The organism is Zobellella sp. An-6, from assembly GCF_052487945.1.
On sequence record NZ_CP199259.1, the window covers coordinates 774,283 to 830,698 of the forward strand.

Annotated in this window: 56 protein-coding genes (2 of these 56 running past the window's edge); 46 read left to right on the top strand and 10 right to left on the bottom strand. The window is 62.1% G+C overall.

All coding sequences use genetic code 11. The features are described 5' to 3' along the window. The 3 genes in view from ACT7DK_RS03485 to ACT7DK_RS03495 are tightly spaced (at most 4 nt apart) and all read left to right on the top strand, a layout consistent with a single transcriptional unit that may run on beyond the window. Positions 1–408, top strand: partial view of an aldehyde dehydrogenase family protein gene (locus tag ACT7DK_RS03485; protein WP_445396367.1) — the 3' end only. The gene continues 1,026 nt to the left of window position 1, outside the view; the window shows 408 of its 1,434 coding nt (coding positions 1,027–1,434); its start codon lies off the left edge, out of view; its stop codon occupies positions 406–408. A 2-nt stretch (positions 409–410) separates the two neighbouring features. After that, complete coding sequence (locus tag ACT7DK_RS03490; protein WP_445396369.1) at positions 411–1,739, top strand: amidohydrolase; 1,329 nt, start codon at positions 411–413, stop codon at positions 1,737–1,739. A 4-nt stretch (positions 1,740–1,743) separates the two neighbouring features. Beyond that, the gene (locus ACT7DK_RS03495; RefSeq protein ID WP_445396371.1) at positions 1,744–2,211 is read left to right on the top strand and encodes a dicarboxylate/amino acid:cation symporter; all 468 of its coding nucleotides are present in this window, start codon (positions 1,744–1,746) and stop codon (positions 2,209–2,211) included. 30 nt (positions 2,212–2,241) lie between these two features. Here ACT7DK_RS03495 and ACT7DK_RS03500 read toward each other — a convergent pair whose 3' ends face one another. Further along, positions 2,242–2,685: a PACE efflux transporter gene (locus tag ACT7DK_RS03500; RefSeq protein ID WP_445396373.1), complete on the bottom strand. Its 444-nt coding sequence runs from the start codon at positions 2,683–2,685 to the stop codon at positions 2,242–2,244. Positions 2,686–2,774: 89 nt separating this feature from the next. On the opposite strand from ACT7DK_RS03500, the gene ACT7DK_RS03505 reads away from it, so the two are divergent. Continuing rightward, positions 2,775–3,665, top strand: coding sequence for a LysR family transcriptional regulator (locus ACT7DK_RS03505; RefSeq protein WP_445396375.1), 891 nt, complete (start codon positions 2,775–2,777; stop codon positions 3,663–3,665). Here the strand turns inward: ACT7DK_RS03505 and ygfZ are convergent. Further along, a complete protein-coding gene (ygfZ, locus tag ACT7DK_RS03510; protein WP_445396377.1) occupies positions 3,647–4,549 on the bottom strand; it encodes a CAF17-like 4Fe-4S cluster assembly/insertion protein YgfZ in 903 nt (300 codons plus the stop codon). The genes ACT7DK_RS03505 and ygfZ overlap by 19 nt on opposite strands. Before the next feature lie 119 nt (positions 4,550–4,668). Here ygfZ and ACT7DK_RS03515 point away from each other — a divergent pair, with 119 nt between their 5' ends. Both ACT7DK_RS03515 and ACT7DK_RS03520 read left to right on the top strand, forming a co-directional pair. Next, a complete protein-coding gene (locus tag ACT7DK_RS03515; protein ID WP_445396379.1) occupies positions 4,669–4,932 on the top strand; it encodes an FAD assembly factor SdhE in 264 nt (87 codons plus the stop codon). Beyond that, a complete protein-coding gene (locus ACT7DK_RS03520) occupies positions 4,901–5,293 on the top strand; it encodes a protein YgfX (RefSeq protein WP_445396381.1) in 393 nt (130 codons plus the stop codon). The genes ACT7DK_RS03515 and ACT7DK_RS03520 overlap by 32 nt, the downstream gene beginning before the upstream one ends. Here ACT7DK_RS03520 and nadB read toward each other — a convergent pair. Then, positions 5,278–6,894, bottom strand: coding sequence for an L-aspartate oxidase (nadB, locus tag ACT7DK_RS03525; RefSeq protein WP_445396383.1), 1,617 nt, complete (start codon positions 6,892–6,894; stop codon positions 5,278–5,280). The genes ACT7DK_RS03520 and nadB overlap by 16 nt on opposite strands. Before the next feature lie 181 nt (positions 6,895–7,075). Between nadB and rpoE the strand changes: the two genes are divergently transcribed. The 10 genes from rpoE (at position 7,076) to pdxJ (ending at position 15,463) form a co-directional block, all read left to right on the top strand. After that, positions 7,076–7,654, top strand: a complete 579-nt coding sequence (gene rpoE, locus ACT7DK_RS03530; protein WP_445396385.1) for an RNA polymerase sigma factor RpoE — start codon at positions 7,076–7,078, stop codon at positions 7,652–7,654. A gap of 16 nt (positions 7,655–7,670) precedes the next feature. Next, positions 7,671–8,225 (top strand): sigma-E factor negative regulatory protein, encoded by a 555-nt coding sequence (locus tag ACT7DK_RS03535; protein ID WP_445396387.1) that lies wholly within the window; start codon positions 7,671–7,673, stop codon positions 8,223–8,225. An 18-nt stretch (positions 8,226–8,243) separates the two neighbouring features. Next, entirely contained in the window at positions 8,244–9,212 is a 969-nt protein-coding gene (locus tag ACT7DK_RS03540) for a MucB/RseB C-terminal domain-containing protein (RefSeq protein WP_445396389.1), read from the top strand. Continuing rightward, on the top strand, positions 9,209–9,658 hold the full coding sequence (locus ACT7DK_RS03545) for a SoxR reducing system RseC family protein (protein WP_445396391.1): 450 nt from the start codon (positions 9,209–9,211) through the stop codon (positions 9,656–9,658). Before ACT7DK_RS03540 ends, ACT7DK_RS03545 begins: the two co-directional genes overlap by 4 nt. Before the next feature lie 81 nt (positions 9,659–9,739). Then, a complete protein-coding gene (lepA, locus tag ACT7DK_RS03550) occupies positions 9,740–11,536 on the top strand; it encodes a translation elongation factor 4 (protein ID WP_445396393.1) in 1,797 nt (598 codons plus the stop codon). 2 nt (positions 11,537–11,538) lie between these two features. Continuing rightward, positions 11,539–12,453 (top strand): signal peptidase I, encoded by a 915-nt coding sequence (gene lepB / locus ACT7DK_RS03555; RefSeq protein ID WP_445396395.1) that lies wholly within the window; start codon positions 11,539–11,541, stop codon positions 12,451–12,453. Further along, positions 12,453–13,121, top strand: coding sequence for a ribonuclease III (gene rnc, locus ACT7DK_RS03560; protein WP_445396397.1), 669 nt, complete (start codon positions 12,453–12,455; stop codon positions 13,119–13,121). The genes lepB and rnc overlap by 1 nt, the downstream gene beginning before the upstream one ends. After that, the gene (gene era / locus ACT7DK_RS03565) at positions 13,118–14,023 is read left to right on the top strand and encodes a GTPase Era (protein WP_445396399.1); all 906 of its coding nucleotides are present in this window, start codon (positions 13,118–13,120) and stop codon (positions 14,021–14,023) included. Before rnc ends, era begins: the two co-directional genes overlap by 4 nt. A 2-nt stretch (positions 14,024–14,025) precedes the next feature. Then, the gene (gene recO / locus ACT7DK_RS03570) at positions 14,026–14,733 is read left to right on the top strand and encodes a DNA repair protein RecO (RefSeq protein WP_445396401.1); all 708 of its coding nucleotides are present in this window, start codon (positions 14,026–14,028) and stop codon (positions 14,731–14,733) included. Further along, positions 14,726–15,463 carry a pyridoxine 5'-phosphate synthase gene (gene pdxJ / locus ACT7DK_RS03575; protein WP_445396403.1) on the top strand — a complete coding sequence of 246 codons (738 nt, stop codon included), beginning with the start codon at positions 14,726–14,728 and terminating at the stop codon, positions 15,461–15,463. Before recO ends, pdxJ begins: the two co-directional genes overlap by 8 nt. Positions 15,464–15,531: 68 nt before the next feature. Here pdxJ and barA read toward each other — a convergent pair whose 3' ends face one another. Next, complete coding sequence (gene barA / locus ACT7DK_RS03580; protein ID WP_445396405.1) at positions 15,532–18,228, bottom strand: two-component sensor histidine kinase BarA; 2,697 nt, start codon at positions 18,226–18,228, stop codon at positions 15,532–15,534. An 80-nt stretch (positions 18,229–18,308) separates the two neighbouring features. Here barA and rlmD point away from each other — a divergent pair, with 80 nt between their 5' ends. The 3 genes from rlmD to mazG are packed head-to-tail and all read left to right on the top strand — an operon-like array spanning position 18,309 to position 22,660. Next, complete coding sequence (gene rlmD, locus ACT7DK_RS03585) at positions 18,309–19,622, top strand: 23S rRNA (uracil(1939)-C(5))-methyltransferase RlmD (protein ID WP_445396407.1); 1,314 nt, start codon at positions 18,309–18,311, stop codon at positions 19,620–19,622. Positions 19,623–19,631: 9 nt separating this feature from the next. Beyond that, the gene (gene relA / locus ACT7DK_RS03590; protein ID WP_445396409.1) at positions 19,632–21,845 is read left to right on the top strand and encodes a GTP diphosphokinase; all 2,214 of its coding nucleotides are present in this window, start codon (positions 19,632–19,634) and stop codon (positions 21,843–21,845) included. 11 nt (positions 21,846–21,856) lie between these two features. Beyond that, positions 21,857–22,660 carry a nucleoside triphosphate pyrophosphohydrolase gene (gene mazG, locus ACT7DK_RS03595; RefSeq protein WP_445396411.1) on the top strand — a complete coding sequence of 268 codons (804 nt, stop codon included), beginning with the start codon at positions 21,857–21,859 and terminating at the stop codon, positions 22,658–22,660. A gap of 74 nt (positions 22,661–22,734) precedes the next feature. Here mazG and ptsG read toward each other — a convergent pair whose 3' ends face one another. Beyond that, positions 22,735–24,174, bottom strand: a complete 1,440-nt coding sequence (gene ptsG / locus ACT7DK_RS03600) for a PTS glucose transporter subunit IIBC (protein ID WP_445396413.1) — start codon at positions 24,172–24,174, stop codon at positions 22,735–22,737. A gap of 231 nt (positions 24,175–24,405) precedes the next feature. Here ptsG and ACT7DK_RS03605 point away from each other — a divergent pair, with 231 nt between their 5' ends. Both ACT7DK_RS03605 and nsrR read left to right on the top strand, forming a co-directional pair. Beyond that, the gene (locus ACT7DK_RS03605) at positions 24,406–25,062 is read left to right on the top strand and encodes a tetratricopeptide repeat protein (RefSeq protein ID WP_445396415.1); all 657 of its coding nucleotides are present in this window, start codon (positions 24,406–24,408) and stop codon (positions 25,060–25,062) included. Positions 25,063–25,199: 137 nt separating this feature from the next. Then, positions 25,200–25,658 carry a nitric oxide-sensing transcriptional repressor NsrR gene (gene nsrR / locus ACT7DK_RS03610; protein ID WP_445396417.1) on the top strand — a complete coding sequence of 153 codons (459 nt, stop codon included), beginning with the start codon at positions 25,200–25,202 and terminating at the stop codon, positions 25,656–25,658. Here nsrR and ACT7DK_RS03615 read toward each other — a convergent pair. Together ACT7DK_RS03615 and ACT7DK_RS03620 are read right to left on the bottom strand one after the other, a co-directional pair. Next, positions 25,646–26,914 carry an HlyC/CorC family transporter gene (locus tag ACT7DK_RS03615; protein ID WP_445396419.1) on the bottom strand — a complete coding sequence of 423 codons (1,269 nt, stop codon included), beginning with the start codon at positions 26,912–26,914 and terminating at the stop codon, positions 25,646–25,648. The genes nsrR and ACT7DK_RS03615 overlap by 13 nt on opposite strands. A gap of 79 nt (positions 26,915–26,993) precedes the next feature. Further along, positions 26,994–27,782: a cytochrome C assembly family protein gene (locus tag ACT7DK_RS03620; protein ID WP_445396421.1), complete on the bottom strand. Its 789-nt coding sequence runs from the start codon at positions 27,780–27,782 to the stop codon at positions 26,994–26,996. Between the two features lie 145 nt (positions 27,783–27,927). Here ACT7DK_RS03620 and ffh point away from each other — a divergent pair, with 145 nt between their 5' ends. From ffh to ACT7DK_RS03650, 6 genes are all read left to right on the top strand, one after another. Next, positions 27,928–29,310, top strand: coding sequence for a signal recognition particle protein (gene ffh, locus ACT7DK_RS03625; protein ID WP_445396424.1), 1,383 nt, complete (start codon positions 27,928–27,930; stop codon positions 29,308–29,310). Positions 29,311–29,452: 142 nt separating this feature from the next. Further along, on the top strand, positions 29,453–29,704 hold the full coding sequence (rpsP, locus tag ACT7DK_RS03630) for a 30S ribosomal protein S16 (RefSeq protein WP_445396427.1): 252 nt from the start codon (positions 29,453–29,455) through the stop codon (positions 29,702–29,704). A gap of 23 nt (positions 29,705–29,727) precedes the next feature. Then, complete coding sequence (gene rimM / locus ACT7DK_RS03635; RefSeq protein ID WP_445396429.1) at positions 29,728–30,249, top strand: ribosome maturation factor RimM; 522 nt, start codon at positions 29,728–29,730, stop codon at positions 30,247–30,249. A 27-nt stretch (positions 30,250–30,276) separates the two neighbouring features. Next, positions 30,277–31,023 carry a tRNA (guanosine(37)-N1)-methyltransferase TrmD gene (trmD, locus tag ACT7DK_RS03640; protein ID WP_445396431.1) on the top strand — a complete coding sequence of 249 codons (747 nt, stop codon included), beginning with the start codon at positions 30,277–30,279 and terminating at the stop codon, positions 31,021–31,023. Positions 31,024–31,055: 32 nt separating this feature from the next. Further along, positions 31,056–31,418 (top strand): 50S ribosomal protein L19, encoded by a 363-nt coding sequence (rplS, locus tag ACT7DK_RS03645; protein ID WP_445396433.1) that lies wholly within the window; start codon positions 31,056–31,058, stop codon positions 31,416–31,418. A 151-nt stretch (positions 31,419–31,569) separates the two neighbouring features. Beyond that, positions 31,570–32,736 carry an MFS transporter gene (locus ACT7DK_RS03650; protein WP_445396435.1) on the top strand — a complete coding sequence of 389 codons (1,167 nt, stop codon included), beginning with the start codon at positions 31,570–31,572 and terminating at the stop codon, positions 32,734–32,736. A gap of 58 nt (positions 32,737–32,794) precedes the next feature. Here ACT7DK_RS03650 and mutH read toward each other — a convergent pair whose 3' ends face one another. After that, complete coding sequence (gene mutH / locus ACT7DK_RS03655; RefSeq protein ID WP_445402263.1) at positions 32,795–33,460, bottom strand: DNA mismatch repair endonuclease MutH; 666 nt, start codon at positions 33,458–33,460, stop codon at positions 32,795–32,797. A 687-nt stretch (positions 33,461–34,147) separates the two neighbouring features. Here mutH and rppH point away from each other — a divergent pair. The 8 genes from rppH (at position 34,148) to ACT7DK_RS03695 (ending at position 42,993) form a co-directional block, all read left to right on the top strand. Continuing rightward, positions 34,148–34,681: an RNA pyrophosphohydrolase gene (rppH, locus tag ACT7DK_RS03660; RefSeq protein ID WP_445396437.1), complete on the top strand. Its 534-nt coding sequence runs from the start codon at positions 34,148–34,150 to the stop codon at positions 34,679–34,681. Between the two features lie 6 nt (positions 34,682–34,687). Next, positions 34,688–36,946, top strand: a complete 2,259-nt coding sequence (gene ptsP / locus ACT7DK_RS03665; RefSeq protein WP_445396439.1) for a phosphoenolpyruvate--protein phosphotransferase — start codon at positions 34,688–34,690, stop codon at positions 36,944–36,946. Positions 36,947–37,008: 62 nt separating this feature from the next. Continuing rightward, positions 37,009–37,827, top strand: a complete 819-nt coding sequence (lgt, locus tag ACT7DK_RS03670) for a prolipoprotein diacylglyceryl transferase (RefSeq protein WP_445396441.1) — start codon at positions 37,009–37,011, stop codon at positions 37,825–37,827. Next, a complete protein-coding gene (gene thyA / locus ACT7DK_RS03675) occupies positions 37,824–38,618 on the top strand; it encodes a thymidylate synthase (RefSeq protein ID WP_445396443.1) in 795 nt (264 codons plus the stop codon). Before lgt ends, thyA begins: the two co-directional genes overlap by 4 nt. A gap of 181 nt (positions 38,619–38,799) precedes the next feature. After that, positions 38,800–39,990, top strand: coding sequence for a Na+/H+ antiporter NhaA (gene nhaA, locus ACT7DK_RS03680; protein WP_445396446.1), 1,191 nt, complete (start codon positions 38,800–38,802; stop codon positions 39,988–39,990). Between the two features lie 443 nt (positions 39,991–40,433). Beyond that, positions 40,434–41,630, top strand: coding sequence for a Na+/H+ antiporter NhaA (gene nhaA, locus ACT7DK_RS03685; RefSeq protein ID WP_445396448.1), 1,197 nt, complete (start codon positions 40,434–40,436; stop codon positions 41,628–41,630). 87 nt (positions 41,631–41,717) lie between these two features. Further along, positions 41,718–42,662 carry a transcriptional activator NhaR gene (gene nhaR, locus ACT7DK_RS03690; protein ID WP_445396450.1) on the top strand — a complete coding sequence of 315 codons (945 nt, stop codon included), beginning with the start codon at positions 41,718–41,720 and terminating at the stop codon, positions 42,660–42,662. Between the two features lie 28 nt (positions 42,663–42,690). Next, complete coding sequence (locus tag ACT7DK_RS03695) at positions 42,691–42,993, top strand: ArsR/SmtB family transcription factor (protein WP_445402265.1); 303 nt, start codon at positions 42,691–42,693, stop codon at positions 42,991–42,993. Between the two features lie 98 nt (positions 42,994–43,091). Here ACT7DK_RS03695 and rpsT read toward each other — a convergent pair whose 3' ends face one another. Next, positions 43,092–43,352, bottom strand: coding sequence for a 30S ribosomal protein S20 (gene rpsT, locus ACT7DK_RS03700; RefSeq protein ID WP_106454074.1), 261 nt, complete (start codon positions 43,350–43,352; stop codon positions 43,092–43,094). Positions 43,353–43,549: 197 nt separating this feature from the next. Here rpsT and murJ point away from each other — a divergent pair, with 197 nt between their 5' ends. The 6 genes from murJ (at position 43,550) to ispH (ending at position 50,829) form a co-directional block, all read left to right on the top strand. After that, on the top strand, positions 43,550–45,106 hold the full coding sequence (murJ, locus tag ACT7DK_RS03705) for a murein biosynthesis integral membrane protein MurJ (RefSeq protein ID WP_445396453.1): 1,557 nt from the start codon (positions 43,550–43,552) through the stop codon (positions 45,104–45,106). A gap of 67 nt (positions 45,107–45,173) precedes the next feature. After that, positions 45,174–46,121: a bifunctional riboflavin kinase/FAD synthetase gene (gene ribF / locus ACT7DK_RS03710; protein ID WP_445396455.1), complete on the top strand. Its 948-nt coding sequence runs from the start codon at positions 45,174–45,176 to the stop codon at positions 46,119–46,121. A 5-nt stretch (positions 46,122–46,126) separates the two neighbouring features. After that, a complete protein-coding gene (gene ileS / locus ACT7DK_RS03715) occupies positions 46,127–48,952 on the top strand; it encodes an isoleucine--tRNA ligase (protein ID WP_445396457.1) in 2,826 nt (941 codons plus the stop codon). Next, the gene (gene lspA, locus ACT7DK_RS03720; RefSeq protein ID WP_445396460.1) at positions 48,952–49,440 is read left to right on the top strand and encodes a signal peptidase II; all 489 of its coding nucleotides are present in this window, start codon (positions 48,952–48,954) and stop codon (positions 49,438–49,440) included. Before ileS ends, lspA begins: the two co-directional genes overlap by 1 nt. After that, positions 49,437–49,883 (top strand): FKBP-type peptidyl-prolyl cis-trans isomerase, encoded by a 447-nt coding sequence (gene fkpB / locus ACT7DK_RS03725; protein ID WP_445396462.1) that lies wholly within the window; start codon positions 49,437–49,439, stop codon positions 49,881–49,883. The genes lspA and fkpB overlap by 4 nt, the downstream gene beginning before the upstream one ends. 1 nt (position 49,884) lies before the next feature. After that, positions 49,885–50,829, top strand: coding sequence for a 4-hydroxy-3-methylbut-2-enyl diphosphate reductase (gene ispH, locus ACT7DK_RS03730; RefSeq protein ID WP_445396464.1), 945 nt, complete (start codon positions 49,885–49,887; stop codon positions 50,827–50,829). A gap of 93 nt (positions 50,830–50,922) precedes the next feature. Here ispH and ACT7DK_RS03735 read toward each other — a convergent pair whose 3' ends face one another. Beyond that, positions 50,923–51,315: a type IV pilin protein gene (locus ACT7DK_RS03735; RefSeq protein WP_445396466.1), complete on the bottom strand. Its 393-nt coding sequence runs from the start codon at positions 51,313–51,315 to the stop codon at positions 50,923–50,925. A 94-nt stretch (positions 51,316–51,409) separates the two neighbouring features. Between ACT7DK_RS03735 and ACT7DK_RS03740 the strand changes: the two genes are divergently transcribed. The 5 genes from ACT7DK_RS03740 to ACT7DK_RS03760 all read left to right on the top strand — a co-directional run. Further along, complete coding sequence (locus ACT7DK_RS03740) at positions 51,410–51,895, top strand: GspH/FimT family pseudopilin (RefSeq protein WP_445396468.1); 486 nt, start codon at positions 51,410–51,412, stop codon at positions 51,893–51,895. Continuing rightward, complete coding sequence (locus ACT7DK_RS03745) at positions 51,889–52,554, top strand: PilW family protein (RefSeq protein WP_445396470.1); 666 nt, start codon at positions 51,889–51,891, stop codon at positions 52,552–52,554. Before ACT7DK_RS03740 ends, ACT7DK_RS03745 begins: the two co-directional genes overlap by 7 nt. Further along, entirely contained in the window at positions 52,544–53,704 is a 1,161-nt protein-coding gene (locus ACT7DK_RS03750; protein WP_445396472.1) for a pilus assembly PilX N-terminal domain-containing protein, read from the top strand. Before ACT7DK_RS03745 ends, ACT7DK_RS03750 begins: the two co-directional genes overlap by 11 nt. Positions 53,705–53,707: 3 nt before the next feature. Further along, positions 53,708–55,765, top strand: a complete 2,058-nt coding sequence (locus ACT7DK_RS03755; protein WP_445396474.1) for a type IV pilus modification PilV family protein — start codon at positions 53,708–53,710, stop codon at positions 55,763–55,765. 73 nt (positions 55,766–55,838) lie between these two features. After that, positions 55,839–56,416, top strand: partial view of an NAD+ synthase gene (locus ACT7DK_RS03760; RefSeq protein ID WP_445396476.1) — the beginning only. 1,042 nt of this gene lie beyond the right edge of the window; 578 of the gene's 1,620 nt are visible here — the first part of the coding sequence; its start codon is at positions 55,839–55,841; its stop codon lies off the right edge, out of view.

The window sequence follows — 56,416 nt, forward strand, 5'->3', positions numbered from 1 at the left end:
GTGACCGGCGGGGCGCGAGAGACCCTAGCGGGCTGCGACTTCATCCAGCCGACCCTGGTGGCCGGGGTGGATCACGGCATGCGCATCATGAAGGAGGAAACCTTCGGCCCCGTGCTGCCGGTGATGAAGGTACGCAGCGACGAAGAGGCCTTCGGTCTGGTCGCCGACACCCGCTACGGGTTGACCGCCTCCATCTTCACCCGCTCGCGCGCCCGGGCCAATGCCTTTATCGAGGCGCTCGATTTCGGCACCCTCTACGTGAACCGCTGCAACTTCGTCGATGCCCGCCTGGGCTGGATCGGCCACCGTCACTCCGGCAACGGCTCCCTGGCGCTGTCGCCGGAAGGGCTGCGTGCCTTCAGCAGAAAGAACTCGCTCAACATCAACGGCACCGCCCTGGAGGACTGAACATGGCCTATTACGATCGGCTGGACGAGCACGGCCTGGCGGTGCTCGACTATGTGCGCGCCCGGCGGCACGACTTCCATCGCCATCCGGAGTTGTCCTGGTGCGAGTTCCGTACCACGGCGGTGCTGTGCCGGGAACTGGCGCAGATGGGCTTCAGCGTCCGCTGGGGACGTTCGCTGTGGGGTGATCTCAGGCCCCACAACCTGCCGCCCCGGGAACAGCTGGACGCCGCCTTCGCCGCCGCCCGTGCCGAGCTGGGGGAGGGGGATCCCTATCTGGCGGAGATGGCGGGCGGCTTTACCGGCCTGGTGGCCGAGCTCGACTGCGGTGCCGGGCCCCATCAGGCCTTCCGCTTCGATATCGATGCCCTGCCGGTGCAGGAGAGCGGCGGCTGCGACCACTCGCCCTGCGGGGCCGGCTTCGCCTCCGTGGTGGACGGCCGGATGCACGCCTGCGGCCACGACGGCCACATGGCGGTCGGCCTGGGCCTGGGCCGGCTGCTGGCCGAGCACAAGGCGGCGCTGAAGGGGCGCTTCACTCTGTTATTCCAGCCGGCGGAGGAAGTCGCCGGTGGCGGGGTGCACTTTGCCCAACTGCCCCAGCTGCAGGGAGCGGACCGGCTCTATTCGATGCATGTGGGCATCGTCGATCGGCCGGTGCTGGTGTGTGACGCCACCTGGATTGCCGGCAGCGTGTTCGAGGTGGTGTTCCGCGGCCGGCCCGCCCATGCGGGCAACAATCCCCACTACGGCCGCAACGCCCTGCTGGCCGCCTGCCAGGCGGTGACCGGCCTGTACGGCATCGCTCGCCACGGCGGCGGCGCCTCGCGAGTCAACGTGGGTGCCATGCACGCGGACAACCCCAACAACATCATCTGCCACGAGGCGCGGCTGCGTTTTGAGGTGCGCGGCGCCGACAACGGCATCCGAGACTACATGGCGGAGCGGGCCCGGCAGGTGATCGAGGGGGCGGCGGCGATGCAGGAGGTGATGGTAGAGACAACCCCGCTCACCCGCTTCGAGAGCCATCCCAACCACCCGGTGCTGGCGGCCTGGATCAAGGAGCAGGCGCTTGCCTTCGGCCTCGGGTCCGGGGATATCCAGGACAGCTACCAGGTGCCGGCCAGCGAGGACGCCACCTTTATGACCCGGGCGGTGAACGAGAGCGGCGGCCAGGCCTGCCACTTGCTGTTCGGCTGCCCGGTGGTGGGCGGGCACCACAACAGCCGTTTCGACATCCCCGATCCCCTGCTGGCCTGGGGCAGCAGCTTCTATTTTCACCTGGCACGACAGGCGGTGGCTTCCTGGGGCTCCGACCAGTTTAAAGTCTAACCAGATGGTGATTGTCTGCTGCACCGAAAAAAGAGGCGGCAGGGTCACCTCCGACGACACGCTTCGGGATCTGGCCATCGCCGGTTTCGGGGTGCCACTGGGCGCCACCATCAACATGTCCGGCTCCGCCATCTACATCACCCTGGCGGCCATCTTCGCCGCCAATATCTCCGGTACGCCCATTGCCACCGGCGATCTGCTGACGGTGGGGGTGACCGTACTGCTGATGTCCATCGGGGTCGGCGGCGTGCCCGGCGGCGCCGTGGTGATGGCCGGGGTGCTGCTGCACCAGATGGGCCTGCCGGTGGAAGCCATGGCCATCATCATGGCGGTGGACCGCATCAACGACATGTTCTGTACCGCCTCCAACGTGGTGGGCGACACCGCGGTCAATACCATAGTGGCCAGGATGGAAGGCAACCCGGACAGCCTGGAAGAGGCCACCGGGCTGGCACCGGTACAGGAAAAATAAAAGATAAAAAACCGCCGTCCGGCGGTTTTTTTATCCCTGGCCGGCGGCCTGCTCCCGGACGGAGAAGGGGATGGGAAAGACACGGTCGTAGGCCAGGTTGTAGACGAAGGCGTACACCAGGTAGAAGCTGGCCATGGCGATGTCCATCACGAAGGCTTCCCACAGGCTGATCCCCAGGTACCAGGCGATCATCGGCATGAACAGCAGCAGCAGGCCGCCTTCGAACAGCAGGGCGTGGCACACCCGGATCGGCGTGCTCTTTCGTACGTCGCCGCGCAGCAACACCATGGCATGATCGAACAGCAGGTTGTAGGCATAGTTCCAGAAGGTGGCGATCAGGGAGCCGACCACGGCCATCAGTCCCATGTCGAACAGCTGGTGGTCGAACAGCAGGCTGGCCAGGGGCGCGAAGATCAGCAGGCCGATGATCTCAAATCCCAGGGTATGGCGAATACGGTCTTTGGTGGTACGCATGTTATGTCCTCGGCAATCAAGCTCATGGCTCCCGATTCTATCTGCTAATATCGAGAGTAAAAGTTAGTTAGTATCGGATATACAGATAGATGAGTTTCTCTCTCGAGCAATTGCAGGCCTTCGTCGCCACGGTGGAAACCGGCTCCTTCTCGGCGGCCGCCCGCCGCTTGGGCAAGGTGCAGTCGGTGGTGAGCACCGCCGTCGCCAACCTGGAGATCGATCTCGGCAACCCGCTGTTCGACCGGGACGGCCGTTATCCCCGGCTGACCCCGGCCGGGGAGCGACTACTGGCGGAGGCGAGGGTGATACTGGAGCGCTGCGAGCACTTTCGCGGCCTGGCCAGGAGCCTGGGGGAAGGGGTGGAAAGCCGGCTGGTGTTGGCGGTGGACGAACTCTATCCCTCGGAGCAGCTGGGCGGGCTAATGGACGAGTTCGCCCGCCAGTTTCCCAGCGTCGAACTGGAGCTGTTGTTCCCGCTGATGGAGGACGTCAGCCGCATGGTGCTGGAGGAGCGGGTCGATCTCGGCATCATGTGGCGGCAGGAGATCCTGCCTTCGGCGCTCAACTTCCATGCCCTCGGCTGGGTACCGATGAAGATCGTTTGTGCGCCTTGCCATGTGCTGGCCGGGCAGCGGGTGGACTGGGAGGAGCTCAAGCGCCACCGCCAGCTGATGGTGGCGACCCGCAACGACAGCGAAGAGAAGGTGCGGCTGCGGGTGGCGTCGGAGGTGTGGTGGGTGGAGAGCCACTGGGTCATCGTGGAGCTGGTGCAGCGCAACCTGGGCTGGGCCTACGTGCCCGAACACATCGTCGCCCGGGCCCTGGGCGAGGGGCTGCTGGTGTCGCCCCGGCTGGCGTTCGACGATACCGACTGGCAGGTGGCGCTGGAGCTTATCTGGCACAAGCAGCGGCCGCTGGGCAAGGCCGCGTCCTGGTTGAAGAACGCGGCCATCGGCGCGGCTCAGTCCACCAGGTCGTAGGGCAGGGGCTGCAGTTGCAACCGGCTGTCCGGCTGATCTTTAAGCCGGAGCACGGTGTCCGCATCCAGATCCTTGTTGAGCACGGCGGTCAGCAGGCAGTCCTCGCCCCGCTGCCAGTGGCTCAGTACGGTGCCGGCCCGGCGCCAGTTATCGCCCAGTTGCAGCTCCAGATCCTGGTTGACGGCAATCTTGCCGGACGCCTTGCCGGCCAGCACGAACATGGCCTTCTTGTTGGCGCCCCGGTACTTGGCCCGGGCCACGGTTTCCTGGCCCATGTAGCAGCCCTTGTTGAAGCTGATGCCGCCGAGCGCCTGCAGGTTGAGCATCTGCGGGATATATTCGCCCTGGTGCTCGGCGCTCATGTCGGGCAGCCCGGCCTGGATCATCAGGCCCTGCCATTCCTGCTCGCTGCCCCTCGGCAGCTCGGGCAGCTCGGCGTCCAGGGGCAGTACCAGCAGGGCGTGTTCGGCCGCCACCGGAATGACGATGCCGCCCTGCCACAGGTTGCCGTCGCCCACGTGGTGGTTGAGCCAGTGGGACAGGCCTTCGCCGGCCAGGCCGAACACCTGCCAGCGGTCGCTGGCATCCTCGACCTCCACCTTGGAGAACACCGCGAACTTTTTCAGCTCGGGCAACTGGCGTGCTACCAGGGAATGATTGAGCAGCAGCAGCAGCTGTTCGCCCAGGTTGGCCAGCCAGAAGGGGGCCCACAGTTTGCCCTTGCTGTCGCAGTGGCCCCCGGGACAGGCGTCGCCGGCCTCGAGTGCGGCCACATCGCAGGTGACCTGGCCCTGCAGGTATTTGGTTCTGTCGTCACCGGTCAGACGGAGTACGGCCCTGTCGCTCAGGGGGTAAAGCACGGGGGAAGTGGCGATAGTCAACACGGGTACATCCTCTGTTGTCTATAAATAAGTGTGACCCTCATGGTAAAGATGGCCAACTTATTTGTCAGTACTCATTCGACCTTATAACATGGGCTTTGTTTTCTTTTCTGGAAGCCACCATGCTCAATACCTCCGATAAACCCCGCCTGATCTGGGCCTGCCGCCGTGGCATGCTGGAGCTGGACGTGATCCTGGGGCCTTTTGTCGAACATGAATACGACGCCTTGGATCAGACTCATCAGGCGACGTTCCGCCGTCTGCTGGAGTGTGACGATCCGGATCTGTTCGCCTGGTTCATGGGCCACGACCGCTCCAAGGACGCCGAGCTGCAGGCCATGGTGGGCTATATCCTTGAGCGTAACCAGATTCGCAATCAACGCTGAGCCGTCGTTGCTCCACCGCGGCTACCTGTTGGGGGTCGCCGGGGCCATGTGGGTGCCGGCGATCCTGCTGCTGGCGGAGCGCTGGTGGTGGTTCGCCCCCGGCTGGGCGCTGGCGGTATTGCTGATGTGGCGCCAGGCCGCAACCTATCTGCTTGAAGGCGAATTCAACCAGGGTCGGCTCACCCTGAACGGGCGCAGTGGCGCACTGTCGAAGCACAGCCGGGTCGGGCCCGGCTTTCTGCTGTTGGTACTGGAAGGCGACCCCTGGCCGCCGCTCTGGCTGTTCCAGGACGCGGTGCCGGACGAGGTGTTCCGGCGCCTGTCCCGGCTGGTGCTGAACGGCGGTCAGTCGGCCGGGTAGTTGGCCGGTGTCAGTATGGTGGGCTTGGGATCGTCCAACTGCTCCGGATAGTCCAGGGTGAAGTGCAGGCCGCGGGACTCCTTGCGCTCCATGGCGGACAACACGATCAGCTCCGCAACCTGCACCAGGTTACGCAGCTCCAGCAGGTTGTTGCTGACCCGGAAGTTGGCGTAGTACTCCTGGATCTCCTGCTTGAGCAAGTCGATGCGCCGCTTGGCCCGCTCCAACCGCTTGTTGGAGCGCACTATGCCCACATAGTCCCACATAAACAGTCGCAGTTCGTGCCAGTTGTGGTGGATGACCACTTCTTCATCCGAGTTGGTCACCTTGCTTTCGTCCCACAGGGGCAGCAGGGGCGGCTCCGGCGTGTCCGCCAGCTTGGACAGCATGTCTTCGCCAGCGGCGCGGGCGAAGACGATGCACTCCAGCAGCGAGTTGGAGGCCATGCGGTTGGCGCCGTGCAGGCCGGTGTAGGACACTTCGCCGATGGCATAGAGGCCTTCGATGTCGGTGCGGCCCTGTCGGTCGACCATGACGCCGCCGCAGGTGTAGTGGGCGGCGGGTACCACCGGCATGGGTTCCTTGGTGATGTCGATGCCCACCTTGAGGCAGCGCTCATGGATGGTGGGGAAGTGTTTGACGATAAAGTCGGCCGGCTGGTGGCTGATGTCCAGGTACATGCAGTCGGCGCCCAGGCGCTTCATCTCATGGTCGATGGCGCGGGCGACGATGTCCCGCGGCGCCAGTTCGGCCCGCTCGTCGTAGTCGGGCATGAAGCGGCTGCCGTCGGGACGCTTGAGCAGGGCTCCTTCGCCGCGCAGGGCCTCGCTCAGCAGGAAGTTGTTGTCGGCCGGATGATAGAGGCTGGTGGGATGAAACTGGTTGAACTCCATGTTGGCCACCCGGCAACCGGCACGCCAGGCCATGGCGATGCCGTCGCCGGAGCTGACGTCCGGGTTGGAGGTATACTGGTAGACCTTGGAGGCGCCACCGGTGGCCATGGCGATGAACTTGGCGCGTACCGTTTCCACCCGTTCCTTGTTGCGGTTCCAGACATAGGCGCCGAGCACCCGGTTGCCGGGCAGGCCCAGCTTGGCGGTGGTGATCAGATCCAGGGCGTTGACCCGCTCCAGGATGTGGATGTTGGGATGGCGTTGCACCTGTTCGGTCAGGGTCATCTGTACCGCCCGGCCGGTGGCGTCGGCGGCGTGGAAGATGCGCCTGTGGCTGTGGCCCCCTTCCCGGGTGAGGTGATAGGAGGGCTCGCCTCCGGCCGACTCCTCTGTATCGAAGGGGACGCCCTGGCCGATCAGCCACTGGATGGCGCCGGGGGCGTTGCTGGCGGTGAATTCCACCACTTCTTCGTCGCACAGGCCGGCGCCGGCGATCAGGGTATCGGTGACATGGGATTCGATGCTGTCGGTTTCATCGAACACGGCGGCGATGCCGCCCTGGGCGTAGAGGGTCGCGCCTTCGGCAAGCGGGCCTTTACTGAGCACGTGCACTCTGGCATGGTCGGCCAGCTTCAGCGCCAGGGAGAGGCCGGCGGCACCGCTGCCAATGATGAGTACGTCGCAGAGGTATTCAACGGGATCCTTCATAAAGTATCATTGGCCGGGGATGGAGAATGTCTCTATGTTATCCCAAGCTGAGCGCAGGCGCAGCCGGAATCATCTTTCTCAAATGAGTTCAGAACTTTTCCCCGCACCCGGAGTCTACTAAGGTGCGCTTATCACGGGCCGGTGGCAAGGCGCTGGAATAATCGGAGGTTACGCGGCTCGCATGAGCGATCATTTAACGGACCAGCAGCTGGTTGAACGGGTCCAGCGTGGCGATAAAAATGCGTACAACCTGCTGGTCAGAAAATATCAACATAAAGTGGCGAACCTGGTGGCCCGATACGTGTCCAACCATGGAGACGTACCAGATGTGACGCAGGAGGCCTTTATCAAGGCCTACCGGGCTTTACCCGGCTTCAGGGGCGAAAGTGCGTTCTTTACCTGGCTGTACCGGATAGCGGTAAACACAGCCAAGAATTATCTGGTTTCTCAGCGACGGCGTCCCCCGGGCTCCGATGTTGAGATAGACGACGCAGAATACTACGACGGTGGCGAGGCGCTGAAGGAGCTGTCATCACCGGAGAACCTCATGTTGTCGGACGAGATCAAGCGGGCGGTATTCGAGACCATTGATGCACTTCCGGAGGACTTAAAAACGGCAATTACCTTGCGAGAGTTGGAAGGGATGAGCTATGAAGAAATTGCCAGTGTAATGGATTGCCCTGTGGGTACCGTTCGCTCCCGGATCTTCCGGGCGCGGGAGGCAATCGACAAGCGGGTCCAACCTTTACTGCATGGGTAAACGGGGAAGCAGAGTTATGGAACACAAAGAACAAATCTCGGCACTGGTGGACGGAGAAATCCAGGATAAGGTGCTGCTAGAACAACTCAGCCGCGACAGCGAACTGTCTGAAACCTTTGGTCGGTACCATCTCTATGGCGATGCCATGCGCAACGATTTGCCGACGCACCTGCAGCTTGACTTGAGCGAGCGGATAGCGGAAGCCTTGGCGCAGGAGCCAGTCATGGTGGCGCCAACAGGGCCCGGTCAGCTTCGAGAGCGACCGGCGCAGGTACTGCGACCCCTCTTCGGACGGGTCGGTCCCCTGACGCGTCAGCTCGGCCAGTTTGCCGTAGCCGCTTCGGTATCGGCGGCGGTGATCTTCGGAGTGCAGCAGTACAGTCAGCAATCCGATGTGCCGTCTCCCGTGCTGAATACCGTTCCCTTGAGCGGCGGAGCGTCTCCGGTTAGTCTTAACTACCAGATGGACAGCCGGGAAGCGTTGAACGAGCAGGCCTTGTTGGAACAGCAGCGCAAGATCCATGCCTTGTTGCTGGATCACGAATTGCAACAGCGTCTTCGGCAGCATTAAGGGTAATCGAATTTGAATATGAGCGGACTGCGTGCCGTTGTTCTGGTGTTCGCTTGGGCCCTGTCCTCCGCGGTAATGGCCGAGGGGCCGGCCGAGGCCCTGTTGCAGCAAATGCAACAGGCCTATCGTCAGCTCAACTTCGAACTGACCCTGGTCGAATCCAGTCAGGGTCAACTCGAGCCCAAGCGCCTCACCCGGGGGCACCTCGATGGCCTGGTGCTGACCCATCTCACCCATCTCAACGGGCGACCGCGAGAGTACGTGCAGCGGGATGATGAAATCAGCTTCTTCGATGCCACTCAGGATGGCTACACGCTCAAGCATTCACGCCTGCCCGGCCTGTTCAACCGGTTGCAACTGATGTCGCTGGAGTCCTTGTCGGCCCACTACGATGCGGTGATCGCCGGGCGTAGCCGGGTTCTGGGCAGAGTGGCCCAGGTGGTGCGTCTGGTGCCCAAGGCGGACCATTACTACGGCTATGTGTTGTGGCTGGATCAAGACTCCGGGTTGTTACTGAAGCTGGACACGCTGGACAAAAATGCCGATCTGGTGGAACAGGTCATGGGCGTGGCCTTGCACATCAGCGAAGAGCCGGCGCCATTCCTGCGTGAGTTGAAGAGCGCCAACCTGCCTCCTTCCATGTCGCTGTCTGAAGCCTATCCCTCTCATCAGCAGCCACTGGCCTGGCAGGCCGGCTGGCTGCCCCAGGGGTTCGAAGTCAAATCCGAGGACAAACACAAGTTACCGGTGACCGAACAGTCGGTGGACTACCTGATGGCCTCCAACGGGGTGGTGGATATTTCCGTCTATGTGGCCCAGGCGGCCGCCGGCAGCGAGCCCCACCAGCAGTTGGTGCGCCAGGGCGCCACCCATTTGGTCAGTCTGATCAATCCGGCGCGGGTGGAGATCACCGTGGTGGGTGACATTCCCGCCGAGACTGCCCGCCGTATCGCCGAGTCGATCCAGCCCAAGGTCGCCAACCCATGATCGAAGAAGTGGCAATCGTGGTGGCGGTAGGCGAGGGGGGGGTAGAAGTCGCCAGTTTCAGCAAGTCCGCCTGTGGCCAGTGCCGGCAAAACAGCCAGTGCGGCACCGGCCTGGTATCCAACGCCCTGCCGGGGCGCGAACATCGTTTCTTCATCGCCACCGAACTTGAGCTCAAGGTTGGGGAGCGGGTGCGTATCGGTATTCCCGAGCAAAGCCTCATCACCAGTGCCCTGTTGTTATACCTGTTGCCCCTGCTGTTGCTGCTGGCCGGCGCGCTGTTGGCCGGCATCGGCCTGGGAGCCGGTGACGGCGGTACCCTGCTGGGGGCCACCTTGGGTGGCGGCACCGGCTTTTGGCTGAGCTCGCGGCTGTCCCGTCGGGGCGGCCGGGCGTTGTCCGAGCCGGTGCTCATAGGCCCGCTGCTTCCGCTGGCCAACATCGACTAAGGATTGGCCACGGTCCCGCGAATCCAGTAGAATCTCGCCCCTGACTCTCGCTTTATCAGAATACGGACTCCTTATTGCATCATGAAGCATATTCGTAACTTCTCCGTTATCGCCCACATCGACCACGGCAAGTCCACCTTGTCCGACCGCCTGATCCAGGTATGCGGTGGCCTGTCGGATCGGGAAATGCAGGAACAGGTGCTCGACTCCATGGACCTGGAGCGGGAGCGCGGCATTACCATCAAAGCCCAGAGTGTGACCCTGAACTACCAGGCCAAAGACGGCAACCAATACCAGCTGAATTTTATCGATACCCCGGGACACGTGGACTTTTCCTATGAGGTCTCCCGTTCCCTCGCCGCCTGTGAAGGGGCGCTGCTGGTGGTGGACGCGGGCCAGGGGGTTGAGGCACAGACTCTGGCCAACTGCTATACCGCCCTGGACATGGATCTGGAAGTGGTACCGGTGCTGAACAAGATAGATCTGCCCCAGGCCGAGCCGGAGCGGGTGGCCCAGGAGATAGAGGACATCGTCGGCATCGACGCCATCGATGCGGTGCGCTGCTCGGCCAAGACCGGACTGGGCGTGGACGAGGTGCTGGAAACCATAGTGCAGAAGATCCCGGCCCCCGAAGGGGATCCGGAGGCGCCGCTGCAGGCGCTGATCATCGACTCCTGGTTCGATTCCTACCTGGGTGTGGTGTCGCTGGTGCGGATCAAGAATGGCAGCCTGAGGAAGGGCGACAAGATCAAGGTGATGAGCACCGGCCAGGTATGGGGCGTGGATCGCATCGGCATCTTCACCCCCAAACAGAAGGACACCGACGGCCTCAACTGCGGCGAAGTGGGCTGGGTGGTGTGCGGTATCAAGGAAATCCACGGCGCCCCGGTGGGCGATACCCTGACCCTGGCCAAGCACGGCGCCGACAAGCCCCTGCCCGGCTTCAAGAAGGTCAAGCCCCAGGTCTATGCCGGCCTGTTCCCTATCTCCAGTGACGACTACGAGGCCTTCCGCGACGCCCTGGATAAGCTGTCCCTGAATGACGCCTCCCTGTTCTACGAGCCGGAAACCTCCAATGCCCTCGGCTTCGGCTTCCGCTGCGGCTTCCTCGGCATGCTGCACATGGAGATCATCCAGGAGCGGCTGGAGCGGGAGTACGATCTGGACCTGATCACCACGGCGCCGACCGTGGTGTACGAGGTGGTCAAGACCGACGGCGAGACCGTCTACATCGACAGCCCCTCCCAACTGCCGGCGGTGAACAACATCGAGGAGATCCGCGAGCCCATCGCCGAGTGCAACATACTGGTGCCCCAGGAATACCTGGGCAACGTCATCACCCTGTGCATCGAGAAGCGCGGCGTGCAGACCAATATGGTCTATCACGGCAACCAGGTGGCGCTGAGCTACGACATCCCCATGGCGGAAGTGGTGCTCGATTTCTTCGACCGGCTCAAGTCCTGCAGCCGCGGTTACGCTTCCCTGGACTACGGCTTCAAACGCTTCGAGGCTGCCGACATGGTGCGTCTGGACATCATGATCAACGGTGACAGGGTCGATGCCCTGGCGATCATCACCCACAAGGACAATGCCCAGTTCAGGGGCCGCCAGCTGGTGGAGAAGATGCGTGAGCTTATTCCCCGCCAGATGTTCGACATCGCCATCCAGGCCGCCATCGGCAACCACATCATCGCCCGCAGCACGGTCAAGGCCCTGCGCAAGGATGTGACCGCCAAGTGTTACGGCGGCGACGTCAGCCGCAAGAAAAAGCTGCTGGCCAAACAGAAGGAAGGCAAGAAGCGAATGAAGTCCCTGGGCCGGGTGGATATCCCCCAGGACGCCTTCCTGGCCATCCTGCATGTCGGAAAGGATAAGTAACCATGGCGAGTACCTTTGCCCTGATCCTGGTGCTGGTGACCCTGGTCACCGGTATCATCTGGGCCTGTGACAAGTGGATCTGGGCTCCCCAGCGGGCCCGCAAGATCGCCGATGATCAACTGGTGCACGGCAACAAGGTGGACAAATCGGCCCTGGCCAGGGCCGCCGCGGCACCGGGCTGGATCGAGCAGGCCAAGTCCATCTTCCCGGTGATCGCCGCCGTGCTGGTGCTGCGTTCCTTCATCTACGAGCCCTTCCAGATCCCCTCCGGCTCCATGATGCCGACCTTGCTGGTAGGCGACTTCATCCTGGTGGAGAAGTTCTCCTACGGCCTGAAGGAGCCGGTGACCAACACCAGGCTGCTCCCCACCGGCGAGCCCAAACGGGGCGACGTGGCGGTGTTCAAGTATCCGGAAGACACCCGCATCGACTACATCAAGCGTATCGTCGGTCTGCCCGGGGATCGCCTCGTCTACCGGGACAAGCAGCTCTTTATCAAGCCGGCCTGCGACGGCAACGACTGTCCCGACTTCGCCCCCGTGCCGCTGGAATTCGTCCAGAGCGGCGAGTTCACCCAGATGGGCATCCCCCTGGAGCGTTACCGGGAGCACCTGACCGAGCGCCCCCACGACATCCTGGTCAACCCGCTGCTGCCGGATCGGGTGTCCATGTACCACCGTCAGCCGGGCACCGCCCGGGACGAATGGGTGGTGCCGGAAGGCCATTACTTCGCGGTGGGTGACAACAGGGACAACAGCACCGACAGCCGCTTCTGGGGCTTCGTGGCCGAAGAGAACCTGGTGGGCCGGGCGGTGGCCATCTGGATAAGCTTTGAGTTTGAACGCAGCGCCGACGGCTGGCTGCCCGCCTGGGTGCCGAGCGACGTGCGCTTCAGCCGCATAGGCGCCATTCATTGATGAAAAAACTGAACATTCTGCAGAAAAAACTGGGTCACAGCTTCGGTGACGAGACCCTGCTGGTGCGGGCCCTGACCCACAGGAGCGCCGGCTCCCGTCACAACGAGCGGCTGGAGTTCCTGGGCGACTCCATCCTCAGCATGGTGATCGCCGACGCCCTCTACCATCGTTTTCCGAAGGTGAATGAAGGCGACATGTCGCGCATGCGCGCAACCCTGGTGCGGGAGAAGACCCTGGCCGAGCTGGCGCGGGAGTTCGAGCTGGGCGACTACCTGATCCTGGGCCCGGGCGAGCTGAAAAGCGGTGGCTACCGGCGCGAGTCGATCCTGGCGGATGCGGTGGAGGCCCTGATCGGCGCCATCTACCTGGATACCGACATAACACAGATCCACGCGCTGCTGTTGTCCTGGTACGACGAGCGGCTCAACGACATTCAGCCCGGGGTCGAGCAGAAGGATCCCAAGACCCGGCTGCAGGAATTGCTGCAGGCCAAGCGCAAGCCCTTGCCCACTTACACCGTGGTGGACGTGATCGGCGAGGCACATAATCAGAAATTTACCGTGCATTGCCTGGTGGACGGTTTGCCCGAGCCGGTGGTTGGTGTTGGCACCAGTCGTCGCAAGGCCGAGCAAGCTGCTGCCGAACATGCCCTGGATACCTTGCTATGACCGAACAAGAGCAGAGCTACTGTGGCTTTATCGCCATCGTCGGCCGCCCCAATGTGGGCAAATCCACCCTGCTGAACCAGCTGCTGGGACAGAAGGTGAGCATCACCTCGCGCAAGGCGCAGACCACCCGCCACCGCATCATGGGCATTCACACCGAAGGCGCCTACCAGGCCATCTATGTGGATACGCCCGGCTTGCACATCGAGGAAAAGCGGGCCATCAACCGGCTGATGAACCGGGCCGCCTCCAGCTCGCTGGGCGACGTGGAGATGGTGGTGTTCGTGGTGGAGGGTACCAAGTGGACCGCCGACGACGACATGGTGCTGAACAAGCTGCGCCACCTCCACTGCCCGGTGGTGCTGGCGATCAACAAGATTGACAACGTCAAGAGCAAGGACGAGCTGCTGCCCCATATCCAGTGGCTGTCCCAGCAGATGGAGTTCGCCGACATTGTGCCCATTTCCGCGGAGAAGGGCACCAATGTGGATACCATCGCCAAGCTGGCGCGTTCGCGGCTCAAGCCGTCGCTGCACTATTTCCCGGAAGACTACATCACCGACCGTTCCTCCCGCTTCATGGCGGCGGAGATCATCCGTGAGAAGCTGATGCGCTTCATGGGCGAGGAGCTGCCCTACTCGGTGACGGTGGAGATAGAGCGCTACCAGGTCAACGACAAGGGGATGGTGCATATCAACGGCCTGATCCTGGTGGAGCGCAGTGGCCAGAAGAAGATGGTGATCGGCAACAAGGGCGAGAAACTCAAGGTGATCGGCACCGAGGCGCGTATCGAGCTGGAGCAGATGCTGGAGCAGAAAGTTTTCCTCGAGCTGTGGGTCAAGGTCAAATCCGGCTGGGCCGACGACGAGCGTGCCCTGCGCAGCCTGGGGTATGGTGACGACTGAGCATGGCCCAGGCCGCCTTTGTCATCCATAGCCGGCCCTACCGGGAAACCAGCCAGCTGGTCGAGGTGTTTACCCGGGAGCTGGGCCGGCAGAGCCTGGTGGCCAAAGGCAGCCGCCAGCCCCGCTCCCCCCTCAAGGGGCTGTTACAGCCCTTCGTACCCTTGCGGCTCGGTTTCGCCGGCAAGGGCGAGCTGAAAAACCTGCACAGCGCCGAAGCCAGCGGCCCGGCCATCTCCCTGGCGGGCAGCGCCCTCTACAGCGGCCTCTACCTGAACGAGCTGATCTATTACCTGCTGGAAACCCAGACGCCATTCGACGAAGTGTTCGATGTCTATCACGATACGCTGAAAAAACTGGCAAATGGCGAGAGAATAGAACCATGCCTGCGTTATTTTGAGTTTTATATGCTAAATATACTGGGTTACGGCGTGGATTTTACCCAGGATGCCCTGACCGGCGAGGCGGTGCTGCCGGAGTGCTGGTACCGCTACCAGCCGGAAGCCGGTTTCGTGGCCCTGGAAGGACCCGAGCCGGGTGCCTATCCGGGGGGGCACCTTTATGCCCTGGCCGAGTTGGATCTCGAGCGGGCCGAGGTACTGGTTTCCGCCAAACGTTTCAGTCGCCAGGCCCTGGGGCCCTACTTGGGGGGCCGGGCCCTGCGTAGTCGGGCCCTGTTTGTCAAAGGAAAGAGAGGAAGTCGCAGTGAGTGAATTGTATTTAGGGGTCAACATCGATCATATCGCCACCTTGCGTAATGCCAGGGGCACCAGTTACCCGGATCCGGTGCAGGCGGCGGCGGTGGCCGAACAGGCCGGCGCCGACGGTATTACCGTGCACCTGCGGGAGGATCGCCGCCACATTACCGACAGAGACGTGGAGATCCTGGCTCAGACCATTCAAACCCGCATGAACCTGGAGATGGCGGTAACCGAGGAGATGCTCGATATTGCCTGCCGTATCAAGCCCGCCTTCGTCTGCCTGGTGCCGGAAAAGCGGGAAGAAGTCACCACCGAAGGCGGCCTGGACGTGGCCGGCCAGCTCGACAAGGTGAAGGCGGCGGTAACCCGGCTGACCGAGGCCGGCATCAAGGTGTCGCTCTTTATCGACGCGGACAAGACCCAGATCGATGCCGTGGTGGCCACCGGGGCGCCTTATATCGAGATCCACACCGGCCATTACGCCGATGCTCCCAACGAAGCGGAGCAACTGGCGGAGCTCAAGCGCATCGCCGCCTCCGCCTCTCACGCCCATGATCTGGGGCTCAAGGTCAACGGCGGCCACGGCCTGCACTACCACAACGTCAAGCCCATCGCCGCCATCCCCGAGATGCTGGAACTCAACATCGGTCATGCCATCATCGCCCGCGCCGCCTTCGACGGCCTGGAAAAGGCGGTGCGCGACATGAAGCGGCTGATGCGCGAAGCCCGCCAGGGCGTTTGATCGTCGGTCAGGGTGAGGCGTGAGGGGAGCGACGTGAGGCTTCTCCTCACCCCTCATCCCTCACCGGATTATAAATATTCCTTCGCCTCTTCCCTGATCTGTCCCATCCGCTCTTCCAGTTCCAGCAGTTCGGGCTCCAGCTCATCCAGCGGCTGCTTGGCCAGCAGGGCCCGCTCCAGCTGGGCCACCAGCGCCTGCAACTGGGGGACGCCGCAATAGGCGGTGCCGCCATGCAGCTTGTGCAGGGGCGGGTAGAGCCGATCGCCCTCCAGCTCCCCGGACAGGGCGGCATCCAGCAGGGGAGCGAACTCGTCGAAGCTCTGCAGCAGCAGGGCGAGCATCTCCTTCGCCAGTGGCTCCTTGCCCCCCGCCTGCTTGACTGCCAGCGACCAGTCTATCTGTCCCGGCGACCGGGGTCTGTGGCTGAAACGCTCTATGATGCGGGCCAGTATGGCCTCATCGATGGGCTTGGCCAGGTAGTCGTCCATGCCCTGGCGCAGCAGCCGGTCCCGCTCTCCCTCTATGGCGTGGGCGGTCACCGCCACTATCGGGGTGCTGGCGTTGGGGCCTCCCCGGGCGCGGATCTCGCGAGTGGCCTGGATGCCGTCCATCACCGGCATCTGGATATCCATAAAGATGATGTCGTAGCGGTTGACCGTGGCCAGGTTCAGTGCCTCCCGGCCGTTGGTGCAGCTTTCTACCTGGCTGACCTGCTCACTCAGCATGGCGCTGATCAGTTTGAGGTTGGCCGGGTTGTCGTCCACCGCCAGCACCCGGAGCGCCTGCTTGTGGGAAGGGGGCGCCAGGGTGATCTGCAGCATGGCCTCGGGGGCCGGGCTGTCCTGCTCCACCAGGGCGTGGGCCAGCTTCTGGTAGTGCACCGGTTTACTCAGGCAGTGGCTGGCACCGGTCTTGAGCAGGGCATCGACCAGGGTAGGATCGGTGGAGCTGAGCAGCACCACCACCTTGTTGTCGTGGTCCCTCTGCCGCAGGATACTCTGCTCCATCTGGCTGGGCAGGGTGTGAGGGCCGAAACCCAGCAAGGCGCAGTCGATGGCGACCCCTGGATAGGGTTCGTGCAGCACCTGCACTCCCCATTCCCGCAGCAGGGCGGTGGTGGCCCGGCGGCTGAAGTTGTCTTCCTCGAGGTAGAGTATCGTCCTGTCGGCGAGCTCGCTCAGGGGAAGAGGTTCGGCCAGGGGCAGGGCGGCCCGGCCCAGCTCCAGGGTAAAGCTGAACACCGAGCCCGAGCCCAGCTCGGAGTAGAGCTCGATGTCGCCGGCCATCTGGTGCACCAGTTTCTGGGTGATCACCAGGCCCAGGCCGGTGCCGCCGTAGCGCCGGGAAATGCTGGAGTCGGCCTGGTTGAAAGCCTGGAACAGCTGGCGGCGCTGGCTGTCGGAGATGCCGATACCGGTGTCCTGCACATGGATGCACAGGCCGGCCTTGTCCGGCTGGCCGGCGGGACGGGCGTCGACCCGCACGTCCACGTTGCCCTGCTCGGTAAACTTGATGGCGTTGCCCACCAGGTTGGTGAGCACTTGCTGCAATCGTAGCGGGTCGCCCACCAGGCTGTCGTGCACCGCCGCGTCCACCCGCAGCGACAGCTCCAGCCCCTTGTCGTGGGCGCTGGGAGCGAGCAGGGTCATCACCTCCTGCAGGGTGTCGCGCAGGGAGAAGGGGATTTGCTCCATCTTCAGCTTGCCGGCCTCCAGCTTGGAAAAGTCGAGGATGTCGTTGATGATGCCGAGCAGGTTCTGGGCCGATTTCTCTATGGTTTTGAGGTAATCCAGCTGGTTGGAGGTGAGCCTGGTCTTCTGCAACTGGCGGGCGAAGCCGATGACGCCGTTCAAGGGGGTACGCAGTTCGTGGGACATGTTGGCCAGGAACTCGGTCTTGACCCGGGCTGCCTCCTGGGCCCGCTTCTTGGCCATGTCCAGCTCGATATTCTGGATCTCGATCTGCTCCAGGGTCTCGCGCAGATCCGAAGTGGCCTGGTCGATGTTCTGCTGCATCTCGTCATGGTATTCCGACAGGGACTTGGCCATGGCGTTGATGCCGTTCTTCAGGACTTCCAGCTCGCCGGTGAACTCGCCGCTGACCCGGGTATCCAGCCGGCCCTCGCGGATCTTGTACACGGCGCTGACCATGTCGGTGATCGGCTGGGACACCCCCTTGATCAGCCGCACCCCGAACAGGGTGCTGAGACAGACCCCGAGCAGTACGATCAGGCCGGCGAAAAAGCTGTCCCGGTAATGCACCAGCATGGCCGAGTCGTTGGTCAGCTGCATGGACACATAGCCGATGGGTGTGGAGGAGGATTCCTCCCAGAGGGCATCGGCACGGATGCTGTCGGTCACCACCGGGGTGCGCAGTATGATGCCCTCGGGACCGGTTTCCACCAGGGTGATCCTGGGCAGGGGCAGTCCCTCGGGCAGGCGCATAATGTTGAAGTCGCGGTGGTAGTTGGAGGTGACCAGCAGCCGGCCTTCCAGATCGAACAGGGCGATGGACTTGACCAGGGGGCTGTTGTTGCGATGGATGTTGCTGAGCAGGCGGTTGAGCGCTTCCCGGTTGCGGCCGGTCAGCGCCAGCTCGCTGGCCAGGGCCAGGGGTTCGATGACGTTGACTCCCTGACGGATCAGGGCTTCTTCCAGCTGTTGGTAGCGGTTCACGGAGAAATAGCCGGCCAGCAGTATGCCGATGATCAGGGTCGGTAAGATGGTGAAAGCCAGTACCCGGGCTCGCAGGCCGTATTTGGTCATAGTGGGTGAATGTGGGACAATACGCGCTCAAATCAACAGAGGCTTATGATGACATAGCCGGTTCGAGGGCTCCACGTTTTATGGTTCAGTTCTTCAAGGTCAAAAAGCCCGATGTCCAGACCCTGGCGCCGCTCGAGGTCGAGATCCTCGAGCTCAACGCCCACGGCGTGGGGGTGGCCCGCCATCAGGGCAAGCCCCTGTTCGTGCCCGGCGTGCTGGCCGGCGAGCGGGTACGGGTGCGGCTGACCGGACAGAACAGCAAGTACCAGACCGCCAGCCTGGTCAAGGTGCTGAAGGCGTCCTCGGAACGGCAGAAGCCCTTTTGTCCTTATACCGCCCAGTGCGGCGGCTGCTCGCTGCAGCACGTGCCGCTGGCCGCCCAGCGGGCCCTCAAGGCCCGTGCCGTGGCCCGGCTGTTCGCCCGCCACGGTGTCGAGGCGCTGCCCGAACCCGAGTGGCTGACGGGGGAGGGACGGGGCTACCGGCGGGTGGCCCGGCTGGCGATCCGGCGCCAAGGCAAGGGGGTGGCCCTGGGTTTTCGCCGGCACCAGTCCCACGAACTGGTGGAGATAGCGCATTGTGGTGTGCTGGCACCCACCCTGTCGGCCCTGATCCCCGACCTGCGCGCCTTGCTGAACCGGCTGCAGGGGGGCAGGCAGCTCGGGCACCTGGAATTGTATTTGGCGGCCGAAGGCGTCGCCCTGCTGCTGCGCCACGGTGGTGCACTCTCCAACCGGGACCTGGATAGCCTGCTGGCTTTCGCCCAGGAGCGAAACCTGGCGCTGTTTTTACAGGACGATGCCGGCCGTCGTCCTTTACATGTTCCTTTTCCGATTTATTATCAAATAGATAATATCCGACTTTCGTTTACTCCCGGGGATTTCATCCAGGTCAATGGCCTGCTCAACGAGCAGATGGTGCGCCAGGCACTGGCCTGGCTGGCGGCCGAGCCCGGGCAGGCGATACTGGATCTGTTCTGCGGCGTGGGCAATTTTTCCCTGCCGCAGGCTTCGGCCGGGCATCCCGTGATCGGGGTGGAAGGGGTGATGGAGATGGTGGAGCAGGCCCGCGGCAACGCGGAAGACAGCGGCCTGGTCCAGGCCCGTTTCTACCGGGCCGACCTGGCTGCCGACTTCACCGCCGAACCCTGGGCCAGGCAGGGCTTCGACCGGGTACTGCTGGATCCGGGGAGGGCCGGGGCCGAGCAGGTGATGCCCTATCTGCTGAAGCTCTCGCCGCAGCGGTTGCTCTACGTCTCCTGTAACCCGGCCACCCTGGCCCGGGACAGCGAGGTCCTGCTGGCGGGGGGATACCGACTCGTCCGCCTCGGCCTCATTGATATGTTTCCCCATACGGCCCATTGTGAAGCGATGGCCTTGTTTGAACTCAGCTAAGGGACGCTTATGGTTTCAGTGCGCGACACCCACCTCAGATCAACCTTCAGCCTGGCGGAGTGGGCGGCGACCCTGCCGCTGGATGCGAAAGAGCGGGAGCAACTGACGGCGGTCTACGACTATTGCCGACGGTTGGGGGTGCCAGCGGAGGTGGAGCAGCGGCTGCACGCCCAGGGCGTGGAGATGGTGGGGATACTGCTGACCCTGAGCATGGATCTGGATACCCACAAGGCGGCCCTGCTCTATCCCTTCCTGGAAAGCGGTTACCTCAGTCTGGAGCAGGCACGGGAAGATTTCGGCGACAATATCGCCCGCCTGCTGCAGGGGGTGGCCGACATGGAAGCCATCCGCTCGTTGCAGCATGTGCACAGTGACAAGAGTTCCGAGGCCCAGGTCGACAAGGTCCGTCGCATGCTGCTGGCCATGGTGGAGGATGTGCGGGCCGTGGTGATCAAGCTGGCCGAGCGGATCACCTGCCTGCGCGAAGTGAAAAGCGCCGACGAGGAGACCCGGGTACTGGTGGCCAAGGAGATCGCCAACATCTACGCGCCGCTCGCCAACCGCCTTGGCATCGGCCAGCTCAAGTGGGAGCTGGAGGATCTGTCGTTCCGCTATCTGCATCCGGAAACCTATAAACGTATCGCCCGGCTGCTGGACGAGAAGCGGCTGGCGCGGGAAGCCTATATCGACAACTTCGTCGCCGGGCTCAAGGCGGCGCTGCGCGACGCGGGCATAGAGGCCGAGGTGTACGGCCGGCCCAAGCATATCTACAGCATCTGGCGCAAGATGCAGAAGAAACACCTGGACTTCGACGAGTTGTTCGACGTGCGAGCGGTGCGGGTGGTGACCCGGCATCTGCAGGACTGCTACGCGGCCCTGGGGGTGGTGCACACCCAGTGGCGCCATATTCCACGGGAGTTCGACGACTACGTAGCCAACCCCAAGCCCAACGGCTACCAGTCCATCCATACGGTGGTGATCGGGCCCGAGGGCAAGACGGTGGAGATCCAAATCCGCACCGATCAGATGCACCAGGATGCGGAGCTGGGGGTGGCGGCCCACTGGAAGTACAAGGAAGGCGCCGCCGCCGCCAGGCAGAGCGGTTTCGAGGAGAAGATCGCCTGGCTCAGGAAGCTGCTGGCCTGGCAGGAAGACATGGCCGAGAGCGGCTCCCTGGTGGACGAGCTGCGCAGCCAGGTGTTCGAGGACAGGGTCTATGTGTTCACGCCCAAGGGGGAAGTGGTGGACATGCCCGCCGGCGCCACTCCGCTCGATTTCGCCTACTACATCCACAGCCAGATCGGTCACCGCTGCATCGGCGCCAAGATCGACGGTCGTATCGTGCCCTTCACCTACCAGCTGCAGACCGGTGACCAGGTGGAGATCATCACCCAGAAGCAGCCCAATCCCAGCCGGGACTGGATGAACCCCAACCAGGGTTTTTTGCGCACCAGCCGGGCCCGCTCCAAGGTGGCCACCTGGTTCAAGAAGCAGGACAGGGACAAGAACATCCACGCCGGCCGCGAGGTGCTCGACAAGGAGCTGGACCGCCTGGGGCTGACCTTCTCCCAGATCGACAAGAAGGCGCTGGAGCGCTTCAACGTGGCCACCCTGGACGATCTGCTGGCCGGCATCGGCGGCGGCGACCTGCGCATCAACCAGCTGCTCAACTACCTGCAGGGGCAGCACAAGAAGCCGACCAGCGCCGAGCAGGACGAGCAGGTGCTGCGCCAGCTGGAGCAGAAGGCGGCGAAGAAGCCACAGGATCACAAGGCCCATGGCCATATAGTGGTGCAGGGGGTGGGCAACCTGCTCACCAACACCGCCCGCTGCTGCCAGCCGATACCGGGCGACGAGATCATCGGCTTTATCACCCAGGGGCGGGGCATCTCCATCCACCGGGCCGACTGCGAGCAGCTCAAGGAGCTGGCGGCCCAGCACCCGGAGCGGATGGTGGACGCGGTATGGGGCGAGAACTATTCCGGCGGCTACAACCTCACCATGCGGGTGGTGGCCAACGACAGATCCGGCCTGCTGCGGGACATCACCACCATCCTCGCCAACGAGAAGATCAACGTGATGGGCGTCAACAGCCGCTCCAACCGCAAGCAGCAGACCGCCATCATCGACATGGAGCTCGAGGTCTACAACATCGACACCCTGAGCCGGACCCTGGCCAAGATCAGCCAGTTGCCGGACATACTGGAAGCCAAGCGGCTGTAACGGGAGCAAGGATGGAACATTACAACTACTCGCTCGGCGATCTGCTGGCCATCATGGCGGCGCTGCGGGATCCGGAAAACGGCTGTCCCTGGGATCTGAAGCAGGACTTCGCCAGCATAGTGCCCTACACCCTGGAAGAAGCCTACGAGGTGGCCGACACCATAGAGCGGGGGGCGCTGGCGGAGCTGCCCGGGGAGCTGGGCGACCTGCTGTTCCAGGTGGTGTTCTATGCCCGCCTGGGTGAGGAGCAGTCATTGTTCAACTTCGGCGACGTGGTGCAGTCCATCAGCCACAAGCTGGTGGCCCGACACCCCCATGTGTTCGGCAACGCCGACTTCGACAGCGAGGAGCAGGTCAAGGCCAACTGGGAAAACACCAAGGCCGAGGAGCGAAGAGCCAAGGACGCCGCGGCCACCAGCGCCCTGGACGACATTCCCCGCAGCTTGCCGGCGCTGTCCCGGGCCAACAAGATCCAGAAGCGCTGCGCCGCGGTCGGCTTCGACTGGCGTGAACTGCCGCCGGTGGTGGACAAGATCCGCGAAGAGCTCGACGAAGTCATGGCCGAGCTGGCCGAGCCGGAACGGGATCAGGACAAGGTGGCGGACGAACTCGGCGATCTGCTGTTCGCCTGCGTCAACCTGGTACGCCACCTCAAGCAGGATCCGGAGGCGGTGCTGCGCCGGGCCAACGACAAGTTCGAGCGCCGTTTCCGGGCGGTGGAGCAGGCGCTGCGGGCCGACGGCAAGGACAGCCGGGCCTGCAGCCTGGAAGAGCTGGACGGCTACTGGAATCGGGTAAAACGGCAGGAGTCCTGAGCCGCCGGCCCGGATGAAAACAAAAAAAACGCCACCCCTGCGGGTGGCGTTTTGCTGTCGGCGGAATGGCGGGATCAGTTGTCCTTGATCCAGTGATCCATGTCGGTCTTCAGGTTGTCGGAACGGGTGCCGAAGATGGCCTGCACCCCGGAGCCGGCCACGACCACTCCGGCGGCGCCCAGCTTCTTCAGTTGGGCCTGGTCCACCTGGGACACATCCTTCACGCCCACCCGCAGCCGGGTGATGCAGGCATCCAGGCTGGCGATATTGCCCTTGCCGCCGAAGGCGGTGACCAGTTGCTCGGCCATTTCGGAGCCGCCCTGTTTGGCGCCTTCCTCGCTGGCCTCTTCCCGGCCCGGGGTCTTCAGGTCCAGCTTGACGATGGCGACCCGGAACAGGGTGTAGTAGAGGGCGCCGTAGGCCAGGCCCAGGATGGGGAACATCCAGCCCTTGGTGGACTGGGAGAAGAACACCACGAAGTCGATGAAGCCGTGGGAGAAGGTCATGCCATGCTTCATGCCCAGCAGTATGGTCAGCACATAGGCGGAGCCGGCCAGCAGGGCGTGGATGCCGTAGAGCACCGGTGCCACGAACATGAAGGCGAACTCGATGGGCTCGGTGATGCCGGTCAGGAAGGAGGTCAGGGCGGCGGAGAGCATGATGCCGCCGACCTTGGCGCGGTTTTCCGGCTTGGCAGAGTGCCAGATGGCAATGGCTGCGGCGGGCAGGCCATACATCTTGAACATGTAGCCACCGGCCATGTTGCCGGCGCTGGGATCGCCGGCGATGTAACGGGCGATCTCGCCGCGGAACACTTCACCGGCGGCGTTGGTGTAGGTGCCGGCCTCGAAGAAGAAGGGCACGTTCCAGATGTGGTGCAGGCCGAAGGGGATCAGCGCCCGCTCCACCACGCCGTAGATGCCGAAGGCCAGGGCCGGATTCTGGTAGGCGGCCCAGTCGGAGAAGCTGTTGATGGCGCTGCCGATGGGCGGCCAGATAAAGGACAGGGCGACGCCGGTGAAAATGGCGGTGATGCCGGTGATGATGGGCACGAAGCGCTTGCCCGCGAAGAAGCCCAGGTAATCGGGCAACTGGATGCGGTAGAAGCGGTTGAACAGGTAGGCGGCGATGCCGCCGGCGATGATGCCGCCGAGCACACCGGTGTCGGTCAATTGTTTGATCAGGGTGGCGTCGGTGGCCGGATCCAGGCCGGTGACGATGGGGCCCATGACCCCGATGGCGGCAGTCAGCACGAAGTAGCCGACCACGGCGGCCAGGGCGGCCACGCCGTCGTTGTTGGTGAAACCGAGGGCGACACCGACGGCGAAGATCAGCGGCAGGTTGCCGAAGATGGCGCCACCGGCCTGGGCCATCAACATGGACACGATGTGGGGCAACCAGCTGAAGTCGGCGGCACCGATACCGAGCAGCAGGCCGGCTACCGGCAGCACCGATACCGGCAGCATCAGCGATTTGCCGACCTTTTGCAGGTTGGAAAAGGCGTTTTTAAGCATAAAAAACACTCCAGGACAAAGGACGTAACGGATTTTCAGGTAGTATAGAAGCTTGTTGGCCATATATTGATTGAATCGATTCAGCTTGCGCAACCCGGAGTTTGAAAAAGGGGGAGCGAGTGCGCATTTCACCGGCGTTTATCGGTAACAAAGCAACAGTTTCTTACAAAACGTTACACAAGGCTCAACCTTTGCCACGCGGCGCCGATAGATAGGCCGGGAGGACGACCGATGATGCTAATAATCCGCTTACTACTGCTGTGCTGCAGCCTTCAGGCCTTTGCCCAGGAAGGGGAGCCGGCCGCCCCCGACACGGTCACGACGGAAGAGCTCAGGGCCGTGCCGCTGTATGAGGAGCACGAACTGATCCGCTGGATCAACGACAACCGTCATTTGCAGCAGGTGAGGGATAGGGACAACTGCCAGCTGGTGCAGGATATCGAGGCCAGGGCCGAGGTGCTGCGCCTGCCTTCCTACCAGTTCCTGTGGGGCGACATGCTGGCCTGGGGGGTCTGCGTGCCCGAGCAGCCGCGGCGGGGCATGGCGATGATCTGGAAAGCGGCGGAGCAGGGCTTGCCGGCGGCCCTGGAACAGCTAGGGCGCTATTACTACAACGGTACCCTGGTACAGCAGAACCGGGAGCGGGCCGCGCCCCTGATGCAGGAAGCCGCCAGCCTGGGCTTCGAAAAGGCCCAATTCACCTGGGCCCGCTGGCTGCTGGAGGGGGCCGGCAGCCCGCTGGATTATCCCCAGGCCTATCTGTGGCTCAAGCAGATAGTGACTGCCGATCCGACCCTGCACCGGGAAGCGGAGCGTCTGAGCAAGGGACTGGCGGCGCGCATGCCGCCCCACAAGGTCAAGGAGCTGAACCAGCGGTTGTTGTTCTGAGCCGGGCTGTCGCAGCGGGGCGTGGTGACTCGGGGTCCCGCGCGTGGCGGCTTGTCATCGCCGACATTTCATGTCACCTTAGTGCACTAATGTGTATCATGTATATATATTAGCCCCCGACCCAGGATATTCGCTGAATGAAGCTGACCACCTATACCGATTTCGGACTGAGAACCATGATGTACCTGGCCACCCTGCCCAAGGGGGAGCTGACCAGCGTCGCCCATGTTTCCAATCTGTACGACGTGTCCCGCAATCACATGGTGAAAGTGGTCAATCAGCTCGCGCGGGAAGGTTATATCCATGCGGTGCGGGGCAAGAATGGCGGCATCCGGCTGGCCCGGGCGCCGGAAGACATCAATATCGGCCAGGTGATCCGTACCCTTGAGCACAACCTCAAGGGCATCGATTGCGGCAGCCCTGCATGCTATCTGGTGCCCGCCTGCCGTTTGAAGGATGCCCTCAAGCTTGCGATGGATGCCTTCCTGCGCGTGATGGAAAGCTATACCCTGGCCGATCTGGTGGGCAACAGTGAAGAGCTGATGGTGATCTTCAGTCAGCTCGAACCCCGGACGGCAGCCCCTCAGGGCCGGTAGTAGTGAGGTAGTACCCGGGCCAGTTTCACCATGTTGTTTTCCACTTCCAGTATTTCGATGGGGTAACCCGCCAACCGCAGGCCGATATTGGCCTGGGGGATCTCTTCCAGGTATTCCAGGATCAGGCCGTTGAAGGAGCGGGGACCGTCGGTGGGCAGCTTCCAGCCCAGTTCCTTGTTGATATCCCTGATACTGGCCGAGCCCTCGATCAGGTAGGAGCCGTCCTCCTGGGGCTTGATCTCGTCGCTCAGGGTCGGGCTGATGGTGGTGGTGAAGTCGCCAACGATTTCCTCCAGGATATCGTCCAGGGTGACCAGACCCTGAATGTCGCCGTACTCATCCACGATAAGACCGATGCGCTCCTTGTTGCGCTGGAACTTGAGCAATTGCACGTTGAGTGGTGTGGCTTCGGGAATGTAGTAGATTTCACGCACCGCCCGCATCAGGCTCGACTTGCTGAACTCTTCCTTGGCCAGCAGGCGCAGGGCGTCCCGGGCATGGATAAAACCCAAGGCGTCGTCGATGTTGTCCCGGTACAGCAGCACCTTGGTGTGCGGGCTCTGCAGCAGCCGTCGGCTGATGGTCTTCCAGTCCTGGGTCACGTCGATGCCGTAGATCTCGTTGCGCGGCACCATGATGTCGTCCACCGTCACTTTCTCCAGGTCCAGGATGGACACCAGCATGTCCTGGTGGCGGCGGGGGATCAGGGCGCCGGCCTCGTTGACGATGGTCCTCAGCTCCTCCGAACTGATGGCGGTGTCTTCCCGGCTGTGCGGGTTGATGCGGAACAGGGTCAGCAGACCGTTGGAGATGGCATTGATGGTCCACACCGCCGGATAGAGCAGTACCATCAGCGGCCGTAAAATAAAGGAGGCGGGAAAGGCGACCCGCTCCGGGTAGAGGGCGGCCAGGGTCTTTGGCGTTACCTCGGCGAAGATCAGCACCACCACCGTCAGCGCCATGGTGGCGATGGCCACGCCGTAGTCGCCGAACAGGCGGATGGCGATCAGGGTCGCGATGGCCGACGCCATTATGTTGACCAGGTTATTGCCGATAAGGATCAGGCCTATCAGCCGGTCGGGACGAGCCAGCAGCTTCTCGACCCGGGTGGCGGACTTGTGTTTGTTCTGAGCCAGATGGCGCAACCGGTAACGGTTGAGCGACATCATGCCGGTTTCGGAACTGGAGAAAAAGGCGGAAATAAAGAGTAAGGCTATCAGGATACCGGTAAGGGCACCCGTGGATATGTCGTCCAAGCAGACCGTCCTGTGTGAAAACGCTGATCAATTTCTAAGGGTTTGTGCCGGCACTGTCAAGCCAAGAGCCGGTTCAGGGCTAACCCAGCAGCACCTCGCGCACGAAACGGCTGCCGAAATAGGCCAGGGTCAACAGTATGCTGCCGGCCACGCTGGTCCAGATCACCTTGCGCCCGCGCCAGCCCAGGCGGTGGTGGCCCCACAACAGGCCGACGTAAACGCACCAGGCCAGTATGGTCAGTATGGCCTTGTGGACCTTGCCGGGGCTGAACATCTCCTGCAGGAAGAAAAGACCGCTGGAGATGGACAGGGTCAGCAGCACCACCCCGATGAAGATAAGCCGGAACAGGTAGCGCTCTATGGTCATCAGTGGTGGCATCGCCGGCAGATTGGACAGTTTGTGTTTTTTCAGCCGGTTGTCGAGAAAGCCCAGCAAGATGGCGAGCAGACAGGCAATCACCAGCAGAGAGTAGGAGATCAGTCCCAGGCCGATGTGCAGCAGCACCGCCGGGCGGGTTTCCAGGTACATGCCGTAGTAGCTCGGCAACAGCAGGTCCGCCGCCAGCAGCAGGCCGGCAAAGCCGTATACCAGCGGCATCAGCAGCCAGACATTGAATCGGCTGACCAGTATGGTCATCAGCACACAGATGATCAGGCTGACGATGGAAGCCACGTTGAGCATGCTCAGGTTCTGGCCGGGGACCAGCACCACGGTATCGAACAGCCAGAGCCCATGGAGGGCCAGCGCGAACAACGCGGCCAGCAAGCCGTAGCGGCGCCCCTGGTGGTGGGGGGTGAGCAAGTTATGCACACAGGCGAAGGCCGCCAACAGATAAAAGGCCATCGCCAATACAGCAAGCAATTCCATAGTGAACGTAAGCCATTAACCGGTAAAATAAAGAAGGACGGCCAGTATACCCCCAAGGGAAGCCATGTCGCTACCTGCGGTCGCTTAAGTTCGGCCGGCAACTTGGGTATACTGGTCGCAATTTTCGCCAATAGCGGACTCAGTCATGTTTGAAAATCTCACCGAACGGTTGTCGCGCACGCTGAAGAACATCAGTGGGCGTGGGCGCCTCACCGAAGAAAATATCAAAGAGACCCTGCGCGAGGTGCGTATGGCCCTGCTGGAGGCCGACGTAGCCCTGCCGGTGGTGCGGGACTTCGTCAACCGGGTCAAGGAGCGGGCGGTGGGCCAGGAGGTTTCAAAGTCCCTGAGCCCGGGCCAGGCTTTTATCAAGATAGTCAACGCCGAACTGGTCGCGGTGATGGGCGAGGCCAACGAGGCGCTCAACCTGGCGGTCACGCCGCCGGCGGTGATCCTGATGGCGGGTCTGCAGGGGGCCGGTAAGACCACCTCGGTGGGCAAGCTGGCCAAGTTTCTGAAGGAGCGCCACAAGAAAAAGGTGCTGGTGGTCAGTGCCGATGTCTACCGGCCGGCGGCCATCAAGCAATTGGAGACCCTGGCAGCGGATCTGGAGGTGGAATGCTTCCCCAGCCACACCGGCCAGAAGCCGGTGGACATCGGCCGTAACGCCGTGGACCATGCCCGCAAGAAGTTCTTCGACGTGGTGCTGGTGGATACCGCCGGTCGCCTGCACGTAGACGAAGACATGATGGCCGAGATCCAGCAGTTGCACGCGGCCATCGATCCCGTCGAGACCCTGTTCGTGGTGGACGCCATGACCGGCCAGGATGCGGCCAATACCGCCAAAGCCTTCAGCGAGGCGCTGCCGCTGACCGGTGTCATCCTCACCAAGGCGGACGGTGATGCCCGGGGTGGCGCAGCGCTCTCGGTGCGTCACATTACCGGCAAGCCGATCAAATTCATCGGGATGGGTGAAAAAACCGACGCCCTGGAGCCCTTCCACCCCGACCGTATCGCCTCGCGCATCCTCGGCATGGGGGATGTGCTGTCGCTGATCGACCAGATGGAACGTTCGGTGGACAAGGGCAAGGCCGCCGAGATGGCCCAGAAGCTGAAGAAAGGCAAGGGCTTCGACCTGGAGGACTTCCGCGACCAGCTGGTGCAGATGCGCAACATGGGCGGCATGATGAGCCTGATGGACAAATTGCCAGGCATGAACCAGTTGCCGGACAACGTCAAGGATCAGGTCAATGACAAGCTGACGGTGCGGATGGAGGCCATTATCAACTCCATGACGCCGAAGGAGCGCCGCCACCCGGACCTGATCAAGGGGGCGCGCAAGCGCCGCATCGCCCTGGGCTCCGGCACCGAAGTGCAGGAGGTCAACAAGCTGCTCAAGCAGTTCGCCCAGATGCAGAAGATGATGAAGAAAATGTCCGGCAAGGGCGGCATGCGCAAGATGATGAGCCAGATGCAGGGACTGATGGGCCCGGGCGGGCTGGGTGGTGGCCGGCGCGGGCCCTTCTGAGCCAGCGCATCGGGACACGGAGGCGCGCAGGCCCCAATCCGGTTGCATTCTCACCGGATCGGAGTACAATTGCGCGGCTTATTTTAAGCCGGGGTTCGCATTGTCTGCGAACCTTGTTTGTTTCAAGTAAATAGAGGACGGTATGGTAACCATTCGTTTACAACGTGGTGGCGCGAAAAAGCGTCCGTTCTACCAAGTAGTAGTTGCTGACAGCCGCTACGCCCGCGATGGTCGTTTCATCGAGCGTGTTGGCTTCTTCAACCCGATCGCTTCCGGTCAGGCAGAAAAACTGCGCCTGGACCTGGAGCGTATCAACCACTGGGTAGGCCAGGGCGCCAATGTGTCCGAGCGCGTAGCCAAGCTGATCAAAGACGCTGCCAAAGCCGCAGCCTAAGTCTTGACGGGTAGGGAGTTAAGGTGAGCGAACCTGTAGTAGTAGGCCAACTGGGCGCCGTTTACGGCATTAAAGGTTGGTTGAAGGTCAACTCCTTTACCGACCAGCCGGAAGGCATTTTCGATTACCAACCTTGGTTGGTGAGAGATGGCAAAGGCTGGCGTGAAATCCAGGTGACTGGATGGAAGCGTCACAACAAGGGGCTCATCTGCAAGCTGGCCGATATCGATCAGCGGGAAGAGGCCCAGACACTGACCGGTGTCGACATCGCGGTAAGCGCGGATGCATTTCCGCCCCTGCCGGAAGATGAATTTTACTGGCGCGATCTGATCGGTTGTCGGGTGCTCAACACCAAGGGCTATGATTTTGGCCTGGTGGAGCAGTTGATGGAAACCGGTTCCAACGACGTGCTGGTGGTCAAAGCCAATGCCAACGATGCATTTGGCCAACGGGAACGGTTGATTCCGTTTTTGGAAGATCAGGTGATCAAGTCCGTGAAGCTTCAGGACAAAATCATCGAAATTGATTGGGATCCGGATTTTTAATTCCAGTCGCACCGCGCGGAGAGAATCATGTGGATAGGGGTGGTCAGCCTCTTCCCGGAGATGTTCCGGGCAGTATCCGACTATGGAGTAACCGGTAGGGCCGTCAAGGACGGTCTGCTGACATTTGAATGCTGGAATCCACGGGATTTCACCCGGGACAGACACCGCACTGTCGACGACAGACCCTACGGGGGCGGACCCGGTATGCTGATGATGGTTCAGCCCCTGCGCGATGCCATAGCGGCGGCGCGGGCGGCGGCGGGTGAGGGAGCCAGGGTGATTTACCTGTCTCCTCAGGGCCGCAAGCTGGATCAGCAGGGCGTGCGCGAACTGGCCAGACAGGAGAAGCTGATCCTGGTGGCGGGGCGGTACGAAGGAGTGGATGAGCGCGTCATCCAGGCCGATATCGACGAAGAGTGGTCGGTCGGCGATTACGTGCTCAGTGGCGGCGAATTGCCGGCCATGGTGCTGATCGATGCGGTGGCCCGTCTGGTGCCCGGCGTCCTGGGCGACATGGCGAGTGCGGAGCAGGATTCCTTCAGTGAAGGGTTGCTGGACCATCCCCACTACACACGCCCGGAGCAACTGGCGGGAATGGCCGTTCCCAAAGTGTTGCTGAGTGGCAACCACGCCGAGGTGGCGCGCTGGAGAATGCAGCAGTCGTTGGGCCGGACCTGGTTAAGAAGGCCGGAACTCTTGAACAACCTAGCTCTGACTGACGAGCAAGAACAGCTTCTTGCCGAATTTGTCCGCGACTGTCGCGACAAGCAGTAGAGTTTTCAGTTTACCCTAGGTAAGGAAATATCATGAGCAACATCATCAAGCAGCTTGAAGACGAACAATTGCGCAAAGATATCCCCGACTTCGGTCCGGGTGATACCGTGCGCGTACAGGTACGCGTTGCCGAAGGCGGCAAAGAGCGTCTGCAGGCTTACGAAGGCGTGGTCATTGCCAAGCGTAACCGCGGCCTGCACTCTTCTTTCACCGTGCGCAAGATCTCTAACGGTGAAGGCGTTGAGCGTACTTTCCAGACTCACAGCCCGCTGATCGGCAGCGTGGAAGTGAAGCGTCGCGGTGCCGTCCGCCGTGCCAAGCTTTACTACCTGCGCGACCGTGCCGGCAAGTCTGCTCGTATCAAAGAGCGTCTTACCGCCAAAAACGGCAAATAAGCCAGGCCGGTTCGGCTGTCGACAAAAGGCCCGCGATTGCGGGCCTTTTCGTTTTTCACCCATCCCGGATCTTTCATGGCCTGAGCGGGCTGTCCATTTACCGGTAAACTGGCTAGGATAACGCTTTCCCGTTAATTTCAAGGATCTTTCCATGCCTATTACCGTTTGGGGCCTATCTATCGCCCAAGCTTTGCTGGCATCGGGCAATATCCTGCTGGTGTCGGTATCGGCGCTGATCGGTCAGCACCTGGCGGCGGATCCCTGGCTTATCACCCTGCCGGTGGCCTGCCAGTTCCTGGGGTTGATCCTCTCCACCCTGCCCGCCGCCCACCTGATGCAAGCCCTGGGGCGCAAGACCGGCTTCGTGCTCGGCAATGTAATCGGCTTGCTCGGCACCTGGGTGGCCCTGCAGGGACTGGCGGCGACCAGCCTGGCCGGCTTCACCCTGGGCACCTTCCTTATCGGCATCGCCATCGGGGTGGGCCAGCAATACCGCTTCGCCGCCCTGGAAGCCTGTGACAGCAAGCTGCATCCCAGGGCCATCAGCCTGGTGATGGCCGGCGGTGTGCTGGCGGCGGTGATCGGCCCCAACCTGGCGGTCTGGTCCCGGGATTGGTATGCGGCCAATCTCTACGGCGGCGCCTTTTACGGCCTGTTCGGCCTCTATGTGGTGGCGCTGCTGCTGATCCTGTTGCTGCCCCTGCCCAGGGCCCGGCCGGTGAGCCAGGCGGAGCGGGTGCGTACCTACGGCGAGCTGGGCCGCCAGCCGCTGCTGCTGGCGGCGGTGGCCTCAGGCATGATCGGCTATGGCATCATGGTGCTGCTGATGACCGCGACCCCACTGGCGATGGATCATCACCGGCACGACTTTGCCGACACCGCCCTGGTGATCCAGTGGCACGTGCTCGGCATGTTCGTGCCTTCCTTCTTTACCGGCCACCTGATCCGGCGTTTCACCACCCGCCGGGTGATCCTCTGGGGCTGCGCCGCACTGCTGCTGAGCGTGGCGATCAATCTTTCCGGCCAGGGCTTTTGGCATTACTGGTGGGGGCTGCTGTGGCTCGGGATAGGCTGGAACTTCACCTTTATCGGTGCCACCCATTTGCTGACCTTCAGCTACCAGCCGGCGGAGAAGGCGAAGGTGCAGGGCATGAACGAATTTCTGGTATTCGGCGCCGCCGCCTTGTGCAGCCTCTTCGCCGGGCAGGGCGTCGCCCTGCTGGGCTGGGCCTGGCTCAACCTCATCGCCATTCCCTGGATACTGCTGGTGACACTGCTTATCTGGCGACTCAAAGCAGGTGAGCCGGTGGCGGCCTAGGGCAGAGGAGCCGTCTTGCCGCCGGTGCGGTGCCGACGACACCTCGCCGGCGGCCCGGTTACAGCATAAAGTGGCGCGCCAGCAGGGCGCCGGTGAAGGCGGTCTTGAGGTAGAAACCCCGGGGTCGGGTCATGATCGGCTGGCCCTGGGGTCCCACCGCTTCGGTGAGGGCCCGGCCGTTGGCGGCCTTGGGACGCAGTTGCAGTACCTGGCCGTGGCGGGCGCTGATCTCCTGCACCCGCCCCAGGCTTATCAGCTCCATCAGCTCTTCCCAGTCCTGGCGTAGCAGCCGCTCTTCCTCCTGCTCGGGGGTCCACAGCAGGGGCTGGCCGATGATCCTGTCGCCGGGGGGAATGTTCCGCTCGCCCAGGACCGGAATCCACAACACCCGGGCCAGCTTGTTGCGCACATTGCTGTGCTGCCAATCCAGTCCGGCGACGTCGGTGAGCGGCGCCACGCACACAAAGGTCGTTTCCAGCGGCCTGCCGCCGGCATCGACGGGGATGCTTTTGAGCTCTACGCCCAGTTCGGGAAAGTCCTGCTCGGGCTTGGAGCCGGCAGAGGCGCCCAGAGCCAGTTCCAGCAGGTGCCCTACCCAGCCCTTGTCTCGACGCAAGTGGGCGGGCACCGGCAGTGCCAACTGTCCGGCCAGCTCGCCGAGGGACAAGCCGGACAGTCGCTCGGCCCGGGCCAGTAGCACTTCTATGTTCGGGGGACGGGGAATAGCGCTGCTCAAATTTTAGTCTGACTCCGGCGTTGTTTACGGATAGGCTATCTATCCAGACTGTTTCTATAACTAATTGATTATACTATTAATAATACTGCCTGCCCGGTCTCTGGCCGGGGGAGGAGATGATATACCGGTTTTACCCTGGTATAAACATGCTGTTGCACAGCCTTATCCACAGAAATACTGGATAACTGCATTCCGGCTACCGCCTGGAATTTTCCGGTCGCGGAAAAGTGCAAGAGCAGGTTTTTTTTCCTGCCGTTAACCCGGGCGTGACTTGCAGCTTGTGGATAAGTTGCCTGTGATTGATCTTTAAGCTATCTGACTTATCAACACTGGGTAGAGAAGGGTTTGAACTGTTAAAAGATCCAGTTCGATCCTTTTTTTATTGGTTATGTTTTTGATTTTTAAGTTTTTTTTGTTTCTTCTTTTGAAGGTGTTGCCCTAGAAAGAGAGGTTGGTGCTACGATGACGGCCAAGCTATACAACCTTTGTCACAAGCTTATCCACACGATTTGGGGGCAAGCGATCGCCACAGGATCCTTTTTCTGTTTATAACTATTGACAAAAATCCAAGTTATTCAACATCCCGCCCCGTCGCCCCTGCTGCAGCATCATTTGCCGGAAATAAGGGAATATGGAACAATCATCCTTATGTTAGCTTTTTAGTCTGGTGATTGCGTGATAGATGGCGACGGTTTTCGTCCCAATGTAGGCATAGTGATCTGCAATCGCAAAGGCCAGGTGTTATGGGCCAGACGCTACGGGCAGCATTCCTGGCAGTTTCCCCAGGGTGGCGTGGACGACGGTGAAACGCCGGAGCAGTCCATGTACCGGGAGTTGTACGAGGAGATAGGGCTCAGGCCCGAAAACGTCACCCTGCTGGCGGTGACCCGCCACTGGCTCAAGTACAAGTTACCCAAGCGTTTGGTGCGGTGGGATAGTAATCCCGTGTGCATAGGTCAAAAACAGAAATGGTTTCTGTTGCGATTGGATTCGGATCATGAATCACAGATCGAGTTCGGTTGCCACGGGCATCCGGAATTCGACGACTGGCGTTGGGTCAGCTACTGGTACCCGGTACGACAGGTGGTGTCTTTCAAGCGGGAAGTATATCGACGGGTGCTGAGGGAGTTTGCGCCCATAGTAATGGCGGAACAGGGCCGCAAAGATGGGCGCAGGCGGTACCGGCAGGGCGATCGACATAAGGAGTAGGCGGTTGTGTTAAAGGAATTGCGGGAAATCGTTCAGCGGGTGACGGCCAGCTCCGATCTCAACGAAGCCATGTCCGAGCTGGTCAGGAAGACCCGTGAAGCCATGCAGGTGGATTGCTGCTCCATCTACCTGCGCCGGGACCTGGAGCAGGCCTACCTGCTCGCCGCCACCGACGGCCTGGCGGCCGAGGCGGTAGGCCGTGCCAAGATCCCGCTGGGGGAGGGCATCGTCGGCCTTATCGGTGAAAAGGAAGAGTTGATCAACCTGGCCGACGCCCAGCACCATCCCAAGTTCAAATACCTGCCAGAAGCCCATGAAGACGCCTTTAAATCTTTCCTCGGCGCGCCCATCATCCACCAGCGCAAGGCGCTGGGGGTATTGGTGGTGCAGCAGAAGCAGGTCCGGTTGTTCGAGGAAGGGGAAGAGTCCTTTCTGGTGACCCTGGCCTCCCAGCTGGCCACGGTGATCGCCCACGCCGAGGCCAAGGGTAACCTCAAGTCCCCCAATTGGCACGGGATGCTGCGCGGCCTGGCCGGTTCTCCCGGGGTGGCCATCGGCAGGGCCTGGGTATGGCGGCCCAAGGTCGAGCTGAATCAGGTCAAGGCCCGCAAGAGCGACGACGTGGCCATACAGCACGAACGCTTCGACAAGGTGCTGATCCAGGTGGAGGACGAGCTCGACACCATGGCGTTGCGCTTCAAGGAATCCCAGGCCAGCGAGTCGGTGGCGGTATTCGAGGTCTATCAGTATATCCTGAAAGATCCGGTGTTCATCGGCCTGATCCGCGAGGAGATTGAGCGGGGCTGGACCGCCGGCAGCGCGGTCAAGCGGGTGTGCGAGAAGCAGATAGCCCAGTTTTCTACCATGTCCGACCCCTACCTGCGGGAACGAGCGGCGGATGTGCGGGATCTGGGGCAGCGGTTGCTGACCCGGCTGATCCATGAGGATGAAGACCCCCTGACCCTGGCCGAACCCATTATATTGGTGGCGGACGAGATCAGCGCCACCCTGATCGCCGAAATCCCCCGGGATAAGCTCAAGGGCATCGTCTCTGCCAAGGGTTCCATCAACTCCCACGCCGCCATCCTGGCGCGAGCCATGGGCATCCCCGCCGTCATGGGGATCGATCACTCCTTCGAATTGCTGGAGGAGCGTACCCTGATCGTCGACGGCTACGGTGGCGAACTGCTGGTGGAGCCGGTCGCCTCAGTGTTGGCGGAGTACCGCCGGCTGATCGCCGAAGAGGCCCAGATGGACGAGCTGTTCGCCACGGTGCGCAACGAGCGTTCGGTGACCCAGGACGGGGTTACGGTGTCGCTGTTGCTCAACGCGGGCCTGAGCGCCGATACCGATATCGCCATGAACGATGCCGCCGATGGCGTTGGGCTGTTCCGTACCGAGATCCCCTTCATGATGCGGGATCGTTTTCCTTCCGAGCAGGAGCAGGCCAGCAATTACCGACGGGTGCTGACCAGCTACGTGGGCAAGCCGGTATGCATGCGTACCCTGGACGTGGGCGGCGACAAGCAGTTGCCTTATTTCCCCATAGTGGAAGAAAACCCTTTCCTCGGCTGGCGAGGTATCCGCCTGACCCTGGATCATCCCGAGATCTTCCTGGTCCAGCTCAAGGCCATGCTGCGTGCCAGCCAGGGACTGGACAACCTGTCGATCATGTTGCCCATGGTGGGCAACCTGGACGAGGTGCGGGTGGCGCGCCGCCTGCTGGACAGGGCCTGGCGCGAGGTGTCGGCCGAAACCTCCGAGCAGCAGGGGGTGATCCGCTATCCCAGCCTGGGAGTGATGATAGAGGTGCCTTCCCTGCTCTACCAGTTGCCGGAACTGGCGCCATTGGTGGATTTCTGGTCGGTGGGCACCAACGATCTCACCCAGTACTTGCTGGCGGTGGATCGTAACAACGGCCGGGTGGCGGACATCTACGACGCCATGCACCCGGCGGTGCTGCGGGCGCTGCAGCAGATCATCGACGCGGCCCGCCGCTATGCCAAGCCGGTGTCCATCTGCGGTGAACTGGCCGGCGATCCGGTCGGGGTGCTGGTGCTGCTGGCCATGGGCTACCGCCGTTTCAGTATGAACAACAGCAATATCATGCGTATCAAGTACATAGTGCGCCAGTCCCGTACCGATGAATTGCAGAAGGTGCTGCGGGAGGCCCTCAGTCACCAGCATGCGGGTATCTTCAAGGGCGTTTTCGGGCGCTACCTGGAAGAGCGGGGGCTGGGCGGCCTGTTGCGCCCCGGCCGTTAAGCACTGGTATTTGCCCTGTTACGACTGCACAATACCGGTTTTATTTTTGACGGGGTAAGTGCATGTCTGCAAGCCACTGGGTATTTCCCGGATTCGATCCCATCGCCATCCAGCTGGGCCCGCTGGCGGTCCACTGGTACGGCCTTATGTATCTGCTTGGCTTCGTCTTCGCCTGGTGGATGGCTAACCGCCGGGCGGCGCAGCCGGGCTCGGGCTGGAGCAAGGATCAGGTTTCCGACGTTCTCTTCTACGGTTTTCTCGGCGTCATCCTCGGTGGCCGCCTGGGCTATGTGTTCTTCTACCAGCTCGAGACCTTTCTGGCCGATCCCCTCTACCTCATCAAGATATGGACCGGCGGCATGTCCTTCCACGGTGGCCTGGTCGGGGTCCTGGTCGCCCTCTGGCTGTTCGCCCGCAAGCAGAAGAAGACCTTCTTCGCGGTCTCCGACTTTATCGCCCCGCTGATCCCCTTCGGCCTGGGCGCGGGGCGCATCGGCAACTTCATCAACGGTGAGCTGTGGGGGCGGGTCACCGAGGTACCCTGGGGCATCATCTTCCCGGCGGCGGGCGAATTGCCGCGCCATCCGTCCCAGCTTTACCAGTTCGCCCTGGAAGGGGTGGCGCTGCTGGTCATCCTCAACCTGGCCTGGCGGCTGCGGGCCCCGCGCGGCGTGGTGTCCGGCCTTTTCCTGCTGTGCTACGGCCTGTTCCGCTTTATGGTCGAGTTCGTGCGCGAGCCGGATGCCCACCTCGGTGTCTATCTCAACCTGTTCAGCATGGGGCAGCTGTTGTCCATGCCGATGATGGTGGCGGGAACGATTATGTTATGGGCCGCCTGCCGGCGCCCGCAATGGTTTGCCAACGGAGAAAAAACCGCATGAAGGCTTATCTGGAGCTGATGCAGCACATACTGGAGCAGGGCGAGCAGAAGGAAGACAGGACGGGCACCGGCACCCTGTCGGTGTTCGGCCATCAGATGCGTTTCGACCTTAGCAAGGGTTTCCCTCTGGTGACCACCAAGAAATGTCACCTCAAGTCCATCATCCATGAGTTGCTGTGGTTTCTGAACGGGGACACCAATATCGCCTATCTCAAGGACAAGGGGGTCAGTATCTGGGACGAATGGGCCGATGAGCATGGTGAACTGGGCCCCGTCTACGGCCACCAGTGGCGCAGCTGGCAAGGGGCCGACGGCCGGGTCATCGATCAGATAAGCCTGGCCCTGGACACCATCAGGCACAATCCGGACAGCCGCCGCATCATCGTCTCGGCCTGGAACGTGGGGGAGCTGGACAAGATGGCGCTGGCCCCTTGCCACGCCCTGTTCCAGTTCTATGTGGCGGGCGGCCGGTTGTCCTGCCAGCTCTACCAGCGCAGTTGCGATGTGTTCCTCGGCTTGCCGTTTAACATCGCCAGCTACGCCCTGCTGACCCATATGATGGCCCAGCAGGCGGGGCTGGAGGTGGGCGACTTCGTCTGGACCGGGGGCGACGTGCACCTGTACAGCAACCACCTGGAGCAGGCCCGGCTGCAGCTGAGTCGTGAGCCCCGGCCGCTGCCGACCCTGCGCCTGGCCCGCAAGCCCGGGTCCCTGTTCGATTATGCTTTCGAGGATTTTGTCCTGGAAAACTACCGGCCACATCCCCATATCAAGGCGCCTGTAGCCATTTAAACGGTATTTTTATTGTTAGTAATGTTAAATATTAGTGGTAAGTTTTGTTTTTGTATCGGATATACTAACGTCTAGTTGTAAAAATATTCGTTTTTATCGAGCCATTAAGCAGAAACAACCGATTACTCGCCATCGCATGAGCTGATTACACTCGGGGAAGTCCAAGTGTGGAGACTCATCTATGTCAAGCGTATTGAAACGATTTATGGCCATGGAATCGGCCAGTGGCATCCTGCTCATCCTGGCCGCTATCGGCGCCATCCTGATGGCCAACAGTGATTGGGCCAATCTCTACAGTGCCTTTCTCGATACCCGGGTCCAGGTGCGCATCAGTGCCCTGGACCTGGACAAGCCTTTACTGCTGTGGGTCAACGACGGCCTGATGGCGCTGTTTTTCCTGCTGATCGGCCTCGAGGTCAAGCGCGAACTGGTGGAAGGAGCCCTGTCCCGGCGTGAACAGGCGATATTTCCGGCCCTGGCCGCCTTGGGCGGCATGGTCTTCCCTGCGCTGTGGTTCCTGCTGTTCAATGCCGACAATCCGGTCACCCAAAACGGTTGGGCCATTCCCGCCGCCACCGACATCGCCTTCGCCCTGGGGGTGATGGCGCTGTTGGGCAAACGGGTGCCGCTCAGTCTCAAGATCTTCCTGTTGGCTCTGGCGATCATCGACGATCTGGGGGTGATCCTGATCATCGCCCTGTTCTACAGCCACGGCTTGTCGCTGCCGCCGCTGGGGATCGCCCTGATCGGGGTGATGGGGCTGATCTGGCTCAACCGCGCCCGGGTCGGCAGCCTGATGCCCTACCTGCTGCTGGGGTTGGTGGTCTGGGTGGCGGTGCTGAAGTCGGGCATTCATGCCACCCTGGCCGGCGTGCTGTTGGGCTTTCTGGTGCCGCTGTATGGTGCCGGCGGTTCACCTTCCAAGCGGCTGGAGCACGCCCTGCATCCCTGGTGTGCCTTCCTGATCCTGCCGCTGTTTGCCTTCGTCAACGCCGGGGTCTCGCTGCGCGGGCTGTCGCTGGGCGATCTGTCTTCCGCCCTGCCGTTGGGGGTGATGATGGGCCTGCTGGTGGGCAAGCCGATGGGTGTCTTTCTGATCAGCTGGCTGGCGGTCAAGCTGCGCATCGCCCAGCTGCCGGCGGGCGTTTGCTTCAGACAAATCTTTGCGGTGTCGGTGCTGTGCGGTATCGGTTTTACCATGTCCATCTTCATCACCTCCCTGGCCTTCAGCGGTCACGCGGAGCTGGCCAACCTGTCTCGCCTAGGCATTTTGCTGGGCTCGACCCTGGCGGCGCTGATCGGTTACACCATGCTGCACCTGGCCCTGCCTCGGGCCGAAAAGTCCCCGGTGTTGCAGGTGCAACGTATTTAAGCCGCTCCTGACCTGCAGCACAACATGAGCGGCCGGGTATTCAAACCGGCCGCTTTCATGATGACGGGGTTGCATCTATTGGAGACGGTGCTTTGTCTGCAACCAGCTGGAGCAGGCCCGGCTGCAACTCGGCTGCGAGCCAAGATCTTTGCCCAGAATGCGGCTGGCACGCCGCTTGGCATCGCTGTTTGAGTATACTTGTTAGTATTTTATCCTGATTTGTTGCCGTCCTCGCCATCAAATAAAAGCGCCTGTGGCCATTTGACAGATTTTTGTTTCTAAATAAAGATCTACTTAAGTTTAATATTTCAATCTTATCGGCATTGGTGAGTCGTTTTACGCTTTGGTTCGTTTTTCCCGAGGTGTTGATCAGAAAAAACCGATGGCTACCTCTGTAACAAACTGATTGCACTCGGGCCTGCACTTTGAGAAGGAGCTCGAATATGTCTCGTGTGCTTAAACGCTTTCTGGCCATGGAATCGGCCGGTGGGGTGTTGCTGATCATCGCCGCCCTGATCGCCATGCTGATGGCCAACACCGCGCTGGCCGGCCTCTATCAGGAATTACTCAATACGCGCATCCAGCTGCGTATCGGCGAGCTGGATCTGGACAAGCCCATGCTGCTGTGGGTGAACGACGGCATGATGGCGGTGTTCTTTTTGCTGGTGGGGCTCGAGGTCAAACGGGAGATGGTGGAGGGGGCGCTTTGCACCCGCGAAAAGGCCTTGTTCCCGGCGCTGGCCGCCATCGGCGGCATGCTGTTTCCCGCCCTCTGGTACATGCTGCTGAATCTCGGCGAACCGGCCAACCAGAGCGGCTGGGCCATTCCGACCGCCACCGACATCGCCTTTGCCCTGGGGGTGATGACGCTGCTGGGCAAGCGGGTACCGCTCAGTCTCAAGGTGTTTTTGCTGGCCCTGGCGATCATCGATGATCTGGGGGCCATCATTATTATCGCCCTGTTTTACAACCATGGCCTGGAGCTGACGGCGCTGGCGGCAGGCGGGCTGGGCATCGCCGGCCTGATGTGGCTGAACCGGGCCCGGGTGTGCAATCTGGTGCCCTATCTGGTGCTGGGCTGGATCGTCTGGGTGGCGGTGCTGAAGTCGGGTCTCCACGCCACCCTGGCCGGGGTGATACTGGGTTTCCTGATCCCGCTCTACGGCCACCGTTTCTCGCCGTCCAAGCAGCTGGAGCAGTTTCTCACTCCCTGGTGTGCCTTCATGGTATTGCCGCTGTTCGCCTTCGCGAATGCCGGCGTGTCATTGGAGGGACTGTCGTTCGCCGCTCTGTCCTCGCCCCTGCCCCTCGGCATCATGGCGGGTCTGCTGCTGGGCAAGCCCATGGGCATCTTTCTGTTCAGCTGGCTGGCGGTGCGCCTGGGCTACGCCCAGTTACCGGCTGGTGTCGGTTTTAGGCAGATCTTCGCGGTGTCGGTGTTGTGCGGCATCGGTTTCACCATGTCCATCTTCATCTCGTCACTGGCCTTCGCCGAACAGGCCCAGCTGGCCAACCTGGCCCGGCTCGGCATTCTGATGGGCTCCAGCATGTCGGCCGTTGCCGGCTACGTGATGCTTAAACTGGTGCTGCCGCAGCAGGCGCCGGAGCACGAGGAGCAGGCGCACACGCAGCCTGTCTAAGGCATTGTCGCCTGTCCCATGCCGGCCGGGTATTCAAACCCGGCCGCTTTCATTATGATGGGGCCTGTATCCATGGGAGATGGTGCTTTGTCACACCTGAATTACAACCACCTGTATTATTTCTGGATGACCCAGAAGAAGGGCTCGGTCACCAAGGCCGCCGAGGCGTTGTTCTTGACGCCGCAAACGGTCACCGGCCAGATCCGCCAGCTTGAACAGCGCCTGGGTGGCAAGCTGTTCAAACGCAAGGGGCGTCAGCTGGAGGCGAGCGAGCTGGGTCAGCTGGTGTTCCAGTACGCGGATCGGATGTTCAGCCTGTCCTACGAGATGCTGGATATTGTCAACTACCGCAAGGAAGATCACCTGGTATTCGAGGTAGGCATCGCCGACGCCCTGTCCAAACGCTTGGCCAGCCGGGTGCTGCTGTCGGTGATCCCCAACGACGGCTCCATCCACCTGCGTTGTTACGAGTCGACCCACGAGATGCTGTTGGAGCAGCTCAGTCAACACAAACTGGACATGATACTGTCCGACTGCCCGGTGGATTCGGCCCAGCACGCGGGGCTGCTGTCCAAGAAGCTGGGGGAATGCGACATCGGTTTCTACTGTCGTGAGCCGCTGCCGAGCAAGCCCTTTCCCGCCTGCCTGGAAGAGCGGCGGTTGCTGATCCCGGGCAGGCGCACCGCCATGGGCCGGCAGTTGCGGCACTGGCTGGAGGTGCAGGGGCTCAAGCCCCAGATCCTGGGCGAGTTCGACGATGCCGCCCTGATGAAGGCCTTCGGCTTTTTCAACCAGGGCATCTTCGTGGCGCCGGCCATCTACCGGGACGCCATACTGCAATACCAGCCGGTGGTGGAAATTGGTCGGGTGGAAGAGCTGAAGGAAGAGTATTATGTCATTTTCGCCGAGCGCATGATCCAGCACCCGGCGGTGAAGCGGCTGTGTGAGAGCGATTTTGCCTCGCTGTTTTCCGGGCTGGACGATTTTTCAGCGGTGACGCCGCCCGCCACCTTTGACAGTGAACTGAGTTGAGAATCGGAACCTGGGTACCATGACGGCATTGAATATCGAAGAGATGGAAGCCAACGCCAGCCAGGCGGTGAAGCTGCTCAAGGCCCTGGCCAACGAGCGGCGGCTGTTTATTTTGTGTCATTTGCTAGACCAGGAGCTGTCGGTCGGTGAGATGAACCAGCACCTGGGCCTGAGCCAGTCGGCCCTGTCCCAGCATCTGGCCATATTGCGCAACGACGATCTGGTGCAAACCAGGAAAGAGGCGCAAACCGTTTTTTATTCGTTGAAAAGCGAAGAGGTACGGGAAGTGATCGCCCTGCTGCACAAGCTTTACTGCCGTGAGGAAGAGTGACGAGACCAGTGTTCCGCCTCTCCCCGGCATTTCACCATCGAGCAAGCAACAAAAAACCGGCCTAAAGCCGGTTTTTTATCGCTTGGAACAAGTCTCGATTACAGAGCCTTGATCTGGGCGTTCAGGCGGCTCTTATGACGAGCAGCCTTGTTCTTGTGGATCAGGCCTTTGGTGGCCATGCGGTCCAGCAGGGGCTGAGCTGCGTCGAAGGCTTTCTGGGCGTTTGCCTTGTCACCGGTGGCGATGGCGGCAACTACTTTCTTGACGTAGGTGCGCACCATGGAGCGGCGGCTGGCGTTGTGCTTACGGCGTTTCTCTGCTTGAATCGCGCGTTTCTTAGCAGATTTAATGTTAGCCAAGGTAAAACTCCTAAAACTGTCTTAGCGAGTGTTCTTAAAAGGCCGAGGACTATGCCTTTTTCACCGCTGATTGTCAATTGATTTGTGCAAATAAACACCGCCCTGTGGTCAGGCACAGGGCGGGGGGTTAAACTGTCGCCCGGATTCTAGCAGCATTCCCCTGCGTTCAGCAATTTTCTTACCGTGAGGTTTTCATTTTGAGCAAGGCGCTTTTGCGATCGGGCATCGTTGTGTCCGCCATGACCCTGGTTTCCCGGGTGCTCGGCCTGGTCCGCGACGTGGTGATCGCCAACCTGATGGGGGCCGGAGCGGCGGCCGACGTCTTCTTCTTCGCCAACCGCATTCCCAACTTCCTGCGCCGGCTGTTCGCCGAGGGGGCCTTCAACCAGGCCTTCGTGCCGGTGATGACCGAATACAAGCAGACCCGCAGTTTCAAGGACACCCAGGATCTGCTGGCGGCGGTGTCCGGTACCCTGGGGCTGATCGTGACCGGGGTGACCCTGGCGGGGATGCTTGGCTCCGGTGCGGTCACCGCCCTGTTCGGCGCCGGCTGGTTCATGGAGTGGCTCAACGATGGCCCCGAGGCGCACAAGTTCGAGCTGGCTTCCCTGCTGCTGAAAATTACTTTCCCTTACCTGTGGTTCATCAGCTTCACCGCCATGGCCGGGGCCATCCTCAACACCTTCGGCAAGTTCGCGGTGTCCTCCTTCACCCCGGTGTTCCTCAACGTGGCGCTGATCGCGGCGGCGCTCTGGCTGTCGCCACGGCTGGCGCAGCCCGAACTGGGCCTGGCCATCGGCGTCTTTGCCGGTGGTCTTATCCAGTTCCTGTTCCAGTTTCCCTTTCTGGCCAGGCTGCACCTGCTGGTGCGACCGCGCTGGGCCTGGCATCACCCCGGCGTGGTCAGGATCCGTACCCTGATGATCCCGGCACTGTTCGGGGTATCGGTGAGCCAGGTCAACCTGCTGTTCGATACCATGCTGGCCTCCTTCCTGGCCACCGGCTCCATCAGTTATCTGTATTATTCGGACCGGCTGCTGGAGTTCCCCCTCGGGCTGTTCGGCATCGCCATCGCCACGGTGATCCTGCCGGCCCTCTCCAGTCGCCATGTGGATGACGCCAGGGATGGCTTTGCCGCCACCATGGATTGGGGCATCCGCATGGTGCTGCTGATGGGCTTTCCCGCCATGCTGGGGCTCATCGTACTGAGCGAGCCCATGCTGCGGGTGCTGTTTATGCGCGGTGAGTTTGGCATGGAGGAAGTGGCGGCGGCGGGCAAGAGCCTGGTGGCCTACGGCCTGGGGCTGCAGGCCTTTATGTTGATCAAGGTGTTGGCACCGGGCTACTACGCCCGCCAGGACACCCGTACCCCGGTGCGTTTCGGCATCATCGCCATGGTGGCCAACATGGTGTTCAACGCCATCCTGATCTTTCCTCTCGGTTACGTGGGCCTGGCCCTGGCCACAGCCTTGTCGGGCATGCTTAACGCCGGCCTGCTGGCCTGGGGCCTGCACCGGCGCGAGGTATACCGCCCCGGCCGCCAGACCGGCCTGTTCGCCCTCAAGGTGGCCGTGGCGGGGGCGGGCATGGCGGCGGCCCTCTGGTATCTGTCGCCGCCTCTGACGGTGTGGGTCGAGTGGAGCCTGGCCCGGAGCACCCTCCACCTGCTCGGCTACATAGCGGCGGGAGCTCTCGGCTACGGCGTGCTGCTTTGGCTGACCGGAGTACGGATTAAGCACTTCAAAACCGGGTAGCAAGGGCTGATCCTTAAGGCCGCCTGGGGTATAATCCGCCGATTTGCAGGGGCCGGCAGCGGGATCTATGGAGCTTATTCGCGGCATTCACAACATCAAACCGTGGCATCATGGTTGTGTACTGACCATCGGCAACTTTGATGGTGTGCATCTGGGGCACCAGGCGGTGTTGCGCCGCCTCACCGAACAGGCGCAGAGGCTCGGTGTGCCGTCCTGCGTCATGGTGTTCGAGCCCCAGCCGCAGGAGCTGTTTGCCGGGGCCGAGGCGCCGCCCCGGCTGACCCGGTTGCGGGAGAAGTACCTGCAACTGGCGCGGCTCGGCATCGATCGCCTGCTGTGCGTGCGCTTCAACGCCGCCTTCGCCGCCCAGTCGCCGGACGACTTCATCCGCGGCCTGCTGGTCGACAAGCTGGGAGTGCGTTTTTTGGTGGTGGGCGACGATTTCCGCTTCGGCCGTAACCGGGGCGGGGATTTCGAGCTGCTCACCCGGGCCGGCCGTGCCTTCGACTTCGAGGTGGTCAGCACCCAGAGCTGGCGGATGAACAGCCAGCGCGTCAGCAGCACCCTGATCCGCGAGGCCCTGGCGACGGGCCGGGTGGATGACGCCAACCAGATGCTGGGGCGGCCCTTCAGCCTGTACGGGCGGGTAGCCCATGGTAACAAGCTGGGGCGGACCATCGGTTTTCCCACCGCCAATGTGGCGCTCAAGCGCCAGGTGATACCGGTGTCCGGGGTCTATGTGGTGGAGTTGTTGCTCGGCGGTCGGCATTATCCCGGGGTGGCCAATATCGGCCACAAGCCCACCGTCAGCGGCACCCGTGCCCTGTTGGAAGTCCATCTGTTCGACTTTGCCGGCGATATCTACGGCAGGCAGGTGGAAGTCGAGCTCCGCCACAAATTGCGGAACGAACAAAAATTCGCATCCTTTGCACTGTTAAAGGAGCAGATTCAACGCGATGCCGCCGCCGCCCGCCAATGGCTGGGGCTGGCGCCATCAGAACCGAACGGAATGTAGGACTCATGAGCGACTATAAAAATACCCTGAATTTGCCCGAAACGGAGTTTCCCATGCGCGGCAACCTGGCTCAGCGCGAGCCGGAGATGCTCAAGCGCTGGCTCAAAGAGGACCTGTACGGTGCTGTTCGTCGTGCCAAGGCCGGCAACAAGCCCTTCATCCTCCACGACGGCCCTCCCTACGCCAACGGCAACATTCACATCGGTCACTCGGTCAACAAGATCCTGAAGGATATCATCGTCAAGTCCAAGGGCCTGCTGGGCTACGACTCCCCCTACATTCCCGGTTGGGACTGCCATGGCCTGCCCATCGAACTGAAGGTGGAAGGCAAGGTCGGCAAGCCCGGGGTCAAGGTCTCCGCCGCCGAATTCCGCGAAGCCTGCCGCGCCTACGCCAAGGAGCAGATAGCCGCGCAGAAGGCCGACTTCATCCGCCTGGGCGTGCTGGGTGACTGGGACAACCCCTATCTCACCATGAACTTTGACACCGAAGCCAACATCATCCGCTCGCTGGCCAAAATCATCGACAACGGCCACCTGCACAAGGGCTCCAAGCCGGTGCACTGGTGTACCGACTGCGGCTCCGCCCTGGCGGAAGCGGAAGTGGAATACGAAGACAAGCGTTCCCCGGCCATCGACGTGCGCTTCCAGGCGGTGGATGAGGCGGCTACCGTGGCCAGTTTCGACTGCGCCGACGGCCATGCCGGCCAGGGACCGGTGTCGGTGGTGATCTGGACCACCACCCCCTGGACCCTGCCCGCCAACCGGGCCGTGGCCCTGCACGCCGAACTCAACTATGCCCTGGTGCAGGTGGAGGGCGATACCCCCGAGCGGCTGATCCTGGCCGCCGATCTGGTCAAGGACGTGATGGACCGCGCCGGCATCGCCCATTACCACAACCTGGGCTATTGCCAGGGCGCTCAGCTTGAGCTCAAGCGCTTCCGTCATCCCTTCTACGGCTACGACGTACCCGTGGTGCTGGGCGAGCACGTCACCACCGACTCCGGTACCGGTGCAGTGCACACCGCCCCCGGCCACGGTCAGGAAGACTTTGTTGTGGGGCAGAAGTACGGCCTGGAAGTGGCCAACCCGGTGGGCGGCAACGGTGTCTACCTGCCCGACACCGAACTGTTCGCCGGCCAGCACGTGTTCAAGGCCAACGACGCCGTGGTGGAAGTGCTCAAGGAGCGTGGCGCCCTGCTGCACCACGAGGCCTACAACCACTCTTACCCGCACTGCTGGCGCCACAAGACCCCCATCATCTTCCGCGCCACGCCCCAGTGGTTTATCAGCATGGAGCAGGCCGGGCTGCGTGGTCAGGCGCTGCAAGAGATCCGCAAGGTGCAGTGGGTACCGGAGTGGGGCCAGAGCCGCATCGAGGCCATGGTGGAAAACCGCCCCGACTGGTGCATCTCCCGCCAGCGCACCTGGGGCGTGCCCATCGCCCTGTTCGTGCACAAGGACACCCAGGCCCTGCATCCCCGTGCCACCGAGCTGATGGAAGAGGTTGCCAAACGGGTCGAGCAGGCCGGCATCCAGGCCTGGTGGGATCTGGATCCCGCCGAGCTGTTGGGTGACGAGGCCGCTCAGTACGAGAAGGTGCTGGACACCCTGGACGTCTGGTTCGATTCCGGCTCCACCCACGCCTCGGTGGTGGACGTGCGGCCCGAGTTCCAGGGCCATCCTGCCGACATGTACCTGGAGGGGTCGGATCAGCACCGGGGCTGGTTCATGTCGTCGCTGATGATCTCCACCGCCATGAAGGGGCACGCCCCCTACCGCCAGGTGCTGACCCACGGCTTCACCGTGGACGGCCAGGGCCGCAAGATGTCCAAGTCCATCGGCAACGTGGTCAGCCCCCAGGAAGTGATGAACAAGCTGGGCGCCGACATACTGCGGCTGTGGGTGGCGAGCACCGACTACTCTGGCGAGATGACGGTGTCCGACGAGATCCTGAAGCGCAGTGCCGATGCCTACCGCCGGATCCGCAACACTGCCCGCTTCCTGCTGGCCAACCTGAACGGCTTCGACCCGGCCACCGACATGGTGGCGCCGGAAGAGATGGTGGTGATCGACCGCTGGGCGGTGGGTCGGGCCAAGGCCATCCAGCAGGACATCACCAAGGCCTATGACGAGTACAACTTCCACCTGGTGACCCAGAAGCTGATGCAGTTCTGCTCGGTGGAGATGGGCTCCTTCTACCTGGACGTGATCAAGGACCGGCAGTACACCGCCAAGGCCGACAGCCTGGCGCGCCGCTCCTGCCAGACCGCCCTCTACCACATCGTCGAGGCCCTGGTACGCTGGATGGCGCCGATCATGAGCTTTACCGCCGACGAGATCTGGGCCCTGTTGCCGGGCGAACGGGATCGCTTCGTGTTCACCCAGGAGTTCTATGACGGGCTGTTCGGCCTGGCCGAGGGTGAGCAGCTGAACGACGCTTTCTGGGCCGAGCTGCTCAAGGTGCGCCAGGCGGTGAACAAGGCGCTGGAAAACGCCCGCAACGACAAGGTGATCGGTGCCGCCCTGGAAGCCGAGCTGACCCTGTTCGCCGACGAAGCCCTGGCCAGCCGGCTGGCGGGGCTGGGCGACGAGCTGCGCTTCGTGATGCTCACCTCCAAGGCCCTGGTCAGGCCGCTGGCCGAGGCCGAGGGCGCGACCGACACCGAGCTGGCCGGGCTCCAGGTTCGGGTGGCCAAGAGCGGTGCCGCCAAGTGCGATCGCTGCTGGCACCATGTGGAGGACGTGGGCAGCCATGAGGGCCACGACGGTATCTGTGGCCGTTGCGTGTCCAACGTGGCCGGGGACGGCGAAACTCGCCGGTTTGCCTGATGAAGCCCTTGCTCGATACCGGCCTGCGTTGGTGGTGGCTGGCCGTGGTGGCCATGGTGCTGGATCAGGTCACCAAGTGGTTGACCGTGTCCTACCTGGACTACGGCTATCCGGGGGTGGAGCTCGCCCCCTTCTTCAACCTGGTGCACGTGTACAACCCGGGGGCGGCCTTCAGCTTCCTGGCGGACCAGGGCGGTTGGCAGCGCTGGTTCTTCGCCGGCCTGGCTTTCGCCGTGACCGTGCTGCTCAGTGTCTGGATGTACAAGGCACCCAGAAGCGCCCGCTGGCTGCCTGCGGCCTATGCGCTGATCATCGGCGGCGCCGTGGGCAACGTGATCGACCGCCTGGCCCTGGGTCACGTGGTGGATTTTCTCGACTTCTACGTGGGCAACTGGCACTGGCCCGCCTTCAACCTGGCCGACAGCTTCATCTTCGTCGGCGCCGCCATGATCATCATCGACAGTTTCAGGAAGGACAGCCCCCAATGAGCAAACAGATAGGTCCGAGCAGCGAGGTGCTGTTTCACTTCACCATCAAGCTGGAAGACGGCTCGGTGGCCGACAGCACCCAACTGCACGGCAAGCCCGCCAAGCTGCAGATGGGCGACGGCAGCCTGACCCCCAACTTCGAGGCCTGCCTGCTGGGGTTGAGCGAGGGTGACAAGTCCAGCTTCGAACTGGCGCCGGAGGACGCCTTCGGCCCGGTCAACCCGGACAACATCCACCATATGGAACGCAGCCGCTTCGCCGCCGACCTCGAGCTGGAGGAGGGCGCCATCCTCTCCTTCACCCAGCCCAACGGTGCCGAAATCCCCGGCATAGTGCGCGGGGTAGCCGGCGACTCGGTGACCGTGGATTTCAACCATCCCCTGGCCGGGCGCACCGTGATCTTCGAGGTGGAGATCCTGGCCGTGGAGCAATGCGGAGCCTGATATGGAGATATTACTCGCCAATCCGCGCGGCTTCTGTGCCGGCGTGGACAGGGCCATCAGCATAGTGCAGAGCGCCCTGGAAAAGTTCGGCGCGCCCATCTACGTGCGCCATGAAGTGGTACACAACCGCTATGTGGTGAACAAACTCAAGGACGCGGGCGCGGTGTTCGTGGACGAACTGGACCAGGTACCGGATGGCAATATCGTCATCTTCTCCGCCCACGGGGTGTCCAAGGCGGTGCGGGAAGAGGCGAAAAGCCGGGGACTCAAGGTGTTCGACGCCACCTGTCCGCTGGTGACCAAGGTGCATATGGAGGTGCACCGGGCCAGCAAGAAGGGGATAGAAACCATCCTGATCGGCCATGCCGGTCACCCGGAGGTGGAAGGCACCATGGGCCAGTACGAGAGCGCCGAGGGCGGCATGTACCTGGTGGAGTGCCCGGACGATGTGGCCCGCCTGGTGGTGAAGCACCCGGACAACCTCACCTTCGTGACCCAGACCACCCTGAGCGTGGACGAAACCTCGGACGTGATCGACGCCCTGCGTGCGCGCTTTCCCAACATAGAGGGGCCGCGCAAGGACGACATCTGCTACGCCACCCAGAACCGGCAGGACGCGGTACGGGAACTGGCCGTCAAGGTGGATCTGCTGCTGGTGGTGGGCTCACGCAATTCCTCCAATTCCAACCGGTTGCGCGAGCTGGCCGAGAAGATGGGCACCCGCGCCTATCTGATCGACTGCCTGGAGATGGTCGAGCCGGCCTGGCTCGAGGGGGCGGTTTGCATCGGCGTGACCGCCGGCGCCTCGGCCCCCGAGGTGCTGGTGCAGGAGGTGATCTCCCACCTGCAGTCCCTGGGCGGCAGCACAGTGGTGGAACATCCGGGGCGGGAAGAGAACATCGTGTTCGAGGTGCCCGCCGAGCTCAAGGTCAAACAGCTTTCCTGATTGCGTGTTGCGTGCCCCGCCATCCCGTTTGGGGGGCTTCAATAGCGGTTCGTGGCTCCGCCCGTGGGTGGAGCCGGCGTGGGTTGTCTGCCCCTATCGCCAGCATTCGGGCGGCGTCTTGTCGCTGTTCCGATCCAGGGTCAGTACGCTGCAGCCGGTATTCCCTTCTTTGTCGTTCTGTTGGCTGGAGCCGGGTAGTGCGGTGGCGGTAAGAACGTAGCCGCCGCCGGAGAGCGCTATGGTGAAGCCGTAATGATCGTGGTCGGTGGCGACGAGCAGGTCGGCGGCGGAGCTGGCGTAGGTCGGGTGGCTGATGCGCCATTCTTCTTGCCGCAGCTGCAGCCGATAGAGAGTCTGGATCGCCTCTATGCGCTTGCTCCTCGTCAGATAACCCGAAAACGAGGGATAGGCGATGGCCGTTATGATCGCCAGCACGGCCAGGGCGATCAGCAGCTCTATCAGGGTCATCCCCCTCTTTCTGTACATAAGGCCCTTCCTTGTCTAAACCTGTCCTGTGAAGCAAGCTTAAACCACACCGCGCCTTTTGCCGTAGCGCATCTCTGCATGCTGGGGGAAGCCGATGACACGAGCTCAGGCCGGTCTCACTCTGATTGAACTCATGGTCGGTATCGCCGCCTTGGCCGTGTTGCTGGTGGTGGCCGTACCCGGTTTCCAGGCGTTGCGCCAGCAGTATCTGGTGCGCAGTGCCGGCATGGCCGTCTATGCTGATTTGCAGCTGGCTCGGAGTGAGTCAATCAAGCGCAACGACGCCGTGACGGTATGCTTTTCCGGCATGGGCACCACCGACTGGCATTACCAGCTGCGGAGCTCGGTTGGTTGTTCCGGCGCGGTGCTGGAAAGCGTGAGCGGCCGGAGCTTCGCCGCCGTCAGGCTCACCGCCAGCTACGGTGCGGGCGCCCTGACCTTCAGGCCACGAAGAAACACCCTGGCATCCGGAAACGTCACCCTGTCTCACGGTCATTACGATATCAAGGTCATGACCTGGAACAACGGCATTATCCGTACTTGTTCGAACCATGAATTGATGGGGGTGCCCTCATGCTGAAGGGTGGGCTCCATGCGGGCATGGTTCTGGTGGAAATGCTGGTTTCTCTGGTGGCGGGGCTGACGGTGGTGGCCGGAGGCCTTTCGCTCTTCGCCTCGGTGATCATCGCCGGTAATGCCACTCTGATGTTGTCGCGCCTGAACCAGGAGGTACAGGCGGTAACCGATATGATCGCCCGGGATATCCAGCGGGCGGGATATCATCCGGCCAGCGCGGCAGAGCTGGCCGCTGGCACCCCCCCAAGCCTGTCGGTGGCCAGAAAATACATGTTTTCCACCTCGGCCGATCTCTATCAAGCCGCCGGAGAAACGGTAGCCGGCTGTATCAGGGTGAAATACTGGGATCCGGCCTCGGCATCGGGCAGCGGCAGTATCGTCAGAACCTACGGTTATGTTGCTTCCAGCAAGCAGCTGAGGGTCAGCACCCTTTACGCAGAGCCTGTTAACTCGGCTCTGGCCGGCAGTGACTGTACCGCCGGGGCCCAGCTGGTGTCCGGCACCGAGGTGGTGATCGACAGTCTGGGATTCGAGCCGCTCTCCGGGGCGGCGTCCAGCGGGGTACGGGCGGTGAGGATCAGGATTTCCGCTTCCCATGCCAGAAACCCGGCGTTGTCCATGAGCCTGGAGCGGCAGGTCAAAATAAGAAACGATGGCTACTAAACCGAATGGCACCCGGAGCCGCGGCTTTACCACCCTGGCGGTGACCCTGATACTGCTGTCGATACTGATGGCCGTGTCCGGCTTTATCGGCAAGGTGCTGATGTCCGACCGGCGTATTACCCTGAATGAAATCGAGTATCGCACGGCCATGGCGTCGGCCGAGCAAGGCATCGCCGAAGCGGTGGTCGCGTTGGCCGTCCATCCTGCCGCTCCCGCCGTTTCCGGCAGCATCATGACCTCGGCGGCCACTGGCCGCTATGAGGTGAGCATGGCGGCCAGCGGCGTGCCTCATGTCTCCGATATTCGCGCCAGCGTGAGCCTGGACAGCGGGACGGCGGCCACGATCAGCGTTCAGCTGGCGGAGCGGGGGATACTCAACCCGGACAACTCGGGACCTGCCGCCCCCTTGCTGGTTGCTGGCTCCATGACGGCCAACGGCACCATCACCATGGTGGCCAACCCCAACGGCGGCGGCCCCGGCGTGCCCGTTTCCATCTGGGCAAAGGGGGAAGTCCATCTCGGCGGCGGTGCCACGACCTGTGGTCTGGATGAATATCACAACGGAGGCTGCAACAGGGATAATGCTTACAGCCACAAAACGGGCAGCGAGAGTATGGTCGGCCCGGATATCGTCGCCAACGATCCCGTTTTTCCCGGTGATCTGGTGGAGTACGTGTTCGGGGAGCCGGATACCGCCGAAGGCTGGGCGAGGATCGAATCGCGGGCCACGGCCATCCTCAGCCGCTGCGACGACCCCGTGATCTCGGGTGGTGCCGGTATTTTTATTGTGGAAAAGGTTCCTAACTGCACCCTGGGCTCTATCGGCAGCCGCTCGGCACCCGTTGTACTCATCATCAAGGACAGCCATCTCACCATCAATGCCGACAGCCGGCTTTACGGACTGGTGTTTGCCCATGACTCCAATCCGTCGGATATGAATGAGTACGCGATAAAAATCAACGGCGGTGCCGAGTTGTTCGGCACCATGCTGGCCAATCACAGCAACCTGGACCTGGCCAACGGCAATTATACGGCCATCTACGATCCAGCAGTGCTTTGCAAGATCAGACGCTGTGACGGCTCCGGGCCGGGCGGGAGTCCCTTCGTGACCGTCGGCTATGTGCCGGGCAGCTGGAAGGATTGGGAGTAGGCAATGAAAAATCAGTTTGGGTTCGGCCTTATCGAGGTGGTGATCGCCTTTGTCCTGGTGGCGGTCTCGGCAGGGAGCCTGCTGCAATTGCACAAGGTTTACCTGGAATACAGCCGGGATGGCCGTTATCGGGAGGTGGCATTGCGCCTGGCCGAGTCCAAGCTCGATGCACTGAGGGTGGCGAGCAGCGTCGATTACCAGGCCATATCCGGCAGTCCGTCTCCTGAAACGGTCTTGGTGGATGAGATGGCGTACGCCCTCGAGTGGACCGTGTCCGACTATGGCTGGAGCGGCGGCGCCTGGGTGACGCCGGCACCGCCGGGCAGGGCCGTCGGAAAGAAGGAGGTCGGCATCGCCGTATCCTGGCAGGATGGCGAGGAAGCGGAAACGTTGTTTATCGAGTCGACACTGACGCCGAACACGTCGTTCAGCCGCGGTCCCTTTGGTACGGGAGCAGACAAGGTGGGGCTGGGGGTGGGCGGTCCCGGCTTGGTGCATGCGCCAGGCGCTCGGCCGAACACCCTCGCTATTGAGCTGGGAGATGGTCTGCTGCGGGAAACCAGCCAGCCACTGTCGCAAGTGACCCGGCAAGGTGACAGGGAAAGCGGCAGGGTCAGCATCAGCACTGTGGTCTACGACGATGCCCATATCAAACAGCAGCAACAGGATCTGGTTTCTGTTTCCTGTCTTTGCAGCCTGACCAGCAGCGACAATGCCAGACTGCCTGCCGTCCGGTTCCTGTCGGGAGCGCGGCCCGACTGGTGGTACGGTGGCACGGCAAACAAACCGAGAGGCGTGGCGGCCAACCACCAGGATCCCCTCTGCGGACGCTGCTGTGCCCATCATGTCGATGGTGACGCCAATGAATTCGGTCACTGGTACGATCTTTTCAAATGGCAGGCCGGCGATGGTCCCCATGGACATTATGGCGGCGAACCCGGTAACTGGACCCGGGCCCTGTCGGTCGGAAGCAGTTACTGGGAGGCCTGCCGGCTGGTGCGCATCGACGGTTTCCATGAAATAGCCAACGACTGGAACCTGGTCGCCTTCAATGTCTTCGATACCCAACTGCTGCTGGAACCGGAGGGACTGGCCGCCTACCAGCGCTATGTAAAAACGGTGGTGGAAGAATACATCCGCAGCCAGGTAAACGATGGGCATCGCTTCGATGCCGCCAGTTATTATGTTCCACCCTCTTTCTCTTCTTTTCTGTCGGAAGACGGGGAGGCGGCCCGATTAGACCTTGCTCCCGGCCCCAGGCAACTGACGGCCCGGGGCATCTATGTGGACATGGTCTCTCCCGACTATCGCGCCGCCCTGCTGAATGGGGTGATGGACGGCAACGCGGAGGCAACGCCGGATAATCTGCTGCAGTATGCGCCCTTCTATGAGGTCAACCTGACGCTGTTGGCGGACTGGCATTCAAACAGCGACACGATAGTTTCCGTCACCAGCGAGCCGGTGCAGACCCGGGTGAACTCCAGCCAGAGCCGCTACGGCGTCTACAGCCGGGGGCTGGTGGAAGGTCGGCAGGTGGGGGAAACGGCGACGATAACGGCGACCATCAGGCGCGGCAATAGTGGCATGACCGCCTTCAGGCCGCTTTCGGCATTTGAAGAAAGCGATCTGTTGAGTTCCAGCCTGGCGGTGACCGTGCTGAACATGGATGGCCAGTCCAGCGTTTCCGGCCAGATCACGTGCATTACCTATAGGGTCACGGGCCAGAACACCAAGGAAGAAAAATGCAGTGACGCCCAGTTCGGCCATATTACCGTTTCGATAAATGGCAACCCATGCGGAAAAACCGCCGCCGGTCAGGGCGGTAACCAGGCCATCCGCTACGTCTGTCATGTTGCCCCCGGCGATACGGCAACCCTGACGGCCAATGCCCCTCCGGATGCCGGCTACGTCGTTATTCCGCCTCCTCCAGCCCCGGCGGAAACCAATGCCTGGACGGTTGAGGTGCCGGATGGTGCCCCCGGCAGCGTGGCCGGCGGCTGTCTCCTGGTGGTGGTCGCCAGGCCGGAGTCGGTCGCCAGCCCTGCCAGTTGCGAAACCTGACCTTGATGGGACCTGACAAGCCCCTCTTCTTTCTTTACTATGCAACTATCAGGATCCAACCACGAACAGACCCATGTCCCAACACCTTACCCTGGCCCTGGCGCAGCTCAACCTGACCGTGGGTGCCATCGAAGCCAATACCGATGCCATGCTGGCCGCCGCCGAACGGGCGGCGGAGCAGGGGGCCGAACTGGTGCTTTTCCCCGAGTTGGCCATTACCGGCTATCCGCCGGAAGACCTGTTGCTGCGCAACGACCTCTACCAGAGGGTGGACGCGGCCCTCGCCCGGCTGGCGGCGGCCAGCCTTCACACCGCCCTGGTAGTGGGGCATCCCTGGCGGGAAGGCGGCAAGCTCTACAACGCCGCGTCCTTCTTCTGTCAGGGGAAACTGGCCGGGCGCTATTTCAAGCAACTGCTGCCCAACTACGGTGTCTTCGATGAAAAACGCTATTTCAGTGCCGGCAGTGAGTCCTGCGTGGTCGATTTCAAGGGCCACAAGCTTGGTTTGCTGATCTGCGAGGACGTCTGGGAGTCGGCGCCCATGGCCAATGCCAAGGCCGCCGGCGCCGAACTGGTTTTGAGTCTCAACGCCTCGCCTTATCACAGGGGCAAGGCCTGGATCCGCGAGAGCCTGTTGGCCCGGCGCAGTCG

Excerpts from the sequence above, each read along its gene's own strand:
- ACT7DK_RS03490 (WP_445396369.1), top strand. The coding sequence starts at position 411 with ATGGCCTATTACGATCGGCTGGACGAGCACGGCCTGGCGGTGCTCGAC.
- ACT7DK_RS03495 (WP_445396371.1), top strand. The coding sequence starts at position 1,744 with ATGGTGATTGTCTGCTGCACCGAAAAAAGAGGCGGCAGGGTCACCTCC.
- ACT7DK_RS03500 (WP_445396373.1), bottom strand. The coding sequence starts at position 2,685 with ATGCGTACCACCAAAGACCGTATTCGCCATACCCTGGGATTTGAGATC.
- ACT7DK_RS03505 (WP_445396375.1), top strand. The coding sequence starts at position 2,775 with ATGAGTTTCTCTCTCGAGCAATTGCAGGCCTTCGTCGCCACGGTGGAA.
- ACT7DK_RS03515 (WP_445396379.1), top strand. The coding sequence starts at position 4,669 with ATGCTCAATACCTCCGATAAACCCCGCCTGATCTGGGCCTGCCGCCGT.
- nadB (WP_445396383.1), bottom strand. The coding sequence starts at position 6,894 with ATGAAGGATCCCGTTGAATACCTCTGCGACGTACTCATCATTGGCAGC.
- rpoE (WP_445396385.1), top strand. The coding sequence starts at position 7,076 with ATGAGCGATCATTTAACGGACCAGCAGCTGGTTGAACGGGTCCAGCGT.
- ACT7DK_RS03535 (WP_445396387.1), top strand. The coding sequence starts at position 7,671 with ATGGAACACAAAGAACAAATCTCGGCACTGGTGGACGGAGAAATCCAG.
- ACT7DK_RS03540 (WP_445396389.1), top strand. The coding sequence starts at position 8,244 with ATGAGCGGACTGCGTGCCGTTGTTCTGGTGTTCGCTTGGGCCCTGTCC.
- ACT7DK_RS03545 (WP_445396391.1), top strand. The coding sequence starts at position 9,209 with ATGATCGAAGAAGTGGCAATCGTGGTGGCGGTAGGCGAGGGGGGGGTA.
- lepA (WP_445396393.1), top strand. The coding sequence starts at position 9,740 with ATGAAGCATATTCGTAACTTCTCCGTTATCGCCCACATCGACCACGGC.
- lepB (WP_445396395.1), top strand. The coding sequence starts at position 11,539 with ATGGCGAGTACCTTTGCCCTGATCCTGGTGCTGGTGACCCTGGTCACC.
- rnc (WP_445396397.1), top strand. The coding sequence starts at position 12,453 with ATGAAAAAACTGAACATTCTGCAGAAAAAACTGGGTCACAGCTTCGGT.
- era (WP_445396399.1), top strand. The coding sequence starts at position 13,118 with ATGACCGAACAAGAGCAGAGCTACTGTGGCTTTATCGCCATCGTCGGC.
- recO (WP_445396401.1), top strand. The coding sequence starts at position 14,026 with ATGGCCCAGGCCGCCTTTGTCATCCATAGCCGGCCCTACCGGGAAACC.
- barA (WP_445396405.1), bottom strand. The coding sequence starts at position 18,228 with ATGACCAAATACGGCCTGCGAGCCCGGGTACTGGCTTTCACCATCTTA.
- rlmD (WP_445396407.1), top strand. The coding sequence starts at position 18,309 with ATGGTTCAGTTCTTCAAGGTCAAAAAGCCCGATGTCCAGACCCTGGCG.
- relA (WP_445396409.1), top strand. The coding sequence starts at position 19,632 with ATGGTTTCAGTGCGCGACACCCACCTCAGATCAACCTTCAGCCTGGCG.
- mazG (WP_445396411.1), top strand. The coding sequence starts at position 21,857 with ATGGAACATTACAACTACTCGCTCGGCGATCTGCTGGCCATCATGGCG.
- ptsG (WP_445396413.1), bottom strand. The coding sequence starts at position 24,174 with ATGCTTAAAAACGCCTTTTCCAACCTGCAAAAGGTCGGCAAATCGCTG.
- ACT7DK_RS03605 (WP_445396415.1), top strand. The coding sequence starts at position 24,406 with ATGATGCTAATAATCCGCTTACTACTGCTGTGCTGCAGCCTTCAGGCC.
- nsrR (WP_445396417.1), top strand. The coding sequence starts at position 25,200 with ATGAAGCTGACCACCTATACCGATTTCGGACTGAGAACCATGATGTAC.
- ACT7DK_RS03620 (WP_445396421.1), bottom strand. The coding sequence starts at position 27,782 with ATGGAATTGCTTGCTGTATTGGCGATGGCCTTTTATCTGTTGGCGGCC.
- ffh (WP_445396424.1), top strand. The coding sequence starts at position 27,928 with ATGTTTGAAAATCTCACCGAACGGTTGTCGCGCACGCTGAAGAACATC.
- rpsP (WP_445396427.1), top strand. The coding sequence starts at position 29,453 with ATGGTAACCATTCGTTTACAACGTGGTGGCGCGAAAAAGCGTCCGTTC.
- trmD (WP_445396431.1), top strand. The coding sequence starts at position 30,277 with ATGTGGATAGGGGTGGTCAGCCTCTTCCCGGAGATGTTCCGGGCAGTA.
- rplS (WP_445396433.1), top strand. The coding sequence starts at position 31,056 with ATGAGCAACATCATCAAGCAGCTTGAAGACGAACAATTGCGCAAAGAT.
- ACT7DK_RS03650 (WP_445396435.1), top strand. The coding sequence starts at position 31,570 with ATGCCTATTACCGTTTGGGGCCTATCTATCGCCCAAGCTTTGCTGGCA.
- lgt (WP_445396441.1), top strand. The coding sequence starts at position 37,009 with ATGTCTGCAAGCCACTGGGTATTTCCCGGATTCGATCCCATCGCCATC.
- thyA (WP_445396443.1), top strand. The coding sequence starts at position 37,824 with ATGAAGGCTTATCTGGAGCTGATGCAGCACATACTGGAGCAGGGCGAG.
- nhaA (WP_445396446.1), top strand. The coding sequence starts at position 38,800 with ATGTCAAGCGTATTGAAACGATTTATGGCCATGGAATCGGCCAGTGGC.
- nhaA (WP_445396448.1), top strand. The coding sequence starts at position 40,434 with ATGTCTCGTGTGCTTAAACGCTTTCTGGCCATGGAATCGGCCGGTGGG.
- ribF (WP_445396455.1), top strand. The coding sequence starts at position 45,174 with ATGGAGCTTATTCGCGGCATTCACAACATCAAACCGTGGCATCATGGT.
- ileS (WP_445396457.1), top strand. The coding sequence starts at position 46,127 with ATGAGCGACTATAAAAATACCCTGAATTTGCCCGAAACGGAGTTTCCC.
- lspA (WP_445396460.1), top strand. The coding sequence starts at position 48,952 with ATGAAGCCCTTGCTCGATACCGGCCTGCGTTGGTGGTGGCTGGCCGTG.
- fkpB (WP_445396462.1), top strand. The coding sequence starts at position 49,437 with ATGAGCAAACAGATAGGTCCGAGCAGCGAGGTGCTGTTTCACTTCACC.
- ispH (WP_445396464.1), top strand. The coding sequence starts at position 49,885 with ATGGAGATATTACTCGCCAATCCGCGCGGCTTCTGTGCCGGCGTGGAC.
- ACT7DK_RS03735 (WP_445396466.1), bottom strand. The coding sequence starts at position 51,315 with ATGTACAGAAAGAGGGGGATGACCCTGATAGAGCTGCTGATCGCCCTG.
- ACT7DK_RS03740 (WP_445396468.1), top strand. The coding sequence starts at position 51,410 with ATGACACGAGCTCAGGCCGGTCTCACTCTGATTGAACTCATGGTCGGT.
- ACT7DK_RS03745 (WP_445396470.1), top strand. The coding sequence starts at position 51,889 with ATGCTGAAGGGTGGGCTCCATGCGGGCATGGTTCTGGTGGAAATGCTG.
- ACT7DK_RS03750 (WP_445396472.1), top strand. The coding sequence starts at position 52,544 with ATGGCTACTAAACCGAATGGCACCCGGAGCCGCGGCTTTACCACCCTG.
- ACT7DK_RS03755 (WP_445396474.1), top strand. The coding sequence starts at position 53,708 with ATGAAAAATCAGTTTGGGTTCGGCCTTATCGAGGTGGTGATCGCCTTT.